Raw genomic sequence first — 49667 nt, forward strand, 5'->3', positions numbered from 1 at the left:
CCCGCCCCGGTCGCCCCGCCCCGGGGGGCCGGGCCGCCGGACGCGGGGGTGCCGCGGTCAGTACTCGTTCTTGACGACGAAGAACGAGCCGCGGATGACACCGGCGAGCTTCGACTTCTGCCGCGCGAACTTGAAACGGGAGGCGAGCTCCTCCGGGATATCCATCCCCTCGGAGAGCTTGAACCCGACCGCTCGCTTCTTGGCGTCGTCGACGGTGTACATCACGTTGATCGACAGCCCGCTCTCGTAGAAGACATAGGCCATGCGGATGTTCTCGACCTGAAAGGCCGTGGCCTCCAGCGGGCGGGACGCGATCACGATGTCCCGTTCCTCTTTGAGGATCCGGTGCACCCAGTCGACGGCCTCCTGGGCGTCGCCGGCCGGCTCCACCGTGAAGACGTGGTCGTACTTGTTCCTGAAATAGCGGGCCTCGTTCGCCCGCAGACCGGCCAGCGCCTCCGCGACGGGTGACGACTCCAGGCCGACGGTCGAGACGGTGCCGAAATCCACGGTGTAGGTCATGGCGGGTTCTTCCTCATCGGCGTCGGTGGACGGCGGACGCCCCGGCACCCGCGCCGGAACGAGTACCTGCCTCGTCCCGCGTCCCACGTCCCGCTCCGAGCGCTGGTCGCCGTGGACCGGGATGCCGTCGGCTCCCGCCAGTATGCGGGCCGGGTGGGGCCGGCTCCAGGTCATGACGGTGGTGTCGCGCTCGGTGAGACCGCTCTCCGACCTGCCGGGGCGGTGCGGCCGAGGTGCCGGAGGCCGGGGCGGACGTCCGTCGCACCGTGCCCGGCACCGTCCTCCTCCCGCCGGTGTCACGGGTCACCAGGTGACAGGCAGTGCGTGGAGACCGTAGACCTCGTTGTTGACGCGGTAGGGCACGTCCTCGACGGGGCACGCGAGCGCGAGGCCGGGCAGTCGCCGCAGGAGCGCGGGCACGGCGATCCGCAGTTCGGCGCGGGCCAGGGGTGCGCCGAGGCAGTGGTGCGCGCCGTGCCCGAAGGCCAGGTGCGACACGGGTTTGCGCGCGATGTCGAAGCGGTCCATCCCGGCGCCGAGCGCCGGGTCGCGGTTGGCCACCGGCAGTTGACAGACGACCTGGTCACCGGCCTTGATCGGCACGCCGCCGACCTCGGTGTCGCACCGCGCGGTCCGGGCCAGCGCGGTGCTGGACACGGACAGGTACCGCAGCAGCTCCTCGACGGCGGTGTCGATCACCGGATCGGCCTCACGAGCGTCGCGCAACCGGTCGGCCTGCTCCGGGTGCGACAGCAGGGCGAGCACGCCCAGGCCGATCGTGTTGGAGACCGTGACGTGGCCGGCGAGCAGCAACAGCTCGCAGACGCCGACCAGTTCGGAGTCCGACACCGCGCCACCGTGCTCCCGGACGAGCATGCCGATCATCCCGTCGTCCGGGCTGCGCCGCTTCTCCGCCACCAGGGAGGCCATGTAGGCGCGCGATTCCCGGCCGGCCGCGAGCCGTTCCTCGATGGGGAGCCCGAGATCCAGCGTGGTCCGGGACCAGTGGTGGAACTGCCCCTGGTCGGGGTCGGGAACGCCGAGCATCGCGCAGATCACCCCGAGCGGCAGCGGCAGCGCGAAGTCGGCCATCAGGTCCGCCGCGGGACCCCGCGACTCCATGGCGTCGATCAGCTCGCCGACCAGGGTGCGGATCATCGGCTCCAGTGAGCGGATCCGCTTCCCGGTGAACTCCGGCGTCAGGACGTGGCGCAGCCGCGTGTGCTCCGGCGGGTCCATGTTGAGGAGCTCGTTCGGCAGCACCGGAGCGCGTTGCGGGTCGTACATCGCGAACGTCTCCTGGTCGGCCAGCACGCGCCGGACGTCCGCGTGCCGGGTGACGAGCCAGTACTCACCGACCCGGTGCAGCCAGAAGTCCTGGACGCGCCGAACCCGGTCCCCGCGCTGGGCGTCACCCAGTGCCCGGCCCGGGCCGAGCCCGTCGCGACGGTAGAAGATCGAGATCGGCGGCACTTCCCGCTGCTCACCCATGGAACCTCCCGTGATCACCCGACACCCACGTGCCGGCACCGCTTGCCGACACCCACGTGCCGATTCCGACTTCCCGATACCCGGGCGCTCGTGCCGCTGCGCGCTTCGGTCGCGGGCCTGTGCGGCGCGCGGGGGCGCGGAGACCTCGAACCCACCCCCTCCCCCGAGCCGGAGCCGCCCCCTGTCCCTGTTCGCTCCCCGGCCGTTCCGCCGGGTGCGTCTTTTTCCGGGAACCCCTTGACAGGTATAGACCATTCCGCTTGAGTCTGGGTCAGCCCCGCACCGGCCCGCACCCCGGTCGGCCCGTCCCCCACGACGTGCCCCCACCCGCGGGGCCCGGCTCCCCTGCCCCGACGTCCCTACCTCCACGACCGTGCGGCCCCACACCGCACAAGGGGTGATCAAGTGTCCACGAAACGCCTGCTCGCACTGCTCTCCGCCGTCGCCACGGCGCTGGCGGTGGTCCTGCTGCTGCCCGCGGCCAACGCCAGCGCCGCCGTCTGCGCCACGCCCTGGAACTCCTCGGCCGTCTACACCGGCGGCGCCGCCGTCTCCTACAACGGCCACAACTGGCTCGCCAAGTGGTGGACCCAGAACGAGCCGCCCAGCACCGGAGGCTCCGGCGTCTGGTCCGACCAGGGCGGCTGCGGCACCGGCCCGACGACGACCCCGACCGCCACGCCGACGGCCACGTCCACGTCCACCGGCACGCCGAACCCGAGCGGATTCCCCGTCAGCCAGGCCCAGTTCGACCAGATGTTCCCGAACCGGAACCCCTTCTACACGTACCAGGGCCTGATCGACGCCCTCACCGCCTACCCCGCCTTCGCGGCCACCGGCACCGACACCGTCCGCAAGCAGGAGGCCGCGGCCTTCCTCGCCAACGTCAACCACGAGACCGGCGCGCTGGTCTACGTGGTCGAGCAGAACACCGCCAACTACCCCCACTACTGCGACACTTCACAGCCGTACGGCTGCCCGGCCGGGCAGGCCGCGTACTACGGGCGCGGCCCGATCCAGCTGAGCTGGAACTTCAACTACAAGGCGGCCGGCGACGCCCTCGGCATCGACCTGCTGCGCAACCCCAACCTGGTGCAGACCGACCCGGCCGTCGCCTGGAAGACCGCGCTCTGGTACTGGAACACCCAGAACGGGCCGGGCACCATGACCCCCCACAACGCGATCGTCAACGGCTACGGCTTCGGCGAGACCATCCGCAGCATCAACGGCTCACTGGAGTGCAACGGCGGCAACCCCGCACAGGTGCAGAGCCGGATCAACGCCTACCAGCGCTTCACCCAACTGCTCGGCACCGTACCGGGCAACAATCTGAGCTGCTGAGCACCCCCGGCCCACCCGACAACTGATCACCTGCCCGGTCCGCGAAGCCGGCGGATCGGGCAGGCCGGCGCCGGCAGGCGGCCCGGACCCGCCCTCGGACCGGACCGCCCACCGCGTGCCACTCCTCGCTAGGCCGCTCGGCCCGCCGGGTGGAAGTTGATGCGTTCACGGACGACGGGGAAGCCGGCCTTGGCGAAGTTCGCGGCCATGGGGACGTTGGCCTGGTCCGTCGCTCCGGTGACGAACTCCGCGCCCTGCTCGACGAGGACGTAGGTGCACTCCGCGAGGAGGTCGTAGGCGTAGCCGCGACCCCGCTGCTCCGGGACGACTCCAATGAAGCCGATGGTCGGGCCGGAGGGGTTGTGGGCCGGGATGTGGATGCCTGCCAGGTCTCCCTCCGGCGTGTGTGCGACCTGCCACCACTCCCGCGGAGAGGGGCACCAGTGGAAGAAGTCGAGTTCCTCCTGGGCGGCTTGGTCGAGGCCGCCCTCCGCTGTGGCCCTGAGCGCGTGGGCGTCCAGGGTGGCGGAGTGGATACGGCGCAACGCGTCGAGGAACGCGGTGTCGTCGGGTTCGGCGCTGAAGCGCAGGCGTCCGGGCCGCTCGGGCAGACCTCGCTCAGGGGTCCAGCGGTACAGGAAGCGCTCCACCAGGAGTTCGTACCCTGCGGCTCGTGCGGCGGCGAAACGCGCCTCGGCGCCGGCGCGCAGGTCGGCCTTCTCCCGCCAGCCGCCGGGCAGGTTGATCTCGAGTTCGACCTGCCAGGGAGCGGAGCGCAGGAGCTCGGCCCCGGCCTCCTCCTCGCCCTCGGCCACGTCGAACCAGTTGATGTTGACGGGCTCCGAGTCGTCGGGGCCGCCCCACCACGCGCCGCGTGCGACAACCTCGCCGTCGCGCAGGGCGACGCGCTTCCAGTCGGAGCGGAACCGGGTACGCCGATGGCCTTCACGGGCGCCCAGGGGGTCGGGGAGTGCGTCGAAGAGATGAGCGTCGCTCGCGGAGAGCGCGCGGATGACCCGATCGGTCATGGATTCCTCCGGGATACAGGCTGCTTGGAGCGCTCCCGGTCAGAACTCACGAACCACGCCGGGACAGCGGAAGAGGGAGCGCTGGAAAGGTGTGAACCGCACGGCACTCGCCTCCTTCCGTTCGTCTCGGGGCGTGGAGCCACACAGTACGTGATCTTCCGTGAGGCCGCCCACGGATTTCCGTGCCCCTGGAAGGAGGGGCGGCAACCAGCCATCGTGCCCGCCCGGTTCGGTCCCCCGCTCCTGTTCCTGCTCGTCCTCGCACTGGGCCCGGTCGCCGACAACATGCTCACCACGCACGGCTCCGGCCTCGCCCTGCAAGCCGCGGGCGTCCGCTTCCGCCCGTGGGGCGGTTCACCTGGACGTCCTCACCGCCACCGCGACGGCGCGCCGATGATCACGAACTGCGGGTGCCGAGAATGTAGTTGACCTTCAAGCCGTCGCCCCACACGCGGAGACATGTGCAATGTTACATTGCAACAACACTCCGTTCGTCTCGGCGAAACCCATGCGGGATGCCTACGCAGAAGGAGAGTCCTCTTGTCCCACATCGCCTTGGCAGGAGTCCCATGCGGTGAGTCCGACGAGTCCCTTGTCGCAGGCCAGAGCTGCAGCAGGGACGGGGGTAGCGCTGGCCCGGTCGCCGATCCGCTCCTGTCGCACGGTCAGCCGGCGGTGGCCGAGCAGCCAGGAGACGGTGCGTACGGCCTTCCCCCCGTGGCAGTCACCCCGCTCGCCGCCGTCGAGTCCGGGCCGGACCGCCGGATCACCACGACCAAAATCGTTGCCAATTTACTGTGACTGGTTGTCTATGATGGTAACTTCATGACCGACAAGCCGGGAATTCTAGAAGACCGGGGGTTCAGGGGGCTCTTCGCCGCCACGGCAGTGAGTGCCGCCAGTGTCAGTGTGGCGAGGATCGCCATCCCGCTGGTCGCAGTCCTTGCGCTGGATGCCGGAGAGTTCGAAGTGGGGCTCGTCTCCACCTTCCTCACTCTCCCGTTCCTGCTGGTCGGCCTGCCGGCCGGAGTGTGGGTGGACCGGCTTCGGCGTCGCAGAATCCTTGTCCTATGCCAGCTTGCGCGTTCTCTCATTCTTCTTTCCATTCCTCTGTGCTGGTGGGTCGACCTCCTTTCGATCTGGCAGCTCTACGCCACCGTTCTCCTGTTCGGCGTGTGCAACGTATTCTTTGACGTCGCATACCAGAGTTATCTCCCCAGCCTTGTGGGTCGGGACAGGGTACTGGAAGGGAATGCGAAGCTCACCGGCGTCCAGCAGGTCTTTGCCGTGGGTGGCCCTTCACTGGGCGGTCAGGCCGTGGCCCTGCTCACGGCTCCGGTCTCCTTCGTGGTGACCAGCGTCGGCCTTCTGATCTCCTCGGCTTGCATCGCGCGGATTCGCGCCGAAGAGGCGGAGCCGGTCCGTGGACCGGAATCCCGCATGCTCCAGGAGATCGGGACTGGGCTCCGTCTGGTGCGCGGAAGCTCTCGGCTCCTCGCGATCGCCGGGTCCTCCGCCTGGCTGAACTTGACGTGGTATGCCGCTTACACGGTCATGATGCTCTTCCTGGCGAGGACGCTCGATCTGTCGCCCGCCTTGATCGGAATCTTCCTGAGCGTGTCCGGAGCGGGTGGGCTCCTCGGGTCCTTCCTGGCGAGGCGGATTTCCGAGAGGGCCGGCCCCGGTCCCGCCCTGTGGTCGATCCTGCTCCTCGGCTCCCCTCTTGCGCTCGTCCTCCCCTTTGTCGGATCCGGCTGGACGCTCTGGATCGCGGCCTGCGCAGACGGTGTCACGGCGTTTATGATCGTCGTCTACAATGTCACTCAAGTCAGCTGCACACAGACCCTGACCCCCGATGAATATCTCGGGCGAGTAAATGCCACGATGCGATTCCTGACCTGGAGCTTCATGCCCGTCGGCTCCATACTGGGCGGCGCCGTGGCTGGGTGGCTCGGGGTACGCCAGGGGCTTTTCGTGTGTGCCGCCGCGGGCTGTTTCGCCTTTATTCCGATTCTCCTTTCGCCGCTGCGCACCATGCGGAAGTTCCCGTCGTCGCCCAACGGTGACGATGAGGCTCCTGAAGGAGTTGCGGCGGCGGCCGCCAAGCGCCGAGCACCTCGTTCTTGAGTGTTGTCCGACTGGCTTGTCTTCATTCTTGATGTGTCCCCTTCATTGTGCGCTGCGAGCTCTCCAGCATGCCCTGCGGAGAGAACTCCAACCCGCACGAGAGGGGTGCCGACCTGCGCCTAGAGAGGGTTCTCGGAGCGATGGCTGTGGGTGGCGACGACTTATCCGCATCGGTTGTTGATGGTCAACTGGTCTACTGGCTTGAGGCGTTGGCGGGTCTGGAGCCGTTGGAGCTGCCGCCGGACCGGCCGCGGTGACACCTTGTCACAGCGCTTCGCTCGTGACGACGGCCCCGGCCCCGGCCAGGGGTCGCTCCTCACGCGCGGGACGGCCCCGGCCCCGATAGCCTGGAGGCGAGCCCGTGCACCCGTCCTCGTCCGAGGGGTTGATCGGTCATTCTCCACGCACTCGTCGGCCGGCTGGGGATCGTCGCACGGGCGTTCCCTGCCGTGTGCCGTCGGGTCGGGGTCGTCCGGGCCGTCCGGCTGGGTGCTGGTGAGCTGCTCTTCGACCTGCGCCACGGCACCGAGACCGGCATCGACGTGGCGGCCCGGCACGAGGGGGCGAGCCCCTGGCTGTTCGCCGAGCTGGTGCGGGTGCTGCCCGCGGACGGTCGGCAAGTGCTGCTCGACCTCGGCGCGGGCAAGGGCCGGGCGCTGCTGCTCGCCGCGCGGCACGGCTTCCGGGAGGCGGTCGGGGTGGAGCTGTCCCCGGAGCTCTGCGCCGTGGCCCGGGCGAACCTGCGTGGGCGCCGGGCCGGGGCCGGCAGGTGCAGGACCGAGGTGCACTGCGCGGACGCGGCCGGGTTCGAGGTGCCGGACCGGGTCGACACCGTCTTCCTCTTCGACCCGTTCCCCGAGGAGACCCTGCGGGCCGTCGTCGGACGGCTGACCGCCTCCATCGAGCGGGCCCCCAGGGAGGTCCACGTCCTGTACCAGCATCCGAGGCTCGCCCGGGTGCTGACGGAGGCGGGGTTCGCCCCGGTCTACCGGATCGGCTCCGAGGGGATGGTGCTGCGCCGCGACGGCCGGGCCGACGGGGCGGCCGCTCCGGCTTCCGGTGCCGCGTACAGGCGGGACAGGAAGTCGTAGAGCAGCAGTTCCTGGGCCCGGGCGGCGGAGCGCAGCACCCGGTTGGCGTGCAGGTGAACGTAGTTGCCCGCCAGGGCGGCGATCGGGGTGCCGATCTGCCCGGTCCGCACCCCCTCGCGCAGCTCCGCCGCGAGGGACCGGACAGCCGCGGACGTGTCGTCCGCCGTGTCCGGGTCCGCGCCCGGGTCCGGGTCTCTGTCCGGGTCCGCCAACAGTCTTTCCAGGGCGGCGCGTTCGCGGCGGAAGCGGTCGCCGATCCCGCGTCGCACGGCCTGGTCCACCCGGAACTCGGCGCGGAAGCGGTCGCGGGCGGCGCTCACCAGGGCGCGTTTCTCGGCCCTGCGCAGGCCGAGGTCGGTCAGCAGCCGGTCGATGCCGACCAGCGCGGCCCGCCAGCGGGAGTCCGCACCGCCTTCCGCGCCGAGCGACTCGACGGTGCGCAGCGCGGCCTCACTGTCCTGCCGGAACAGGAGTTCCGAGAGCCGGATGCCGACCGGCCCGCCGTAGCGCTCGATCTCCCGCTCGTAGGTGTCGAGTTGGACGCGCCGGACGACACCGTCCGCGAGCAGCGGCCGCGCCGCGTCGTACAGGGCCGGCAGGACGTCGGCGGCCAGTCGCCGCCGATCGCCGTGCAGCCGCACCCTGAGGTGCCAGTCCGGGTCGGCGTAGCGGACGTAGAACCAGCTGTCCGCCGTACCCTCGGCGAGGGCGCGGCGGACGAGCGGCCGGACGACCCGGCGCAGGGCTTCGTCGGCGCCGGCCGAGCCGGTGTAGAGCTTGGCGTAGAGCCACTCGGAGCCGGGCGGGAAGCTCCGCACGCACGGTCGCGCTTCGGCGGCACGCGGTGGCCCGGCGTCGGCCCGGCGCGCGGGCGGCCGCGCCCGCGGATACCCGGGCGGGTGCGGGCCGGTACGGACGAAGGGGACCACCACCTCGTGGGTGAACCGCCCTTCGGGGCCGCGGGCGAGCAGGTCCTCGTCGCCGAGGAACAGTTCCGCCATGGTGGCCGTGGAGCGGCCGGCCAGCAGCCGGGCCGCCATGTCGAGGAAGACGGTGTTCTCCAGGTCGACGGGCAGCAGCCGGTCGCCCTCCGCCACGGCGACCCACCGCGGCAGGCCCATCTCCCGGCGCAACTCCTGTACGGCGACGAACCGTTCGCCCGGTGACGGCGCCGCGAAGCGCGCCAGCTGGCGCTCGGTCAGGTTCCAGCGCGCCCGGGCGAGCACCAGACGCCCGGAGACGATCCGCGGCAGGTACGGCGCGGCGGCGAGCGGCCCGAGGACGGCGTCCAGCCCGCGCGCCTGCTGCGGGGCCTGCAGCGCGCACAGGAAGCGGTACAGGCCGAGGTTCGCGGGGGCGGCGAAGTGGTGCGCGGACGTCAGGCGCGGGACGACCTCGGCCCCCAGCCGGGCGGAGCGCAGCGCCAGGCGGTCGCCGTCGGGGGCGAGGGTCAGGTCGGTCAGCGGGATCTGCTGGTCGGGCGGCGCCCCGGAGCGGCCGAGGCAGGGGATCTCGTGGCCGCGCAGCAGCGGCCGCCGCAGGACGTTGCCGATCCGCTCGCCGGGCAGGTGGGCGATCTCCGCGAACACCGCGTCCGGCCTGAGTGCCTCCTCGGCGCGCAGATGGGCCCGGACGCACCGGGTGAGGTCGTCGCCGTCGTGGCAGAACCGGCCCAGCAGGTACGCGCCGGAGGGTCCGCCCAGGGCGGATATGTGCACCCGGTAGCGCCCTCGCGCCACCGCCTGCGGGCTCTCGGCGAGGATGCTCGCCACGACACCGAAGGAGTCGGGCAGCGGCGGCCGGTCGATGGTGCTCTCGTCGGCGGCTGTGAGCGCGTCGAGCCGTTCCGGGCCGAGGGCGAGTTCCCGCGCGCCGGTGCGCATCGCCTCGCCCAGCCAGGTCAGCAGCAGCCGGTGGCGCCCGTCCCAGCGCTGCTCACCGTCCACCGGCCGACCGGAAGCGTCCTGGCCGTCGAGGTCGAAGCCGTCCAGGTTCGGGCCGGCCAGGTTCGGGCCGGCCAGGTCGAGGCCGGCGAGCAGCGGTTCGGCGGCGGCCATCGGGGCGGCCCGGACGGGGAACCCGAGGCCGGACTCCGGGTCCAGCGCCTCGCACAGCGGTACCTCGCGGGCGCCGTAGCGGGTCCGGTAGGCCGCGGTGAACCGCGCGAGCTGCGGGTCCGGGCGGGTGCCGCCCAAGCGGTGGACGAGTCGGGCGCCCCGGAGCACCTCGGCGGCCACCGCACGCCCCAGCACGGCCCGCGCGGCCGGCTTCACCAGGTCGATCCGGAACAGCCCGGCCGGCCCGGCCGGGTCCGCCGCCACGGGTGGGCGGGTGAGCAGCGCCGCCGCGCGGGCGTAGTGGCCGGACGCCTCACCGGGCGGCCGCCGGTCCGCCGTGGCGAGCTGCCGCCGGGCGGCGTCCAACGCGGCCGTGACGGGGCCGAGCCCGGCCTGTTCGGCGAACGGCCGGACCTGGGCGAGCAGGTCCGCCAGCGGCTCGGGCCCGCTCACGGGCGGTACGAGCTCGGGGACGAGGATCTGGTGCTCGATCAGCTCCTCGACGGCCCGGCGGGCTTCCCCGGGCTCGACGTCCGGTTCGGCGGCGAGTACGGCGGCGACGAGTTCGTCCGGTCGGGCACCGGATCCCGCCCGGTCGACGGCGGCGAGGAGCCACGGCGCCGGCTCGACCTCGACCAGCCGATGGGTCGGGCCCGCGTCCGTCCGGAGCACCTCGACGTATCGGAGCCGCCCGGCACTCCGGTACAGGCTGGAGTTGGGCCGGTGGACCAGGTGCCGTCGCACTTCCGGCCGCCGCCGCAGGTCGGCGGTCAGCGCGCCGAGGTAGCCGAAGTCCAGGCCGGTGCGGCGCCGGTAGGAGGAGGACGGTCCGAGTTCGAGGGCGGTCGGGCCGTCTTCCGCGGGGTCGACCGAGCCGACCGAGCAGCCGGCGAAGAGTCCGAACGGGGTCGGCCTGGCGGACATCCGGGCGAGGTAGCGCAGCAGGCTGTGCTCGGCGTTCCGGCCGCGCCGGCCGGCGGGTGAGTGCTCCCAGGCTTCCAGGCCCGTCGTGAGCGAGGAGGAGGCGACGGACAGCGCTTCCCGGACGTCGGCACGGCCGTACAGCTCCCGCAGCCGTCCGCGCACCCGCAACCGGTCGCGCCGGACGGCGCCGTCGACCAGGTCCGGGTGCCCGCAGCACCGCGCGGCGGCCAGTCCCTCGCCCAGGCCCAGCAGGGCCTCCAGGGGCAGCAGCGGGGTGCGGAGCACGAAGAACTCCGCGGCCTCCCAGGCCGGTTCGCCCTGCACGGGCCCACCCCGCACAGGCTCGCCCCGCACGGGCCGGACGGGGCCGGGCGCTTCGGACCCCACGGCCGGTCAGCTCCGGTCGCGCAGCCGGGCCCACCGGCGCCGGAGCAGGAACGGCCACAGCGGCGGAGCCGACAGCCCCTGGGCGAGCGGGCGCGACCAGAAGAAGTTGACGTTCAGCGCCCAGGCCGAGACCACCGTCACCTGGTGGTACCAGCCCACCGGGATGTAGAGCGACTCACCGGCGTCCAGGGTGCACTGCCATCCGGTGGCGCGGCGGGCCCGCGGGAACCGCTCGTAGTCGGGGAGGTTGGGGTCGAAGCGGCAGTGCGTGATCTGCGGGATGCGGTAGACGCGCCGGGCCTGCGAGGGCGGATAGAGGACGAAGTGCTTGCGTCCGACGACCTGGACGTTGCAGTTCGGCGTCACGTCGCAGTGCAGCCCGGAGGAGGTCCCGAGCACGCCGCACCAGAGGTTGGTGTCGATCGGACCGCGCCGGTACCAGCCGGGTGGCGGCGCGTCGTCGAGCAGGTCCTCGGACAGCTGCCGGAGCTTCGCGTCGAGGTAGTACGAGCAGCGGAACCCGTCGGCGCACACCGCCCGGGTGATCTCACCGGCGCCGCTGCCGGAGCGGGCGATCCGTTCCAGCCCTCCGGCGGTGTCCAGTACCCAGTCGAGGTACCGGCCGAAGGAGGTCCGCCCGCCGGCCGCGAGGTTCTGGAAGACGTTCCGCGGTGGCCCGTTCGTCTCCCGGACCGTCACCTCCCGCTCCCCCGCGACGGACCGCAGGTAGTCCGCGTCCCAGCGGTGCAGGGCGGGCCAGTCCCGTACGTTGTCCAGGACGACCCGGGGCTCGCCCTTGCGCAGCGGTGCGCGGAAGTCGTCGCGGCTGACGCGCGGGACGGCTCGGAGGGCCGCGCCCCGCCCTCCCGGGAGGCTCCGCGGCATCTACGCGGGCCTGCGCCGCGTGCTGCGCCCCCGCCGGGATTCGGGCGCCCCGGGTGCCGACGCCGTCTCGTCGCAGGTCCACAGGCTCCAGCCCTGGGTGGTGAGCAGCGGGTCGTCGAGGTTGCCCACGGTGGACCGTTTCAGGTCGAGGGTCTTCTTGCCGTCCTTCGGATCCGTCGTGCGCTCCATGGTTCTCCTCCTTCGGGGCGAGGAACTCTCCGCCGGGAAGGCCTCGCGTCAGCGGGCCTCGGATCGGCGGGGCCCCGGATCGGCGGGGCCCCGGATCGGCGGGGCCCGGGTCAACTGCGGTGCGTCATTTCAGGAAGACCTCCCGCGCCAGCCTCATTCCGAGCAGCTCGCGGAACTGCGCGCAGCCGTGCGACTTCCGGTCGGGCCCGTCGAGCCGGGCCGAGAGCTCGGCCATCCGCTCGCTGTAGCCGTCCAGGGCGGCCATGTTCTCGACCTCGGTCACGATCATGACGTTCCAGTCGTCACGGCCGGTCGGCGGGGAGACCAGGATGCGGTAGTCGCGGATCAGCTTCTGCCGCTTGGCCTCCTCCATCAGGGGCTTCCACCGCGCCCCCAGGTTGGCGAGGTAGGCGTTGGTCAGGCCGGGCTTGGTCTGGGCGAACTGCACCGACCACACCGGCCCCTCGGAAAAGGCGAAGTCACCGGCGGCCATGGCTGTTTCGTTCTCGGTCATCGAATTCTCGTTCCGGACGTTCGAGCGCGGTTCACCGGGCGTCCCCGTCCGCAGAACGGCCCGCGCGGCGTCCCGCACGACGTCCCGCACGGCGCACGGTTTCGAGGGGCGGAAGAGGGGCGCAATCGCGTACGGGACGGACAGGTGTCCCGTGACCGGACCGCCTTCCGGGCGGGCCACCCCCTTCATGATGCTGCGGCGGACCCGGTCCCTCAACCGCTGGGGAAGCGCCACGGAACGGCGCCGGCTCCGGCGGAGTCACCGCGGGAGCCGGCGCCGGGGCCACCGAGGCCGTAGCCCGTCGCCCTGAGCCCGTCGCCTAGCGTGAACCGGCCGGCTCGATGAGCGCGCTGGTGACGATCGTCAGCGTGGCCGGCGCGTTGGTCGCGGGGTAGCCGTCCACCTCGCCGCTCTGGGTACCGCGCACCGACCACACGAACGCGACCGCGCCCTTGTCGTCCACGACGCGCTGCTGCAGGGTGAACGTGGCGTCCGGGAACGCTGCGCGGATCCTGGCGATCAGCTGGCGGGTCTCGTCCGCGCCCGTGGCGCGGTACCGCCGGGGCACGCTCTGCCGTTCTTCTGTTGCCATCACAGGTCTCCTGTCGGGATTGCGGGCACCGCACCGCCGGTCGGCGATGCGACGTGCAGGGCGCGGAGCGCCGTCGCCGTGGTGAACAATCGCCGCCAGTCCTCGGCGACGATGTCGAGGCCCGCGATCGATTCCGTCCACGACGTCTGTTCCCAGGGCTCCGTCAGCTGCGGCCGGGGCACCCGGAGGATCGGCACGACGGGCCAACTGCCGTCCGGTCGCTGGTGTTCCACCAGCCACCGGGTGCCGCGGTCGAGCGCCACTCGGAGGGCCGGGCGGTCGCGTCCGGGCGGCGTCGTGAGCAGTTCGCCCAGCGCCTGGACGGCCAGCGCGGTGGCGAAGGCGGCGCACGCGCGGTTCGGCACGTGCGCCCAACCCCCGTCCGGGCGTTGGGCGCGCAGCAGCCACCCGGCGGCTCCCGCGCGGGCCGCTGCCGCCCCGGGCAGGTCGGTACGGCGGCCCAGCTCTCCGATCGCCTGCACCGCACGGCACGTGGTGTACAGTCCGCCCGCCCACCAGTAGGCCTCCCAGTTGCCCTCCGGGCGCTGCTGGTCCAGGAGCCGGCGCGCGGCCCGCAGCGCCGCGCGCCGCTCCCGCTCACCGTCCAGGCCGGCCAGCAGCAGGGCGGCCACGGCGGTCACGCACGGGTGCGAGGAGGTCCAACCGCGCAGGTCGCCGGCGTCGGAGTGGAACCGGACGAGCCAGGGCTCCGGGTCCACGATGGTGGTGAACCCGCCGTCGGGTCGCTGCGTCGACAGCAGCCAGTCCAACGCCGGCCGCCACAGCTGCGGTTCGGGCGCGCCGATCCGGGTCAGGAACAGCAGGGCGTTCGCCGTGGAGTCGACGTCCACCGGCCACTGGCCGTTGTATCCCCACCCGGCTCCCGGAGCGCGGTTGGCGACCAGCCAATCGGCCGCCGCGGCAAGGGAGTTCATCGGAGTCGGGTGCACCGGGGCCGGGGCGTCCGCCGGGGCCCCGGAGTCGGCCGCGGCCGGGGTGTCCGCCGCCGTGCCGACGGTCGCCAGGTTCCAGCCGACGTAGCCGGTGACCCAGGAGGTGCTCTGCTGGCCGAGCAGCAGGAAGTCGCCCCAACGGCCGGCCTGATCCTGTTCCCGCCGCAGGTAACGGGCCGCTGCCGCAAGGGAGTCGGCGATCGCGTCGGTGGTGGGCACGGCCACGGCGGCGCCGGGGTCGGTGCCCCTCCGGGTCGCCGCACGGCCGCCCGGGGCCGCGGCGGCGCGCGCCCGGGCCAGCCCGTCCCGGCGCATCCGGTCGAGGTCCGCGCGCAGCCGGCGGACGGACTCGGAGAAGCCGATGAGCCGCTCCACCCAGCCCGCGGGCGGCAGGTCGGTCACCGCCGCCAGCGCGCGGCACAGCTGCTCGGCGGCCTCGTCGAGGGTGTGTTCGGCGAGGCCGCCGTAGTGGAAGCGGCGGGCCGCGTCGGCGACCAGCTCGGTTCGTGCGGCGCGGGTCGCCGAGGGCGTCAGGCCCAGCTCGGCGAGCAGCCAGGGGACGAGCTGCGAGGGGTGGCCGTGCAGGAAGTCGTCCTTCCAGTCGACGCATTCGCGGTAGCGGGCGAGCCCGGCGTAGAGGCGGCTCTGCGACTCGGTCACGGGCCCGACCGGCTCCGGCGTCCCGGCCAGCGCGGCGAACGCCTCAGTGGTGGTGTGCGCGAGCTCCGCCCCGGCGCCGGCCGGGTCCCAGGGGCGGTGGTAACCGACGGAGAGCGACTGCCGGAACGGCTCCCGGCCCGGCAGGTCGTCCGCCAACTGCCGGGTGGCGAAACGCCGCAGGTATGCGCACTCCCGGTCGGCCCGGGCCGGTGCGCACTGGCCCCGGCTCTGCCGGAACCGCAGGAAGCGGGCCGCGCCGCCCGCCCGCGCGGCCAGTGCCACCCGTCGGGCCGCGCCCATCGGGACGGTCGCGAAGTACTCGTACAGCAGGAACGGCAGGTGGTCGAAGAGTGCCCCGGGGAGCGGCTGCGCCGGGTCCCACGGGCGGTCCTCGCGGCCCGGCAGGCCCGCCCACTGCTCGGCGAACACCCGGTCGGTGTCACGGGTCTCCATCAGCAGCAGCGTCACGGTCGCCTCCGTCCTAGGCCACGGACTCGGCGCGGTAGGCGCGGAGCAGCACGTCGGGGGCCTGGGCGCCGCCCGGGCCGGATCCCTTCACCAGCCGGTGGCCGAGGTACCGGCCGACCGCCGGCGGCACCCAGCCCGGCACCCGGCCCGACGGCACCCCGCCCGACGGCGCCCCGCCCGACGGCTCCGCGCGGCCCGGCCGCCACGGCTCGGGCGGCTCGTCGAGGCCGAGCGCGAGCAGGCCGTCCAGCCACGGGCCGTGCTGGTCGAACCAGTCCAGTTCGGCTGCGGAAACGCCGAGATGCTCGGCCAGGCCGTACTGCGGGAGGGCCCGGCGCGAGGCCGCGATCGCCAGGCCGACCTGGCACAGGGCCTCGCCCGTGGTGCGCGCCGGGCCGGCGGCCTCCAGGACCCGGAACTGCTCCGCCAGCACCGCGGGCCCGGGCGTGCGCGGCTCCCGGTGGGCGTCGAGCCAGGGCCGCCAGGACGCTGCCACCGGTGTCGCGGGTGTCCGCCGGTCGCCCCGCCAGGCAGCCGCCCCGACCACCCCGAACGCCCCGACTGCCGCGGCGGACCGGGCCGGGGCACCGGGCGGAGCAGTGGCGGGCGGCTCGGTCGGCAGGTCGAGGCCGAGCGTCGGGCCCGCGATCCGCTGCCGGGTGGTCCGGATGGCGGCGTGCCAGCTCCCCTCGGCGATCCGGTCGGCCGCGCCCTCGGCGCGGTCCAGGTGGCCGAGCGCCAGCGCGCGGACCTCCTCGACCACGCCCTCCCGGTCGAGCAGCTCGGCCACCTCGGACACCGGGGGCCGCTCGGCCGACTCCACCCGCCGCTGCCAGCCGGCCCGCAGGAACGCCACCGTGAGGGGGTAGGAGTAGTGCCCGCGCCGGTAGTCGATCCGCCAGTCCGCCAGGTCGTCGGCGAGCTGGAAGGCCACGTAGTGGGCGTCGTGCGAGGCCTCCAGCCCGGCCAGCGGCCGCTCGTCCCCGCCGAGCACGGCGAGGGCCGCGAGGCAGGCCTTGGCGATCGCGGACTTGCCCGCGTAGACGAGCTCCAACTCCTCCCCGGGGTAGGGCTGGAGCAGGCCGCGGTGCCGGGCCTCCTCGCGCAGCACCGCCTGGCAGAAGTGCCCGAAGTAGCGCTCGAAGTGGCCCCAGAACGGGCTGGCGGGCGGCAGCAGCGCGTACAGCCCGTGCAGCGCCTCGCGCTGGAGGAGGCCGCCCAGCAGCAGGCCGCCCCCGGTGCGGGCGGAGGGGCGGTCCAGTACCTCGTCCAGGGCCAGCACGTAGTCGAAGAGGTACGAGCCGCTGACGGACAGCGCCCGCAGTTGCGCCAGCGAGACGCGGGGGAAGGCGGTGTAGAACAGCAGCGGGTAGGTGTAGAAGACCCGGGGGTCGACCCCGGCGGCGATCCGCCGTTCGGACGGCAGGCCGGCGGTCGCCGGCAGGCCGTCCACCTGCAGCAGGCGGGCGACCCGGCGCCGCAGCGGCCGCCGGGCCTCCTCCACCAGGGCGTTGTCGCCCCGCCAGCCGACGTGCCGTTCGACCCGGACCCCGCCGTTCGGCCGTTCGGCTACCACCGGCCCGAGACGACCGTCGTGACGACCGTGGTGACGCCGCTCGCCTGGGCCTCCGCCTCGACCCGCGACTCCAGCTCGACGAGCCCCAGCTCGCCGACCGGCAGGTCCTCGAACGGGACCTCCTCGAACGCCAGCTCCTCGAACGGCAGGTCGCCGACGGGCTTGCCGCGCTCCGCTGCCACGTCTCCGGCCATCATGCTCTCCTTCGTCTCGGTGCACAGGTGTCCTGTGCACGACTTCGGTCGGTGGGTCCGGTCCGGCCGGCCCGGCGGTCCGCGGTCCGGTCACCCGGTGGCGGTACCGGCCGGTTCCCGCCGCAGCCCCAGCGCCGTCACGTGGCGCTCGGTCAGATGGTGTTTCGCGGCGAAGGCGCGCCGCTGCGAGGTGTTGCGGATGACCAGCTCCGGACGGGTCAGCAGCTGACGGACCGGGTCGCGGATCTCCAGCCGGTCCCCGGGCCGGACCAGCGGATCGGCGGTGCGCGGGACCGACACCTCCAGGAAGGCGTAGCCGCGGCCCCGGGACGCCGTCAGGTTCACGAACAGCAGGTCGGACGCTACGCCCTCCACGTCGAGGCCGCCACCGGTGCGCAGCGCGGCGCTCAGCTCCCGGACGTCGCAGTCGAAGGCCCGGAAGACGGTCCCGTCCTCGGTCAGCCGGCGCTGCAGGGCGTACCGGGTTTCGACGTACGCCATGAGGTCGCGCAGGACCGGGGCGCACGCTCCGAGCCCGTCCAGGACTTCGGCCGCCAGGTACCGGCACAGGTCCGGGACGAACCCGTAGAGGTAGTAGTCCGGCCGGAGCTGCTCCGGGCCGACGTGCCGGTGCTGCCAGCGCGTCCAGCCGGTCAGTACCTGCCGCAGGTCGGCGCCGGCGGTGCGCAGGGCGAGGAACAGCGTCGGGCAGGTGTAGGTGGCGGCGGAGATCGCCTTGGCCAGGTCGCGGTCGAGGTGCGGCGTCGGGATGTGGTAGAAGCTCGGGAAGATGTCGGGGTGGCGGGTGACCGTCGCGATCTCCTCCTCGTCCAGCAGGAAGAGCGAGATGTCGGAGCTGTGCCCGTCGAAGCGCAGCTCCTCGCGGTGCTCCTCGTACAGCGGACTGCCCACCAGCGGTGCCAGCAGGTGCATCTGCGCCTGGGTGTCCGGCGAGAGCTGCAGGACGTCGAGCGCGAGGTCGAGCGAGGCGACCGCGTCCTCGGTGGTCTCCTCCGGGAAGCCGACGATCAGGGAGGCGGTGCAGGAGATCCCCCGGTCGGTGCCGGAGCGGATGACCGGCAGAACCGCGTCGGTGCGCAGCCGCTTGCGCACCAGCGGCTGCATCCGCTGGGATCCGGTCTCGATCCCGAAGAACATCCCGCGGCAGCCGGCGGCGGCCATGGTGGCCAGCAGTTCGTCGTCCACCCGGTCGGTCCGCGCGCTGCACGCCCACTCGAAGCCCTGCCCGCCGTCGAGCAGGGCGGCGCAGAACGCCAGGACCCACCGCCGGTCGACGGTCAGCATGTCGTGCACCAGGTCGAACCGGGTGAATCCGTGGGCGTCCCGCAGGTGCCGCATCTCGGTGATCAGCCGGGCCGGCGACTTGATCCGGTACTCGCGGTTGAAGAACACGTTGGTCGAGCAGAACGTGCACCCGTACGGGCAGCCCCGGCCCGCCTCCACCGGCGCGAGGTCCTGCAGGGTCCGCTCGAAGGGGTACAGGTCGTAGGCGGGGAAGGGCAGTTCGTCCAGGTCCTGCAGCAGCGGTGCGGCGGGTTCGCGCACCGGGCCGCCGTCCGGCCCCCGCCAGGTGGTGCCGGCCACGCCGGCCAGGTCGTCGCCCGCCGCCCACCGGTCGAGCACCCGGACGAGGGACCGGTCCGCCTCATTGCGCACGATCGCGTCGATCCAGCCGAACTCGCGCAGGGTCGCGACGTCCACCACGGAGGCCTGCGGGCCGCCGAGCAGGATCCGTACGTCCGGGTCCAGCTCGCGGCACCGCCGGGCCAGCGCCAGCGTCTGAGGGTAGGAGTTGCACATCGTGGTGAGGCCGACGACGTCGGGCCGGGACTCGCAGATGAGCTCCGCCACCTCCCGGTGGAACTCGGGCCCGTCGCCCACCCGGCCCTCCAGCAGCGCGAGCGTCGGATCCACCACCACCGGTTCGTGCCCGCTGCGCCGGGCCACCGCGGCCAGCCCGAGGAGGTTCAGCGGCACGTACGGCGAGGGGACCTTGCCGAAGTGCCAGTCCGCGTTGAAGCACGTCACGAGAGCCAGTCGCATCCTCGGCCCACCACACCCTGTCCCGGCCCCGGGGACCGTCGCTGCCGTCGCGTCGAAGAGTCGTCTACTCCGCGCGCGCACGACGCGCCAGCGGCCGCGCCGCCACCCCCGACCGGGCACCCCGACCGGGCGTACCTCCGTGACCGAAAGGGGGGCGACCGGGCGGGTGTCAGGGCTGGTGCTCAGGGCAGGTGTTCCGGGCAGGGTCGCGCCTCGGAGGAAGGGGCCGGCCCGGTTCCGTGATCGTGCGGTGCGCCCCGTGGAGCGTTTCGACGCGCTGAAGGCCGCTCCCCGTCACGCGAAATTCACAGTCCGGGGTCTACCCGCATAGACAGTGATGGGCCATCCTGGAGCGATGCCGGCGCTCGAAGCCCGCCCCTCGTTCCCCGGGAACGCGGGCTGTGGCGCCGCACGGATCGGTCGGCCCTCGCGCCGGAGCACCGCCGCGCCACAGCACTGCGTACGACCCCTTCGTCCGGGCCGGTTCCCCAGGCCCGGCGCCGGACCTCCCGTCCTCCAGCCGAGGCACGGCAGGAGGGCGAGGGGTCGAGTCCGAGGCACACCGCCCTCATTGGGAGATGCAGATGAAGCCACGCACCGCAGCCACCGTCGTCGCCCTGGCCCTGGCCGGCCTCGCGCTCTCGGCGCCCACGGCCGGCGCCAGCGGCACCAAGCTGTCGCAGTCGACGGCTGCCAGCCAGCTCAGCAACGCCGGCGTCACGTGGAGTTCCAGTGGGGGCTGCACCACCAGGTCCAACTCCACCTGTACCTCGTTCGACCAGATCAACTCGGGCACGGTGAGCGCCGTCATCACCCTCAAGCAGGCCAGCGGCTGCGCCATCAACATCACGGGCGGGACCGAGGTCGGCCACGCCTCCGGCACCTACAGCCACTACAACGGCTACAAGGTCGACATCGCCCGCAGCTCCTGCATCGACAACTACATCCAGAACAGCTTCACCTACATCGGCCTCCGGGGCGACGGCTACCCGCAGTGGAAGGCCTCGTCGGGCAACCTGTACTGCAACGAGGGCAGCCACTGGGACGTCCTCATCTACTGACGCGGCCCTCGGGGACCGCCTCCCCAAGGTCCAGGGACGCCGGCGCCGGTGGTGTCGGATCAGGCGGTGCGGATGTCCGCCGACCCGTCGGCGGACATCCGCGTTCCGATCAAGGCCCAGCTGATCGCCGATCGGATCACAACACCCGTACACTCGGACGCTGTTCGCCGCCGTGCCGAGCCCGCGCACGCCACCGCCCGGGGAGGGGCCGTCATGACCGTCGTTCGACCGGACGCCGTGGTCGTCGGAGCCGGGGTGATCGGCGCGGCCGTCGCCCTCGAACTGGCGCGCGCCGGGCGGCGGGTGGTCGTCGTGGACAAGGCGGGCGCCGTCGGCCACGGTTCCACCAGCGCCTCCAGTGCGATCATCCGCTTCAACTACTCCACCTTCGCGAGCGTCGCCACCGCCTGGGAGGCGCAGCACCTCTGGACGTCCTGGTCCGACCACCTGCGGCTGACCGGCCGCCGCCCGCTCGCCGCCTTCCACCGCACCGGTGCCGTACTGCTCGACTCCCCCGAGGCCGCACCGTCCGACACCGTCGTCCTGTTCGAGCGCGCCGGCGTCCCGTACGAGCGCTGGGACGTCCCGACGCTGCGCAGGCGCCTTCCCGGGATCGATCCCGGGCGGTACTGGCCGCCGAAGCCGGTGGACGACGACGCCTTCTTCGCCGACCCGTCCGGCGAACTCGGCGCCCTGTTCACCCCGGACGCCGGGTACGTCGACGACCCGCAGCTCGCCGCCCAGAACCTCGCCGACGCCGCGACCGAGCTGGGCGCCCGGTTCCTCCTGCGCCACACCGTGGTGGCCGTCGACCGGCACGCGGACCGGGTGACGGGCATCCGTCTGGCCGACGGCACGCGGATCGGCGCACCGGTCGTGGTCAACGCCGCCGGCCCGTGGTCGGGCGGCCTCAACCGGCTGGCGGGGGTCGGGGAGGACTTCACGATCGGTGTGCGTCCGCTGCGCGAGGAGGTCCACCAGGTCGCCGCACCGGACGTCCGGACCGCCGACCCGTTCCCCCTGGTCGCCGACCTCGACCTCGGCACCTACGTCCGCACGGCCCCCGGCGGACACCTCCTGGTCGGCGGGACCGAGCCGGACTGCGACCCGCACGAGTGGATCGACGATCCGGACAAGGCCGATCCCCGCCCCACCGCCCGGCGCTTCCGCACCCAGGTGACCCGGGCGGCTCGCCGGTTCCCCGCGCTGCGGGTCCCCAACCGGCCCCTCGGCGCGGCGGGCGTGTACGACGTCGCCGACGACTGGACCCCGATCTACGACCGCACCGCCCTCGACGGCTACTACGTCGCGATCGGCACCAGCGGCAACCAGTTCAAGAACGCGCCGCTGGTGGGCCGCTTCCTCGCCACCCTGATCGACCGCGTCGAGGCCGGTCACGACCACGACGGCGACCCGGTCCACTACCGCGGCGAGCACACCGGCAACGTGGTCGACCTGGGCGCCTTCTCCCGCCGGCGCCCGGTCCGGGCGAACGCCGCCCGGACGGTCATGGGCTGATCCCGCGCGGCTCGCGCACGAGGTCTCGGGCGCTGTCGGTGACAGCGCCCTCGGCGCCGGAACCATCCGGCACAGCCTTCGCCTGCGCTGCCACCGTCACCGCCGGTCCGGTCAGGGCCGGTCCGGTCACCGCCCCCGCCGGGCATGGCGCGGTCGGCCGCGGCCTGCAGGGTGTCGAGGTCCTCGGCGATCTCCGCACCGGCGACGGCGTCCGGCAGCTCGTCCTCCATGTACCGCAGGGGGCGGTAGCGCAGGCCCAGGACGGCCCAGGCGATCAGCAGCAGTCCGCAGGTGACGAGGAGCAGGCCGGTGCCGCGGCCGGGCCCGGTACCGAGGGCTCGTCCCACGGTGTCCGCCAGCATCCCTCCCGGGTTCAGCAGGCCGGAGAAGTACTCGGCGAGGGGCGGGGCGGTGAGGAAGGCCAGCGGGGTCATGGCGACGGCGAGCATCTGGTTGGTGGCGAGCACCCGGCCCTGGAGCTCCGGGCCGACCTTGATCTGGATGATGGCCAGCCAGTGCGCGTTGAGGATGCTCATGGACGCCCACCAGACGAGTGCTCCCACGGCCGCCACCGTCACCGACGGACGAAGGCCGACCAGGACGACGCCCAGGCCGACGCCGCTCACGAACCCCACCATGCCGGTCGCCCGCCGCGCGGTGCCGCCCCACAGCGCCACGATCAGGCTGCCCGCCACGGCGCCCGCGCCGCCGACCGCGGTGACCACGCCCACCGCCGTGGTGCCGCTGAAGGAGAGCACGCTCGGGACCGTCAGCGTCACCGCGAGGGTGCCCAGGTAGTTCTCCACCATGAAGAACACGATCATGATCATCGTTTCGGGGCGGGCCTCCGGCGACGCGCCCACCGTACTTTGCCGTCTCCGGTGGGGTCCATAGCTGTGATCGACTTGTCGGCGCCGGTACCCCGCTCGACCGGGACGCCGACCGCATTCCGCCGCCGTCGACCCCGCACGCTTCGCAATGAGCTTGCGGGATCGACGGGTTGGCGCGGGATCAGCCGGCGAAACGCCAGATGTGGTCGTCGTAGCCTTCGTGGACGCCGCCGTGCCACGAGCTGTCGTAGCAGGGGTAGACGGTCAGGGGCAGGTCGTTGGCCCGGTCGCTTCCGTCGCCGGCCCAGCCGGCGACGTCCAGGCAGAGGCCGTTCCGGTAGTTGACGATCTCGTAGCCCCCGTTGCCGACCACGTCGACGAGGTACCACTCCTGGTTGTCGTTCGCGGGGTCGGAGTTGCAGGTGTAGACGGACACCTGGGCGCCGGCCGGGGCGGCGCCGTAGTCGGGCAGGTCGAGGCAGTACCCGCTCTTGGCGTTGGCGAACCGGTACAGGGGCCGCCCGTCGACGGTGCGGGTCTGCTCCAGGTTCCACATCTGGTTGTCGTACACGCCGTAGCTGCAGTTGTATTGATCCGAAACGGTAGGGGTTCTGGGTCGTTGAACACCGCGTGAGCGAACTGGTGGGGGACGCACGGCACTTGTCACCGTCGGCACAGGAAGCGTTGCGGCTGCGGGCGGTGGCTGCGTTGGTGGAAGGCCGGGACCGGGAGGACGTTGCGGCGGTGTTCCAGGTCTCGCTGAAGGCGGTTGACGGCTGGTGGGCGAAGTGGCTGGACGGCGGGCGAGAGGCGCTGATCGGGCGTCCGCGTGGGCGGCGGGTCGGAGAGCATCAGGTGCTGTCCGAGGCCGAGCAAGCGGCAATCCGGCAGGCCGTCCTCGACCACCAGCCCTGTGACCTGGGACTTTCGGGGCAGTTGTGGACACGTTCCCAGGTAGGTGCGCTGATCGCGAAGCTGTACCGGGTCCGGTTGACCGAGCCGGGGGTGGGCAAGTACCTGCACCGCTGGGGGCTGTCGTTCCAGCGTCCGGACAAGCGCGCCGTCGAGCAGGATCCCGAGGCGGTGCGCGGCTGGCTGGAGGAGACCTGGCCCGCGATCCGCACACAGGCGAAGGCCGAGGGCGCCGAGGTGCTGTTCGCCGATCAGGTCGGCATCCGCTCCGACCAGGTCACCGGCCGGACCTGGGGCGCCAAGGGGCGGACCCCGATCGTGCGCCGGACCGGGAAGCGCTTCTCGGTCAACGCCATGTCCGCGATCAGCACCAAGGGCCGCATGCACTTCATGGTCTTCACCGGCACCTTCGACGCGCAGGTCATGTGCCGCTTCCTCGACCGGCTTGCCGGCCACTTCGACCGCAAGGTCCACCTCGTCGTGGACCGGCACTCGGCCCACCGCAGCAAGACGGTCCGCACGTGGCTGGCCGACCACGCCGACCAGGTCGAACTGCACTTCCTGCCGTCATACTCGCCTGAGCTGAATCCCGACGAGTTGGTCAACGCCGACCTCAAGCGCAGCCTGCCCATGAGCAACCGGGCCCGGAACCAGGCTGAACTGGCAGCCCAAGCCCGGCGCTTCTTCCACCGACGCCAGCGCCAACCCCACATCGTCCGCGGCTACTTCCACGGTCCGCAGGTCCGCTACACCCTCGACGAGAACCAATTGAGTTTCTGATCAATACTGGCTGACCCGGGTGTCGAGCGGGTTCCAGCCGTAGCCCGGCAGGTCGGCGCACTTCCCCGTGGTGACGTTCTCGAGTGCAACGGTTTGCAGGTACGTGGCCGCGTGCGCGTTGGACGCGAAGGAGAGCGGGAGCAGCGCCGCGACACCGGCGGCGGCAAGAAAGCGGGCGGCTTTGGGCATCGGCATGAGGATTCCCCCATCGTGGGTGGTTTGGGCGGGAATTCCGTGCGTGTGTCGCCTGGCTCCGACAGAGCTGCGATCGGGCACGAGGATAGGGGGGTCGAATGCGGCGCGAACCGTCGAGGATTCGATTACGGCCGAAAATGATTGCGCGACCGAAAGGCGCCGGTGATCCAGGTCGAGCCGGGCGAGCGGCCCGGGCCCGGCCTGACGGAAAACAGCGGACGTCGTGACCGGCGTGCGGGGCTTCGCCGAGGCGCCGCGCCGACAGGCATCCCTGCTCCCTCGCCGGCACCCCCGCTCCCTCGCCGGCACCCCCGCTCCCTCTCCGGCACCCCCGCTCCCTCTCCGGCACCACCGGTGACGGACGCCGCAGTCGGGGAGGGCCACACCTGCGGGCCCACCGCGCACGGGTGCCCGCATCCGGTCGTGCCGGTCCGCCTCCGGAGGGCGCCGGCACCGTAGGGTCCGCTCCGAGGAGACGGGGCCGACCGGTCACCCGGACCGGGGCGCCACGACGGCGCCGGGCCACGGCAGAGACGGGACGAAGGGAAGCTCACGTGCGACAGCGCAGTCTGCGGGACCTCCAGGTGTCGGCCATCGGCCTCGGCTGCATGGGGATGTCCGCCTTCTACGGCACGGCCGACCAGGACGAGGCCACCGCGACCATCCGGCACGCCCTCGACCTCGGCATCACCTTCCTCGACACGGCACAGGTCTACGGACCGCTCACCAACGAGTCCCTGGTCGGCGAGGCCGTCCGGGGACACCGCGACGAGTACGTGATCGCCACGAAGTTCAACTACCGGATGGACGGCGCCGTACCGGGCGACATGTCGACCGTGGGCCGCCAGGACGGCTCCGCCGAGCACGTCCGCGAATCCGTCCACGGTTCACTCGCGCGGCTCGGCACCGACCGCATCGACCTGTACTACCAGCACCGGGTCGACCCGAACGTGCCCATCGAGGAGACCGTCGGCGCCCTCGGCGAACTGGTCGCCGAGGGCAAGGTCCGCCACATCGGGCTGAGCGAGGCGAGCGCGGAGACCATCCGCCGCGCCCACGCCGTCCACCCGGTCACCGCCGTCCAGAGCGAGTACTCGCTCTGGACGCGGGACGTGGAGGCCGAGGTGCTCCCCGCCTGCCGGGAACTCGGCATCGGCTTCGTGCCGTACTCCCCGCTCGGCCGCGGCTTCCTCGCGGGCCGTTTCAGCTCCCCGGACGAGCTGGACCAGGACGACTTCCGCCGCACCAACCCGCGCTTCACCAGGGCGAATCTGGCGGCCAACCTCAAGCTCGCGGAGAAGGTGAACGAGATCGCCGCGGAGAAGGACGTCACCCCGGCCCAGCTGGCGATCGCCTGGGTCCTGGCCCGCGGCGAGGACCTCGTGCCGATCCCCGGCACCAGGCGCCGCACCTATCTGGACCAGAACGCGGGCGCCGTCGACGTCGAGCTCACCGCGGACGACCTGGCCCGCATCGACGCCGAACTGCCCGAAGCGGCGGGCGAACGCTACGACGAGGACGGCATGCGGGCGGTGAACCGCTGACCGACCGGTCCGACGACACAGTCTTGAGGAAGCGGCGCCCGACTGGTCCCGTCGTGACGCGCAGCCGTGACGGAACGGTTACCGTACGGCTGCGAATCATGCCGGCGGACTCGTCGTCACATGGTCGGGACCCGCCCCCGAAGAGGCACGGGTGAGGGTGGCGAACGGCGATATCTTCGAGCGGGTCGAGCAGGCCACCGGGCCCGGGATTCCGTCGGACTACCCCGAGAAGTACTTGAAGAACCTTCGCACGTCCGAGGTGTTCAACGCCTGCACTGCGTGGACTCCCGACGAGCCGGTGCGCTGGCAGGGACGCCATGGAATCGAGATGGAGCCCGAAGCCCTGAGCGTCTACGACAGCTACCTCAAGAACGGCAATACCATCTTCATGGCGCTGGTGGACCATCCGAGCGTCACTGATCCGGGATCATTCGTGGCCTGCGGCCTGGTACTCCAGCGTGCCGTGATCGTCTACAACGGCGGGCGTCAGGACCTGTTCCTTCGCTCATATTTCCACAACGCGCGGGAAGACTCGTCAGAGTTTGTCAACTTCGCACCTGGCGGCAGTGTTCACTACTCGTTCAAAACCGATACCGCATGGTTTCCTCTGGAGCTGACCCGGTTCATCTCCGAGCCGTCCTCGTACGTCGAGCTGGATATCGTCACCTCCGAGGGATTCGACGAGGGCCTTCTCCCGGCCCCGTTCTCGGCACGAGAAAGCGGCTATGTACTTCTGGGGGACATCAAGTACCAGGCGAGGCGGGCCTCGGCTGTCCTCAGCATCGGAGATCAACATCACGCCATCTCGACTTCAGGCTGAAACTTGGCCGTTGACATTCCACGCCTGCCCCGCGAGGAATCGTGGGGCAGGCCTTCCGACGGCCGGCTGGGGGACGCCCCCAAACCCGTCCAGGGCAAGGGCCCGATCGCCGTCACCAAGTTCGACCACGCCACACCCCGCGCCGCCCGCCGCCCGCCGCCGGGGCTGGAACACCAACGCCCTGGAGATCACCCCGGCCTTCCTCCAGCCCGATGACGACCCCGCCGAATGGGCCATGTACGTTCAGTCCCTGCGCACGGCCCATCTCCACACAAACGTGGCCACCCGGCTCCCCCACCCTCTCCATGCCGCCGACCTCGCTGCCCGCTACATCCAGCGGTGGGCACGCGTACGGTCGCGCCGCGCTGAGCGGCGATCTTGACGAGGTTGTCCAGGTTGAGGGTGCCCGCCATCCCTGCCTCGTCCACCAGGACGGCGGCGGAGGTGGCGAGCGGGACGACGCACTGGCCCGCCTGGTTGGCGACGTAGACGTACGCCTGCATCGCGACGGCGTTCGCTACCTGCTCGCCCACAACAGCGGCGGTCACTTCGGCACCGCAGAGGCCGTCACCAACCCACTGCTGGAATTCACAGGTCCCAGCAGGCGCTGAGACCCGAAAAGACAACTGGCGGCGAACGCAGCACTGGGATATTGGTCGAGACCAGTTGGCTGACTCAACGTCAGATAGGTCAGCAAAAGGTCAGCATCGATCCGATCAGACCCTGCCACACGTGGCCGAACATGAGAATCGGCGAGCCCTCATGTCAAACCTCCAGAGCGGCCCGCACGACGCCGGGGCGCCACCGCGCCAGGCCCTGAGGCGCGCCCGGAGTACACCGGCCAGGAAGCGTCGAACGCAACCCCACAAGCCACGTTTCCGCAGGTCAGCGCACCCGCCCGCGCGACTTCAAGGGGATCGACGGCAGCTCCGGGGCGGGGAGGCGGGCACCGTCGTAGCCGTGCACTTCACCGAACCGGGAACCTTCTCCCAGTCCGTTCGCGCCTGTACGATCTCATCACCGGATCGGCCGATGAAGTTCCACCACATATCGGTTATTGATCCGAAACGGTAGGGGTTCTGGGTCGTTGAACACCGCGTGAGCGAACTGGTGGGGGACGCACGGCACTTGTCACCGTCGGCACAGGAAGCGTTGCGGCTGCGGGCGGTGGCTGCGTTGGTGGAAGGCCGGGACCGGGAGGACGTTGCGGCGGTGTTCCAGGTCTCGCTGAAGGCGGTTGACGGCTGGTGGGCGAAGTGGCTGGACGGCGGGCGAGAGGCGCTGATCGGGCGTCCGCGTGGGCGGCGGGTCGGAGAGCATCAGGTGCTGTCCGAGGCCGAGCAAGCGGCAATCCGGCAGGCCGTCCTCGACCACCAGCCCTGTGACCTGGGACTTTCGGGGCAGTTGTGGACACGTTCCCAGGTAGGTGCGCTGATCGCGAAGCTGTACCGGGTCCGGTTGACCGAGCCGGGGGTGGGCAAGTACCTGCACCGCTGGGGGCTGTCGTTCCAGCGTCCGGACAAGCGCGCCGTCGAGCAGGATCCCGAGGCGGTGCGCGGCTGGCTGGAGGAGACCTGGCCCGCGATCCGCACACAGGCGAAGGCCGAGGGCGCCGAGGTGCTGTTCGCCGATCAGGTCGGCATCCGCTCCGACCAGGTCACCGGCCGGACCTGGGGCGCCAAGGGGCGGACCCCGATCGTGCGCCGGACCGGGAAGCGCTTCTCGGTCAACGCCATGTCCGCGATCAGCACCAAGGGCCGCATGCACTTCATGGTCTTCACCGGCACCTTCGACGCGCAGGTCATGTGCCGCTTCCTCGACCGGCTTGCCGGCCACTTCGACCGCAAGGTCCACCTCGTCGTGGACCGGCACTCGGCCCACCGCAGCAAGACGGTCCGCACGTGGCTGGCCGACCACGCCGACCAGGTCGAACTGCACTTCCTGCCGTCATACTCGCCTGAGCTGAATCCCGACGAGTTGGTCAACGCCGACCTCAAGCGCAGCCTGCCCATGAGCAACCGGGCCCGGAACCAGGCTGAACTGGCAGCCCAAGCCCGGCGCTTCTTCCACCGACGCCAGCGCCAACCCCACATCGTCCGCGGCTACTTCCACGGTCCGCAGGTCCGCTACACCCTCGACGAGAACCAATTGAGTTTCTGATCAATAACCACACCCGGCCGGGCTTCCAGCCCGAGATCACAAATGCCCGGCGGATCAGCGGTGTTCGGGGTTCTCGAAGTCGAAGCGGCAGCCGGCGTCCCACTCGGAGCGCTGGTTGCCGTGGGCCGGGATGCCGCCGGCGTCCTTCAGCATGCGGGCCAGGTGGAGCTGGTTCCAGGTCATGAAGGTGGTGTTGCGGTTGGTGAAGTCGTTCTGCGGGCCGCCCGACCCGGGGTCGAGGTAGGAGGGGCCGGGGCCTGCCTCGCCGACCCAGCCGGCGTCGGCCTGCGGGGGGATGGTGTAGCCCAGGTGCTGGAGGCTGTAGAGGACGTTCATCGCGCAGTGCTTGGCGCCGTCCTCGTTGCCGGTGATCAGGCAGCCGCCGACCCGGCCGTAGTAGGCGTACTGGCCCTCGGAGTTGAGGATCGACGAGCAGGCGTAGAGCCGCTCGACGACCTTCTTCATCACGGAGGAGTTGTCTCCCAGCCAGATCGGCGGAACACTCTGGCACCCTATCTGACCAGGAGAGATCTCTGGAAGGAGCCTGAAACAGCGACTACGATTCAGGAGGTCATCCGATGTAGACGGCTGCTGGCCGAATAGTGATGCTTGGCGGCCGCCTTCCACCCGCTCCATGCTGGCGTGAACCGCTTACCCTTTGACCTGGCCGGACAAAGTGCCACAAAGCTATGAACTCTGCGATGAGCTCTACCGAGGTCCCATGCGAGGCGATCGATCGGGGTGGCGGCCGAGGACCGCACGATTCACCGTGCTCGTCACGCCGACATCATGCCGCCCCACCAAAGAGGACCTAACAGTCAGAATCTCGCTAGTCCTGCGCTCCGCCCCTGGCTCCCGACGATGTCCCGTTCACCGCTCCGTTGACCTTTGTCCAGCGCACGCCCGGCCCGTCATTCGCCTCTTCGGCCGGCTGTTCGTGACCGGACACGTGCCCGGGGCAACCTCCCTCATCGCCCAGTAGACCTTCCCGGATCAGCCTGGCTTTTTCGGGCAGGCCCGCTGCATCGGTGAACTCCGCCACCCGGCGCGCATAGACCTCCCTCGCAGGGGAGCCCTTCTTCAACTCGATATCGTCCAGCAGCTGGTTCAACGGACCGACCACGACCGGCCCGGAGGTCGGACCCGCAGGCCCTGGGTGACCGGACGGCCCCATCTCGACACCGCCCACCCCGTCGTCGTCCTCACCACGCCGGAAGGGCGCCTCCTCGTCCAAGGACGGGATCGTCTGCGACATCGGCTGTGCGATCAGGTGTGCGTACAGCTCGTCCACAGCCTCGTCATTGGCTGCCGCTGAGAGCTGCGCGAGTGGACCGATCATGTCGACCGCCTCCGTGACCTTGTCGTCGTGACGGGCCAACCACCACACCACTGCACTGCCAGGCGATTTCAGGACATCGCCGCCGAGGTAGGCCCGCCTGCTCTGCTCATACCGCCGTTCGTGCTCCCAGACCTCCTCGGTCTTCCGCACCTCGGAGAGTTTCCCCAACCGTTCCCGATCATCCTCCGACAACCTCAGCTCGACCTGACCGCCCATGGCCTCCACTAGGCCCGACACGTCCCGGATCTGTGTACCGAGCACGCCGTTCAGACGGTGCTGTAGCAGGCCCAGCCGCTGGGGAACCTCGCGCTCGGCCAACTCGCGGGCGCGAGCCAGCACTGTCTCGATCGCCAAACTGGCAGGGTCTGCGTGCACCAGTCCGGTCGCGTTCGGGATAGGACGCCACCACACCACTGCCGAGAAGCAGAAATCGTAGTCCGGCACGCGGCTCGGCAACGCGACTTCGTCCACGCGGGTCTCCTCCCATCGCGGCTCATCCGAGCCCGCCGGTTCTGGCTCCGGCTCCAGTTCCGGCTCCGGCTCCGGCTCCGGAGATCGCGCCGATGCGAGCAGAGCTGCCAGCACCACGGCGATCACAGCCGGCATGACCCAGAGCCAGACCGGCCACCTGGCCGAGACTCCGAGAACCACGGTCATCAGGCCCGCTGCGAGGGCCAGACCGACGAGCGGCGCCTTCCCCGTACCCTTCATTCGCTTCTCCCCTCGTTCGTCCCGGCCGAGGCCAGGTCCAACGGCTCGATGCCCTGCGCACGGTCGATCTCTCGGCAGAAGCGCGCCGCCACAGCGGCTCGACTCGTCAGCCCCGGTTCATCGTCCGACTGGGCCTCCCACTCACAAGCCAGCAGGTAGCAGCGGCTGAGAACGTCGAGCCTGCCGTCGGCAGCCTCGATGAGGACTCTCATCAGCCACCCGCCCCCATCCCTCTCCCCCTGGGCCGCCGCGAGCCATGCCGTGATCCTGGGCCCCCATTCCTCCGGTGCCGCCACCGTGAACACCCCGTACCAGCCCGCAGCCACCTCCTCGCGCCTCGCCTCGGGCGCGGGTGGGTCCATCAGCTCCAGGAAGATCCCGGCATCCTGGCGTCTGAACTTCCCCTGCTCCATCCCCTCGCGCACTCGATGGAGCAGCCTCTCGTACAGCCGCTGGTCTCTGCGAACCAGTTCCAGCAAAGACTCCCTGGCATATCGCGGTGCACCCCCAGGCTCCCTCCGCGCAAGCTGGTGCAGGCGGACAAGCGCCTGGTCGGGGTGATCCGCCGCCACTACGTCTGCGCAGATTCTCGCCAGACCTCGTACCATGTTCGGCTGCAGCCGCGGCTCCCTCGACCAGACGTAGATCTTCACCCTGAACGCCGCGCCCAATCGCTCATCCCTGAGTCCCTGGTCCAGCACTGCCATTGCCTCGGGAAGCAACCTGGTCTCCATCGCCCACGACTCGACCAGATCGGTCAGGACATAGGCGTCTCCAGCCCTCAACGCCTGTTCGGTAAACCGGCTGACCAGCTTCCGGCGCCCGACCTGGTCCAGCCACTCCGATTCTCTGACCACGGCTTCCACCCAGGCTCCGAAGGCTGATCGCAAGTCCGGGTAGTAGAGCCAGAAATGAGACCGAACCGCCGGTCCGTACGCCAAGGCGTCGAAACCGATCCGCCCCTGGCTCACCTTCACCCGCAGCTCGGTCAGGCGCTCGGTCAGATCGGTCTGGTCGAGTCGAGGCCGCTCGTCCGGCGGGTGGCCGAGCCTCATCAGCAGCTCAGTGGAGAGCCGGAACACCGCATCCACCGGAGCCCCGTCCAGCATCGCCGCCGTGAGCAGCAGCGCCCGCTGGCGACCATCTGTCAGTCCGGCGATGTGCTGGGCAACCTCGTGGCCGCGGTCCCGAAGAGCGGCGACGGCCTTCACGGCCCAGGCATCGAAGGCTTCCCCCTGTGAGCGCGCCTCGACCACCAGCTCTGACAGCCGCTGCAGGTCCCCCATGGGCGAACCCTCCAAGAGCTCGCCGATGGCCGAGTCGCGCAGTTGCGGAAGCGACACCTCGATGCCGTCCCAGCACAGGTGCCGTGCCATGACCTCATCGCTCTTGGGGCGGCCGGTCCGTACCAGGAGCTGGCGTAGGTCCGACTGCAGGAGATGCTCTCGTTCCCGGGACAGGACCACCGCCAGTCGGCCGCCGACCCGCCCGGTTTTGTCCCAGTACGACCTGACCATGACCTGTGCGTCGACGAGTTCCTGTTCAGAGACGGTCGACAGATCGACAAGAACACGCTCGCCTTCCGCCAGTTCCGCCGGCTCGTCGCCTTCACCATCCAGCGTGACCTCACGGAATGGGTCGCCGTGGGCGCCCATGCGGTGCAACAGCACAACGCCGGCGGTGCGTCGACCACTGCCCGGGGTGCCAGAGAGCAGAACGGCCGTACCTGGTTCCTCCAGCCTCCGGACGGCGTCCCCGTACCCGGGCGGAGGAACGAAACGCCGACTCAGCCAAAGACGACGATCAACCGCCATGCGCAGCGGATCGGCGCCGCCGCGAATGAGTCGCTCCGAGGCGAAGTAGTAGTAGTTGTTCTGGGCTCCACTTCCGGTGTGAGTCTGCCCCGCCGCACGGCCGATCCACGTGGTGTCCCCCGTGTCACTCACCGACGCCGTTCCTCGCGGTCGCGCCGCCCGCCGAACCGGTTGTTGACAGTGCCACGTTCGACGTAGTTGCTGCCGTCGCCGTGGAACTCGACGCCTCCGTGTCGGATGGTGTTGTTCTGCGTGCCGCCTCCAGTGTGCACCGGCCCGCTGGCGTTGTTGATGAACGTTCCCACGTTGCGGCCCACCTCTCCAATGCCACCGCTCTGATCGTGCCGATAGCTACCGGCGTCGACCACACCGCCGCCGCGGCCGACCCCGTATGGGGTGCCACCGAGGCCGCCATCTGGTTGAGCGATCATCCTTTCCGCTTCGGCGAGTTGGGGAATCTCCTCGGCGAGGTCGTCACCGAGGCGGCTGAGGCAGGAGTCCGCGTCGCGGTGATCGAAGCGGCGGTACTGGCAGTCGGCGAGCCTGGCGATCTCGGGCGGCAGACCGTGCCGGTCGAGCCGCGTAGCACGCCCCACGAGCACCGGGACAACCAGAGCTCCGCTCTCGAAGGCCTCGACAATCTCCCTGCGGGTCCAGTCCTCCGAATCATCTAGCGCGCGTCGCCCGTCCGTGGTCCGGGCACTCGCCCAGCGCTGGCCGATGACTGCGAGAAGGACGCTGCTGCGACGGACAGCGGTCACCAGCTCCTGAGGGAAGGGACGGCCAATCCTGATGGATTTGCTGGCGCGGAACACTCGATCCGTGCCGAAGCGCTGGGAGAGCTCGCGCTCGATCAAGGTGGCGGTGGCGTCCTCGTCGTTGGTGCGGTAGTTGACGAAGATATCGGGCATGGCGGGATACACCTTCGGTGAGTGAGGGCGGAGAGCGGACCGCGGGCACGGTTCAGGGGTGCAACGCGGTAGCAAGCAGTGGCTGAAGATCCCGAACGCTCCGGTTCGCCCGGAAGCGGTGCAGTTCCCGGGCAAGCCGCCGGACGTCGGTCTGGATGGTGGCGGACCTCAGTGCCGGAACGAAGGGAAGGAGCTCCGAAGCGATTTCGCAGGCTCGCTCCGGCTCTCCACTGGCAGCGTGTGCGAGGGCACGTCGAACGCCGTATCGTGCACGACTGCGGACTGCGGTTCCAGGAATTCTCGGGCATTCACGGTCAAGCACCTCGGCGGCCTGGTCGGCTCGGCCGAGGTCGTACAGGCACCATCCGGTGACCATGGCTGCCGGGTCGGCCAGGCTGACGGTGCCGAGGACGGGTGCACCCTCATCGGCCTCCGCACCGGCGATGGCCAGTAGGTTCCGGGCGCGTTCCAAGCTGCGCCGACAGGCGTAGTCGTCCCCGGCGAGGGCGTGCCCCTGGGCCTCACGCTGAGCTGCGAGGCCGCGAATTCTGGGCGGCAGGCTGCCGCTCTGTGCCGACCCGACGAGCTGTACGGTCTGGGTCGCATCGCCTGCGTAGAAAGCGATCAGCGCGCGCCGAACCAGGACGTACGAGGCGAGATGGCGGTCGCCTCCAACCTCCGCGAGTTCGACGGCCTGGGCGGTCCACCAGAGCGCCAAGGAGTCGTCGCCGGCCTCCTGGGCCATCCAGCCCGCGTACTCGGCATATCGGGCGGCGAGCACGAGCAGTCGGCTGCGGTTCGCTGCGTCGGCTTGGGTCGCGAGGTCACCCAGAGTCTGGGTCTGGACAGTGAGTAGGGGGAGCAGCGTACCGGGGGCACTGGTCTGGCCGAGACGCCGCATCTGGTCGAATTGATCCCGGAAGATCTCGGCCGGAGCGAATTCCACTGCCGTTCCTACGCGGCCGGTCGCCGTGAATGCGGCCGGCCGCAGAGGGGCAGCAAGGTCGCCGCCGAGCAGAGATGACGCTCCGACAGCAAGGAGTCGACGCCGCCCGAGGCTTCCGGAAGATCGGCCACCTCCATGTTCGGCCAGTGACAGCGGGTTCTCTACGGCTTCGGTCCTAGCGGCCCCCGCGGGGCGAGGTTCCCGGGGCGAGGCCGTCAGGAACTGCTCGAGTTCGCCACCGGCGTCGAGCTGAGCGTCGCATCGACGGGCGAGTTCCGGCGGCGGCGCCTTGTGGCCGCGTTCGATCTTGCTGAGGTGGCCTTTGCTGTAACTGAGCAGTTCAGCAAGTCGGGTGAGTGTCAACCCTGCGGCGAGCCGCCGTTTGCGAAGTTCTGGACCAAACTCGCCGCACCGCTCCATGGGCACTCTCATGCCAACCCCCAGTTCCCCGGATCCAACCGCATAGACGCCCGTCGTGACGTGAGCTGGAAGCAGACCTCCTCGCTTCCGGCTGAATCTTGACATGCGAACGTGCCGCTTAAGCGGGGATCAGCCGGGTTTCCCGTTTCCTCTTTCTGTTCGAATCACGTTGCAAACAAAACGAGTTAGCGATATTTCCATCAGCACGACTGTGCTACCCACGGGGAACGGGCGGCCCTCCGACTGAGGCCGACACTCAGAGATGCCCTGGCCTCCGAGTCAACAACACCAACCGCAACAGCGGCCTCAGTGTCTCCTCCCCCATCACCTATCGGCATCCGCCCCAACAGCCAAAGAATCCTTGCGGCATGGCCGACCTAGCGGACACGAGCTCCGTCACCGAAGACGCTCACCCGACAGCCGGCGCAGGCCAGTGCCGACCGAACCCGGTGCCGTTGGCCGGGCCTACCCACCACATTCGCCAGAGCGTCCGCAAGAGAACGGAACCTGTTGGCCTCCATGGAGGCCAACAGGCCCCAGAGGCAACACCGGAAGAGGACTGGGCAGTGAGCTGGCCCCACCAGATGGGTAGTGAGCAACCTGCGACTGGAACGCGGACCACGCGGAACCGCCACGATCATCAAGACGCCCTCATCAACTGCGCGGCATCTGAGACAGGACCCACCCGCGCGGGAGCGTCTATCGCCCGGGATGACCTATGCGTTTTCCCCGGAACAGACGGGCCAATGTCGTTCCGCCGGATACCACCGGCAGGATTGGGTCCATGGTCTCCGAGGCATCCTGGGAGTCTGCCTGGTGCGGACACCCCGAATCCGGTGACGGCCGGCTAGGAGGGTTCGTGTATGGGCCATAGGGGCAGTCCGGCTCGAACTGGCTCAGCAAGCAGGCTAGAAGTGGCTTGTTGACGGAATGGAGGGGACAAAGTGATGGACATCAATACCTGGACCACGGTCGGCACGAGCGCGGTAGCTGTAGTCGGCACGCTCTCCGGGACGCTGCTCGCCGGCTGGATGAACAGCCGCACGTCCCGCGCTGCGCAGGCTCTGGCCGATGCCAAGGACCGACGTAGTGAGGTCGTAAGCAGCGTAACTGCTCTCGTAGCAGCCCTAGAAGACCACCGCCGAGCCCAGATGATACGAGCCAAGGGGATGGCTCGAGCTCTCGCCGCAACCGGTGACGTCGCGGTGGCCGACGAACAGTACACCCCGGCCGTTCACCAGACCCGCAGCGCAGTCTCCGGCCCGAACGCTACTCTGCGGATCATTTGCCCGGAGCTAGCGGAGGCTGCCGAGCAGGCGGTCCGGGCAACCTTCGCGATCAGGGATGCCGCGAACCTCGCCGAGGCCGAGCCTCTGCGTCTCCAGTCGAAGCTCTTCTGCGACGCACTGGTCTCAGAAGCCAGTCAACTCCTCGCCCACAGCGACTGGCCGGGGTCTGTACAGCCAGTGACGTAACTCGTCCAAAGATGCTTCATCCGTCGCGGGCCTCAGTCATGGCCGCCCCCGGATGTGGGAGTTGTTCCTCGGCGTTCTGGCCAAGAGGCACTGACGCCGCGGCTCAGCAGCCTTGTCCGCAAAGTCATAGGTCAAAGCAGCAACCGACACTCCAGAGCACGGCGCCCGCCACCAGCAGGCCCTCGATCTCGAACTCGAACCGGACCACTACGCCGCACCCTGCTCGACCAGCTGCGCACGAACCCGATTCCACACACCGTCAATCAGCTCAAGAAGTACGCCCTCCTGGAGACCGTCTATCGCCCCGCCCAGGTGATACCACTGTTGAGGCGGATGCGCGACGAACGGGACATCGACGTCTCGCCAGGCCGGATCATCGAAACCAGCACGGTCGCAACCCTCCACCAGAACGCCCTCACCTGAGCCCCATCGGATCGGTCAGAGGTGTCGGGTTCAGCGGTGCTCGGGGTTGTCGAAGTCGAAGCGGCAGCCGGCGTCCCACTCGGAGCGCTGGTTGCCGTGGGCCGGGATGCCGCCGGCGTCCTTCAGCATGCGGGCGAGGTGGAGCTGGTTCCAGGTCATGAAGGTGGTGTTGCGGTTGGTGAAGTCGTTCTCCGGCCCGCCCGACCCGGGGTCCAGGTAGGACGGCCCGGGGCCCGCCTCCCCCACCCACCCCGCGTCGGCCTGGGGCGGGATGGTGTAGCCCAGGTGCTGGAGGCTGTAGAGGACGTTCATCGCGCAGTGCTTGGCGCCGTCCTCGTTGCCGGTGATCAGACAGCCGCCGACCCGGCCGTAGTAGGCGTACTGGCCCTCGGAGTTGAGGATCGACGAGCAGGCGTAGAGCCGCTCGATCACCTTCTTCATCACGGAGGAGTTGTCGCCCAGCCACACGGGCCCGGCCAGCGTGAGGATGTCGGCGGCCATCACCTGGGAGTAGATCACCGGCCACTCGTCGGTCTCCCAGCCGTGCTCGGTCATGTCCGGCCAGACGCCCGTGGCGATGTCGATGTCCACCGCCCGCAGGACGTCGACCGCGACGCCCTGGCGTTCCAGGATGCCGGTGCTGACGTCGATCAGGCCCTGGGTGTGGCTGCGCTCCGGGGAGCGCTTGAGCGTGCAGTTGATCACCAGGGCGCGCAGGTCGGCGTACGACGTCGGCGTGTCCGGCACGGGGTCCTCCCTCGGTCCGTCGGGGAGGCCGGTCGGGTCGCGGACTCCCGGCACAGCTCACCAGGTCGGCGGGGCGGACGCGCGCGCGGTTGGGCCGGTCGCCTGACGACACGCCGCCCGGCCGCTGGGCGGTCGGGTGCGCCGGTTGCTGACGGGGGCGGCTGCGGCGAGGGGCCGCTGCCGCCGGCGTCCCCCAGCGGGCCCCGGAGGGCGGCTCAGGACCGGGCGGCGCGGCGGATGATGAGCATGTCCTGGGTGTGGCCGATGGCGAAGCCGCCGGTGGGGAGGGCGAAGTGGTCCTGGACGTAGGCGGCCAGGGCCGTGCGGGAGGGGCGGGGGTCGAGGGTGGCCAGGTCGGCGACGTTGACCATGAACTCGGCGACGTCCACGGCCGCGGTGAGGTCGGGCGCGCGGTAGTGGAGGTCGAGGGTTTCGAGGGCGTAGCCGTGCTCGGGGTGGAGCTCGCGCAGGCGGTCGGCGAGCGGGCGGAGGTCGTAGCGGGCGCCGGTGAAGTGCGCGGCCATCCGCATGCAGGGGCTCTCCGGGTTCTGCAGCACGACCAGGAGGGTGCCGCCGGGGGCCGTCCAGTCCAGGGCGCGGTTGAGGGTGCGGAGCCAGTCCGCCTCGGGCACGTAGTAGAGCACGTGGGAGAGGTGGACGAGGTCGGCCCGCTCGGGCGGGTCGGCCCGGTCGAGCGGGTCGGGGAGGACCAGGGCGTCGGGGCAGACCTCGGCCAGCTTCTCGCGCATCGCGGCGCTGGGTTCCACCGCGATCACGCGGTCGAAGGAGCGGCTCAGGTAGGCGGTGGTGCGGCCGTCGCCCGCGCCGAGGTCGAGCAGGACCCGGCGGTGCGGCAGGGTGGCCACGATCTCGCTCAGCCGGTCGTGGGTGATCGGCTTCTCGTCCGTTCCGGCGAGGAACAGTTCGAACGCCCGGCGGTAGTCGGCGCTCGTCACGTCCAGCACCCGGACCGGGTCCTCGTCCTTCGTCCTCGTCTCCACCGGTCGGCCTCCCCTGTTGACGTTGTGTCGGGTCGCGTCATTGGACCCCGGGGGCGCGGTCCGGTGGTGCAGGGACGTTCCTGCCCGCGTGTCGGCCAGGTCCTTCGACACCTGGGACCCGCCGTTTAATCGGTGGCCCGGGCTCGGCGGCGGCTCCTACAGTGTCGGCCGGATCAAGAACGCCCAGGGAGCAGGACATGCGTGTGCACTACCCCCGGACGCCGCATCTGCCCTGGTCACCGGGCGCCGCGGCGGACGACGTACGGACCGGGGATCTGTCCGCGCTGGCCGGCGCCGAGGTCGTCGTCACCGAGAAGCTCGACGGCGAGAACACCACGCTCTACCGTGACGGCCTGCACGCCCGCTCGCTGGACTCCGCCCATCACCCCTCCCGCGCCTGGGTGAAGGGCCTCCAGGGGCGGATCGCCCCGCGCGTCCCGGAGGGCTGGCGGATCTGCGGCGAGAACGTGTTCGCCCGGCATTCGATCCCGTACACCGATCTGGAGAGCTGGTTCTACGGCTTCTCGGTCTGGACGGGCGGCGAACGCGACGGCAGGAACAACCGCCGCGACGACGGCCACGACGACAGCCGGGACGACGGCCGCGACCACTGCCTGGACTGGGACGACACCGTCCGCTTCCTGCGCCGCCTCGGCGTCCCCACCCCGCGGGTGCTGTGGCGCGGCCGCTACGACGAACGGGCCCTGCGCGCCCTGCGGTTGGACCTCGACCGGCAGGAGGGGTACGTGGTGCGGACGGTCCGGGGCTTCTCCCGGGCCGAGTTCGGCGAGCGGGTCGCCAAGTGGGTCCGCCCGCGGCATGTGCGCACCGACACCCACTGGATGCACGCCGCCGTGGTGGAGAACGGGCTCGGCCCGGGTGCGGCGCTCTGGGCCGTACGCTCCGGTGCGCTGCCCGAACCGACCGCCCTCGCGGCCGCCCTGGACCTTCCCGAACTCACCTTCCCACCCGAGGAGTTGGCCGAGGTGTCGGCCCGGCTGGACGAACTGGGCCGGGGCGGGGACGCCCGGCTGGCCGGCGTGCTCGCCACCGCGCTGCGCACCGCCCGCCGGCAGTCGCTGGCGCCGCGGCTGGCCGGGCCGCTCGGCCTGCCGCTGGCCCGGCGGGTCGCCGACCTGGTCGGGCTGCACCCGGCCCTCCAGCAGCCGTACCCGGACGGGGAGCGCCGCGCCGGGCTGGTCCGGCTCTCGGCCGCCACCGACCTCGGGGTGCTGCACGCCGTCGCCGCGACCGCCGCCCCCGGACGGGCGGAGCGCGAGCAGGTCGCCTGGTCGGCGCTGCACGCCGAGGACGCCGGGCTGCTCGACGGGGCTCCGCTCGCCCGGTTGCGGGCCGGGCTGCGCGAGGCGCTGGCCGGACTGGACCGCGACGCCGCCGACCGCTGCTGGGCCCAGGCCCGCGAGGCGTACGCCCTCGGCCGGATCGCCACCGCCGAGGAGGCCGTGGCGGCCACCTGGCGCTGGCGCGACGGCCGCTTTCCCCGGCTGGTCCACCTGTGCGGCCCCTCCGGCAGTGGCAAGAGCTGCTTCGCCGCCGGGCTCACCGGCGTGACCGCCCGGATCTCGCTGGACGACCTGCGCGCCGCCCGGGGCTCGCGCGCCGACCAGCGCGACAACGCCGAGGTGCTGCGCGAGGGGCTGGCCCGGCTGGACGCCGCCCTGTGCACCCCGGGCGACGGCGAGGCGGCCACCGCGGTCTGGGACGCCACCTCGCTCAACCGCCAGCAGCGCTCCCACGTCCACGCCGTCGCCCAGCGCCGCGACGCCCTGATCACCCAGGTGGTGCTGATGGTCGGCGAGGACGAGCTGGTGCGCCGCAACGCCGTCCGCCCGCACCCGGTGCCCGCCGAGGTGCTCACCGCACAGCTGCACCGCTTCGGCCCGCCCTACCCCGGCCAGGCGCACCGCACCTGGTACGTCGGCCCCGGTGGCATCGTGGAGGACACGGCGGGCACGCTCGACGAGGAGGAGGCGTGATGCGCCCCATCGAACAGATCTGCCAGCGGATCCGCTGGGACGCCCGCTTCGACCCGTCCCGGTTCACCCTGGGCGTGCGCCAGCGCGACGACCGCACCGAGCGCGTCCCGCTGGAGGCCTTCGCCGCCTCGGGCGAGATCCCCTGGCACCGGGTGCACTGGGTCGAGGCCGACGGTGTACGGGTCTGGGACCGCGCCTCGGGCGTGGACCTGCTCGACTCCACCGAGGCCGGGCGCCGCACCGACCCGCCCCTGCTGCCCTCGCCCTTCTTCACCGCGACCGTCCCGCACGCCTGGCATCCGGGCGGCGGCTGGCGGCCCGCCGGGGCCGGCCCGGACACCCGGGTGGCCACCGGCACCCCGGCGGCCACGCACGTCCCGGCGGCCACCGGCCTGCGCGTGGTCACCTGGAACACCCTGTGGGACCGCTACGACGCCGACCGGATCGCCACCGCCCGCCGCCGGCCCCTGCTGCTCGCCGCCCTGGAGGCCGCCGACGCCGACGTCATCGCCCTCCAGGAGGTGGAGCCCGCCCTGGTCGCCCTGCTGCTGGCGGCCCCCTGGATCCGCGCCGGGTACACCCTGGGCGCAGACCCGCTCGGGCCGGACGTCGACGACCACGGCCTGCTGCTGCTCAGCCGGCTGCCGGTGGCCGCGGCCGGGCGGCACGCGCTGGGCCCGCACAAGGCCGTCACCGCCCTCTCGGTACGGACCGGCGGCACGCCGCTGACCGTCGCCGCCGTCCACCTCAGCAGCGACCACTCGCCGGACGGCGCCGCCCGCCGCCGCTCCGAACTCGCCCGGCTCGCTGAGGGGTTGGCGGGCGTGGAGGGCGAACTGCTGCTGCTCGGGGACTTCAACGACGGCCGCTCCGGCCCGGCCGGCCCGGCCGCCGCGCTCGGCCTGCGGGACGCCTGGACCCAGGTGCACGGACCGGCCGACGACACCGCCACCTTCGACCCGACGGCCAACCCGCTCGCCGCGGTCTCCTCGCTGACCGGCCGCCCGGGCCGCCTGGACCGCGTCCTGCACCGCGCCGACGGCACCCGTGCCACCGCGGCCGTCCTGCTCGGCGACCGCCCGGCCGGGGACGGGCTCCTGCCCTCCGACCACTACGGCGTGGCCGTGGACCTCGCGCTCGACCACGAGGACCCGGACAACGGCCCGCCGGACGTCCTCGACGCCGCACCCACCGCCCGCACCGCCGTCGCCTGGCTGCCGCCCGAGGAGCTGTGGCCGCCGATCCAGCGCCTGCGCGAGGCCTACGACCCACAGCTGCACCGCTGGCCCCCGCACGTCAACCTGCTGTTCGGCTTCGTCCCGGAGTCCGAATTCGACCGCGCCCTGCCGCTGCTCGGTGCGGCCGCCGCCGAGACGGCACCGTTCACCGCGCGGCTGGAGGGCGTGCACACCTTCGGGCACCGCGAGGACGCCACCGTCTGGCTGGACCCGGCCGCCGGCTCCCCCGCGCCCTGGGCGGCGCTGCGGCACGCGCTGGAGCGCCGCTTCCCGCGTTGCCGCGGCCGGGCGGAGGGCTTCACCCCGCACCTGACCCTCGGGCGCAGCGACGAGCCCCAGCCGGTGGCCGCCGACTGCGCGGCCCGGCTCCCCGGGGCCTCCGCCCGGGTCGGCGAGCTGGTGGTGCTCTCCCGCCGGGGCGCCGAGCCGATGCGGCCGCGCGCGGTGGTCTCGCTGGGGACGGGCGAGGTGCGGCCGGTGCCCGAGCAGCCGATCGCCTCGCCGTCCCCGGAGTCGCCGCAACGCACCTCCACCGCCCGGGCGTTGGCCCGGCGCATCGCGGCGGCTCTGCCCGAGGGCGTGGTGCACACCGTCGGCTCCCGGCGGCTCGGCTGCCAGCTGGACGGGGCCGATCTCGACCTGGTGGCGGCGCTTCCCGGCCCTGCCGATCTGCCCGCCGTCCGCGCCCGGGTGGCGGCCGCGCTGCCGGGGGCCCGCGGGCTGCGCGAGGTGCGCGGCGCCCGGGTGCCGGGGCTCCGGCTGACCGCCGACAGCCTGGCGGTGGACCTCGTGGTGGTCTTCACCGGCGCGCTCGACCCGGCCCGAGCCGTCGAGCGCCGCAGGGAGTTGGGCGAGGCCGAGGCCGTCGCGCTGAGCGCGGTCACGGACGCCGAGGCGATCCTGACGGCGCTCGGCGACCGGCACGCCCGCTTCGTCCGGCTGGCCCGCCAGGTCAGGGCCTGGGCCCGGGCGCGCGGCCTGGACTCCGCTCCGTTCGGCCAACTCCCCTCGCTCGCCTGGTCGGTGCTGGCCGCCCGGACGGTCCTGGAGGCGACCGGCAGCCCCGAGGAGGAGCTCTTCCGGCGCTTCACCGGGACCTGGGCGAGCTGGGACTGGCGCCGGCCCGTCGCCCTCACCGACGACCCGCTGCCGGCCTCTCCGGGCCCGCTCACCGTCCTCACCCCCTCCGCCCCGGTCCGCAGCTGCACCACCCAGGTCGGCGCCGACACCCGCGATCTGCTCAGCGAGGAGCTCTACCGCGCCTGGGAACTGACCACCGAGGCCGCCGAGACCGGGGAAGCCACCGAGACCGCCGAGGCCGGGGAAGCCGGCGATCAGACCGGGACGGCCGCCGGAAGCCCGTGGCCCGCCCTGCTCGCCGCTCCCCCGCTGCACCGCCGGCACGCCGCCTGGGCCGTGGTCGGCACCGACGAGGAGTCACTCGGCCTCGTCCGGGGCCGTATCCGCGCCCTGCTGGCCGCCCTGGAGGACGCGGGGGCCACTCGGCTGCACGCCTGGCCCCACCCGTACCGGACGGCCGACGGCCGCGCCCACCTCCCGATCGGCCTCGGCCCCATGCCGCTCTCCGCCGAGCGGCTCGCCCCGCTCGCCAGGGCCTGGTCCCGTACCCTGCCCGGAGTCCGGGTCGAGTACCTCGACGGCGGCGCCGTCCCCACCCCGGCCCGCCAACCGCCCGACTGAACCGCCCGACCCGCCCGACCCGCCCGACCCGCCCGACCCGCCGAAGCGTCCCGATCGACCCGACCACGCCCTCCCACCGGACGACCCCCATCCGCCGAACGACACCGATCTGCCGAACCACCCCTGCCCATCGGGCTCTTCTGGACAATCGCCCCCGAAATTTGCCACGGTGAGCACCAGCGGCCCAGCCATCGATCATGCGGCCGAAGCCCCATGGGAGCTCCCCGTGCCCTCCGCCGACTTCCCCGCGTTCTACCTCGGACAGAGCGTCTTCTCCGACCCCGGCGCCCACCTCCCCCGCTACGCCGATCTCCCCAAGGACCCCCGCCGACTCGCCCGGATCGCCCGGAACCTGATCATCCATCGCCTCGAAGGCTGGCTGTTCCACCACCCCATCCCGGCGAACCGGCTCCACCACGACGCCGAGACCCGCTACCTCGACGACATCCTGCACCTGATCACCGACCGCGACCCGGCCCCGCTCAGCCATCCCCGGGCGCCCGCCGACCGCTTCGTCGGCGTCTGCCGGGACCTGGCGCTGCTGCACTGCTCCTTCCTGCGCCACGTCGGCATCCCCGCCCGGTTGCGCTGCGGTTTCGCCGGCTACCTCGGCCCGGACGGCTTCCACTGCGACCACGTGGCCACCGAGTACTGGGACGACCGGCGGGGCTGGCTGCTCGCCGATCCGCAGCTGGCCGACCCGAAGGTCGCCGCCGCCTGGCGGGTGGACTTCGACCCGATGGACGTTCCGCGCGACCGCTTCCTGGTCGCCGGCCGGGCCTGGCGCACGATCCGCTCCGACCGGGCGGCCGCCGGTTCCTTCGGCGTCCACCCGCCCGAGGAGGGCCCGCTCAACGGCGCGTGGTTCGTCGCCCACTCCACCCGGCTCGACCTCGCGGCCCTGAACAAGGTCGAGACCCTCCTCTGGGACACCTGGGGCACCGGCTCCACCAACACCCCCCACGCCCCGTACGACGAGGTCGCCCACCTGACCGTCGGCCCGGTCGACCTCCGCGCCGTCCGCCGGCTCTTCTCCGAGCACGACGCGCTGCGCACCCCGAAGACCGTCCTGTCCCTGGCCCCCTTCAACGGCCCCCGCGAGGTCACCCTGCGCTGACGGCCCCCGGCCCCTCTCCCCCTCGCCCCTCCTGGCGGAGCAGCCCGCTCCTACGCCCCGGCCTGCTGGTAGAGCGTCACCAGGAGGCCGTACACCGGCTCGCCCTCCGTGTCCTCCTCCGTCTCGTCGACCAGTCCGGCCAGCGCCTCGACGAGCCGCGCAGCCTTGGCCGGGCTGAGTCGGAGGTGGCGCAGTGCCAGAAGGTGGTCGGCGGGCGAGCGGTCCAGCTCCTGGGCGACGGCGCCGAACAGCGCGGCCGTGCCCTCGACCTGCGGTTCGGCGACGAAGAAGCGATCGGCGGTCCGCCGGTAGTACTTCTCGGTGCCGCCGCGCACCCGTCGCGTTCCCGCGTCCTGGACCAGCCCCGCCTCGCCCAGCACCCTGAGGTGGTGCGAGACGCTGCCCTTGTTCGCCCCGAGCTGCGCGGCGAGCCGGCTGATCGTCGACGGACGGCTGCTCAGGGCGAAGAGCAGGCGCTGGCGCAGGGGGTGGGCGAGCGCGGCGTGCTGCAGCGGCGCGCTGATCTGCTGGATGGTCTCGTCCGGTCGGTGACTCACCTGATCAAGCGTTAAGTATGGTTGACGCTTTGGCAAGTCGCTGGTCTACTGCCTCTCCATGACCTCCACCACATCGCCGTCCGCCCTGGACACCGTCACCGTCACCGAGTCGATAGCCGACCTGGTCTGTGAGAACTACGTCTTCCCCGACGTCGCCCGGCAACTGGCGGACCTGCTGAGGCGCCGGAGCGCCGAGGGCGCCTACCGGACCGAATCCGCCGAGGAGTTGTCCGAAGCGGTCACCACCGACCTGCGGTCCGTCAACGGCGACCTGCACCTGGGCCTCAAGTACCACGCCGCACCGGTGCCGCCGGAGCCGGGTGCGGCGGTACTCGCCATGGTGCGGAGGGAGTTCGACACCTACCTGAACGGCGTTCCCCGCGTGGAACTCCTCGACCACGGCGTCGCGGTCCTGGAGATCGGACCCAAGCTGTTCCCGCTGGACTGGGCGGCACCGCCGCTGACCGCGGCGCTCTCCCTGGTGGCCCCCGCCCGCGCCCTCATCCTGGACCTGCGCCGCAACACCGGCGGCGACCCGAACACGGTCGCCTTCGTCTGCGGCTACCTGCTCGACGGCCGCACCCACCTGAACACCATGTTCTCGCGGAAGGACGAGGTGGGCGCGCAGTCCTGGACGCCCCCCTTCGTCCCCGGCACCCGCTTCGGCGGCACCAAGCCGATCTACGTGCTGACGAGCGCCGACACCTTCTCCGGCGGCGAGGAACTCGCCTACGACCTGCAGCAGCTCGGCCGCGCCGAGGTCGTCGGGGAGGTCACCCGTGGCGGCGCCCACCCGCGCCAGGGCTGGACGGTGCACCCGCACCTGGAGCTCAGCGTGCCCTTCGCCCGCGCGGTCAACCCGGTCTCGGGCACCAACTGGGAGGGCGTCGGCGTCCAGCCCGACGTCCCCTGCGACGCCGGTGCCGCACTCGACCGCGCCCTGGCCCTGGCCGCGGCGCGCCTGGCGTAGGCGTGCGCCTGCCAGAGCCTGTCTGACGTTCGGTTCCGGGTGCTCTGCTCGAGGAGTTCGCAGGGACGCGAAGATCTGAAATTTTTATTGCGCAATTTTTCCTTCAGATCTATCGTCGACGCATGCCCGAGAAGCCCCGGCCCGACCGGATCACCGACCTGTCCCGCCTGAAGGCGTTCACCAACCCGCTGCGGATGCAGCTCTACCGTCTGCTCTACGCCTCCGGCAGCGCGACCGCCTCCCAGCTCGCGGAGCAGGTCGACCAGGCTCCGTCCCTGGTCAGCTATCACCTGCGCAAGCTCGCCGAACAGGGCTTCGTCACCGAGGCGAGCGCCCGGCGCAGCGACGGCCGGGAGCGGTGGTGGGAGGTCGCCTCCGAGGAGGGCTGGGGCTTCCGCGAGTCCGACCTCGCCGGCACGCCCGAGGGCGCGGCCGTCGTCAACGCGGTGACCAAGGGCCTGGTCGACTCCCGGGTCGCCCAGTACCGCGCCTACCTCGACCAGAGCGCCGCCTGGGGCAAGGAGTGGACCGATGCGGCCTTCACCTCCGAGTGGCTGCTCGACCTCACCGCCGCCGAACTCTCCGAGATGGAACAGGAGTTGCAGGCCCTCGCCCGGCGCTGGCGGGAACGCGGCAAGGCCGCCGGGGCGGCCGGCGACACCGCGGGCCGCGAGCACGTGTCCGTCCACCTGTACGGGTTCCCCTTCCGCCCCTGACGCCGGCGCCGCCGTGTCCCAGCCCTCCGGAGTCCCCGATGGTCCTCGCCGAACCGCCCCTCTCCCACCGGATCGCCGCGCCGCCCGCCCACCGCGACGGCAATGTGCTGCGCTGGCTCGCCGCGTACACCGCCTCCCTGATCGGCGACAGCGTCTACTTCGCGGCCCTCGCCTGGTCCGCCCAGCGCTCCGCCGGCCCCACCGAGATCGGCCTGGTCATGGCCGCGGGCGCCGCCCCGCGCGCCCTGCTCATGCTCGGCGGCGGCGTCCTGGCCGATCGGCTCGACCCCCGCCGGGTGGTCCTCGGCAGCGACGCCGTGCGCTGTCTGCTCATCCTCGCGGTGGCCGCCGGCATCGCCCTGACCGCGCCCGCGCTCTGGCTGCTCGTCGCGGTGGCGCTCGTCTTCGGCGCCGTGGACGCCCTGTTCGTCCCCGCCGTCGGCGCCCTCCCGCCCCGGATCACCGGCCCCGACCAGCTGGCCCGGGTCACCGGCCTGCGCTCGCTGTCGATGCGCCTCGGCCAGATCGCCGGACCGCCGCTCGGCGGCCTGGCCATGGGCCTGGGCGGCCCGGCCGCCGCCTTCGCCGTCGCCGGACTGCTCTTCGCGCTCTCCCTGCCGCTCCTGCTCTCCGTCCGGATCAGTCCGCTCGAAGCCCCTCCGGGTGACACCACGTCCGGGGGCGGCACCCCGCCCCGGCCCGGCACCGCGCGCGCCGAACTCCTCGACGGGCTGCGCTACATCCGCCGCCATCCCCTGATCGGCCCGCTGGTCGCGGCCGGGGCGGTCTGCGAACTCGGCCTCGCAGGCACCCTCAACGTCGGCATGGTGCTGCTCAACGCCGAGCGCGGCTGGGGCCCGTCCGGCTACGGCTGGATCGTCGGATGCTTCGGCGCCGGGGCCGCCGCCAGTGCCGCGCTGCTCGCGGTCGCCGGGCGGCTCCCCCGGGCCGGCCTGACCATGGCGGGCACCCTGCTGGCGGGCAGCGTCGGTGCGGCGGCCATGGCGCTCGTGCCGCAGCTGTGGGCCGCCGCCGTCCTCGCCGCCCTGGTCGGTCTGAGCGCGGGCGTCTTCGGGAGCCTGGACAGTACCCTCATCCAGACCTCCGCCGACCCCGCCTACCTGGGCCGGGTCACTTCCGTCACCATGCTCACCATGGTCGGTCTCGCCCCGCTCGCCTATCCGCTGGTCGGCGCCGCCGTCGGGGCCTGGGGCACCGCCCCGGTCTTCGTCGGCTGCGGGGCCCTCTCCTGCCTCGGCGCCGCCCTCGCCCTCGCCTCTCCCGCCGTCCGCCGCGCGGAGCTCCCCCGCGCGGGGCTCCCCCGCTGAAGGGCGCCGGCCCCGCGGGCCCGTCACCAGGTGACCGGGAACTCCTCGACGCCGTAGACCGTCGACCCCTCACGGAAGCGGAGCTCGGCCTCGGGGACGGCGAGCCGCAGGGTCGGGAAGCGCCGCAGCAGAGCCGGCAGGGCCACCCTCAGTTCCAGCCGGGCCAGTTGCTGGCCGAGGCACTGGTGGGCGCCGAAGCCGAAGGACAGCTGGGCGACCGGACGGCGGCGCAGGTCGAGGTCGTCCGGCTGCTCCGGGACGAGTTCGGGGTCGCGGTTCGCGGTCAGCGGGGAGAGCAGGACGTGCTCGCCCTCGGCGATCCGGTGGCCGTTGACCTCGACGTCGGCCACGGCGGCGCGCAGGAGCGGTGCGGGGATGGCGAGATGGCGCAGCAGTTCCTCCACCGCCGTACCGATGGCCTCGGGGTCGTCACGGAGGACGGCGAGCTGGTCCGGGTGGCGGAGCAACGCCGGCACGCTCAGGGCGAGTTGGGTCGCTGTGGTCTCGTGTCCGCCGACGAGGAGGGTGGTGCCGAAGCCGATGAGCTCCTCGTCGGTGAGCTCCGCGCCGTGCTGACGCACCACCGCGCCCAGCACGCCGTCCCCCGGGGGTGGCCCGGTTGCGGGCCACGATGTCCGCCATGGCCTCGTTCAACTCGGCCGAGGCGGGGATCAGTCGACCGGCGTCGGCGGTCCCGTCCATGATCACCCGGGAGCAGCGCTGGAACATCGCCCTGGTCCCGTACGGGACGTCGAGCAGATCGCCGGCGAGGCTCGGCCACGGCCGCGGCGCCGTCCGGGCGTTCGGTGCTGAACAGGGTCGACACGAGCATGACCGTCATCATCCGGCGCAGTCCCGCTCGGAGGTGATGATGCCGTTCCCGATGAATGGCCGCGCGACGTCGAACAGCAGTCCTTTGCCGAACTTCCTGCTCTGCTTCAGGAGAACGTCGTGGACGGCCTCCGGTGAGTTCAGGACGAACACCGGACGATTCCCGAGGAATATCCTGACGATGTCGCCCCGGGACCTGACCGACTGCAGGAACTCCACCCGCTGGACGGCCAGCCGCGGCAGGTGGCCGAACGGCGCGAATTCCCCCACCTCCCCGCGTGTTTCAGGCCACCCGTTCCGGATTGGACCGGGACGCCGTCCGCGCCCCGCCGTTAGCCTCGGGCGCGCCGCCCAGTCGATCAACGGAGAATCGTCATGCACCCCGAACTCGCCGCCGATCTGAGCCGGTTGCCGGAACTCCTGGAGGAGACCCGGCAGCGTGCGCTCGCCTTCCTGGAGACCCTCGACGAACGGCCCGCGATCGGACGGGCCGGCGCGGAGCAGGGCGGCGCGGAGCAGAGCGGCGCGGAGCAGGGCGGCGC

42 protein-coding genes and 3 pseudogenes are annotated in these 49667 nt (G+C 71.8%); 18 read left to right on the forward strand and 27 right to left on the reverse strand.

Going from position 1 to position 49667, the window contains the following annotated elements; translation table 11 throughout:
- Positions 1-57 precede the first annotated feature (57 nt).
- Both ACWGJO_RS06130 and ACWGJO_RS06135 read right to left on the reverse strand, forming a co-directional pair.
- Positions 58-522, reverse strand: a complete 465-nt coding sequence (locus ACWGJO_RS06130) for a hypothetical protein (RefSeq protein WP_452182387.1) — start codon at positions 520-522, stop codon at positions 58-60.
- A gap of 303 nt (positions 523-825) precedes the next feature.
- Positions 826-2013: a cytochrome P450 gene (locus tag ACWGJO_RS06135; RefSeq protein WP_452182388.1), complete on the reverse strand. Its 1188-nt coding sequence runs from the start codon at positions 2011-2013 to the stop codon at positions 826-828.
- A gap of 405 nt (positions 2014-2418) precedes the next feature.
- On the opposite strand from ACWGJO_RS06135, the gene ACWGJO_RS06140 reads away from it, so the two are divergent.
- Positions 2419-3354 carry a glycoside hydrolase family 19 protein gene (locus ACWGJO_RS06140; protein WP_452182389.1) on the forward strand — a complete coding sequence of 312 codons (936 nt, stop codon included), beginning with the start codon at positions 2419-2421 and terminating at the stop codon, positions 3352-3354.
- 128 nt (positions 3355-3482) lie between these two features.
- On the opposite strand, the gene ACWGJO_RS06145 is transcribed toward ACWGJO_RS06140, so the two are convergent.
- Positions 3483-4382 (reverse strand): GNAT family N-acetyltransferase, encoded by a 900-nt coding sequence (locus ACWGJO_RS06145; RefSeq protein ID WP_452182390.1) that lies wholly within the window; start codon positions 4380-4382, stop codon positions 3483-3485.
- A gap of 825 nt (positions 4383-5207) precedes the next feature.
- On the opposite strand from ACWGJO_RS06145, the gene ACWGJO_RS06150 reads away from it, so the two are divergent.
- Entirely contained in the window at positions 5208-6509 is a 1302-nt protein-coding gene (locus ACWGJO_RS06150; protein WP_452182392.1) for an MFS transporter, read from the forward strand.
- 449 nt (positions 6510-6958) lie between these two features.
- Complete coding sequence (locus tag ACWGJO_RS06155; RefSeq protein WP_452182393.1) at positions 6959-7600, forward strand: class I SAM-dependent methyltransferase; 642 nt, start codon at positions 6959-6961, stop codon at positions 7598-7600.
- Here the strand turns inward: ACWGJO_RS06155 and ACWGJO_RS06160 are convergent.
- The 9 genes from ACWGJO_RS06160 to ACWGJO_RS06200 form a co-directional block, all read right to left on the reverse strand.
- Positions 7495-10905 (reverse strand): lantibiotic dehydratase, encoded by a 3411-nt coding sequence (locus tag ACWGJO_RS06160; protein WP_452182394.1) that lies wholly within the window; start codon positions 10903-10905, stop codon positions 7495-7497. The genes ACWGJO_RS06155 and ACWGJO_RS06160 overlap by 106 nt on opposite strands.
- A gap of 69 nt (positions 10906-10974) precedes the next feature.
- A complete protein-coding gene (locus tag ACWGJO_RS06165) occupies positions 10975-11853 on the reverse strand; it encodes a cupin-like domain-containing protein (protein ID WP_452182395.1) in 879 nt (292 codons plus the stop codon).
- On the reverse strand, positions 11854-12042 hold the full coding sequence (locus tag ACWGJO_RS06170) for a hypothetical protein (protein ID WP_452182396.1): 189 nt from the start codon (positions 12040-12042) through the stop codon (positions 11854-11856). It abuts the gene before it with no gap.
- Between the two features lie 124 nt (positions 12043-12166).
- Positions 12167-12556: a hypothetical protein gene (locus ACWGJO_RS06175; protein ID WP_401043505.1), complete on the reverse strand. Its 390-nt coding sequence runs from the start codon at positions 12554-12556 to the stop codon at positions 12167-12169.
- A 319-nt stretch (positions 12557-12875) separates the two neighbouring features.
- Positions 12876-13148: an ester cyclase gene (locus ACWGJO_RS06180; protein WP_452182397.1), complete on the reverse strand. Its 273-nt coding sequence runs from the start codon at positions 13146-13148 to the stop codon at positions 12876-12878.
- Positions 13148-15229, reverse strand: coding sequence for a hypothetical protein (locus tag ACWGJO_RS06185; protein WP_452182398.1), 2082 nt, complete (start codon positions 15227-15229; stop codon positions 13148-13150). Before ACWGJO_RS06185 ends, ACWGJO_RS06180 begins: the two co-directional genes overlap by 1 nt.
- A gap of 13 nt (positions 15230-15242) precedes the next feature.
- Positions 15243-16805 carry a hypothetical protein gene (locus tag ACWGJO_RS06190; protein WP_452182399.1) on the reverse strand — a complete coding sequence of 521 codons (1563 nt, stop codon included), beginning with the start codon at positions 16803-16805 and terminating at the stop codon, positions 15243-15245.
- On the reverse strand, positions 16799-16999 hold the full coding sequence (locus ACWGJO_RS06195; RefSeq protein WP_380356405.1) for a hypothetical protein: 201 nt from the start codon (positions 16997-16999) through the stop codon (positions 16799-16801). Before ACWGJO_RS06195 ends, ACWGJO_RS06190 begins: the two co-directional genes overlap by 7 nt.
- A 90-nt stretch (positions 17000-17089) precedes the next feature.
- On the reverse strand, positions 17090-19063 hold the full coding sequence (locus tag ACWGJO_RS06200; protein ID WP_452182400.1) for a B12-binding domain-containing radical SAM protein: 1974 nt from the start codon (positions 19061-19063) through the stop codon (positions 17090-17092).
- Positions 19064-19641: 578 nt separating this feature from the next.
- Here ACWGJO_RS06200 and ACWGJO_RS06205 point away from each other — a divergent pair.
- Entirely contained in the window at positions 19642-20124 is a 483-nt protein-coding gene (locus ACWGJO_RS06205) for a hypothetical protein (protein WP_452182402.1), read from the forward strand.
- Between the two features lie 213 nt (positions 20125-20337).
- On the forward strand, positions 20338-21642 hold the full coding sequence (locus ACWGJO_RS06210) for an NAD(P)/FAD-dependent oxidoreductase (RefSeq protein ID WP_452182403.1): 1305 nt from the start codon (positions 20338-20340) through the stop codon (positions 21640-21642).
- Here the strand turns inward: ACWGJO_RS06210 and ACWGJO_RS06215 are convergent.
- Together ACWGJO_RS06215 and ACWGJO_RS06220 are read right to left on the reverse strand one after the other, a co-directional pair.
- Positions 21546-22466, reverse strand: coding sequence for a hypothetical protein (locus tag ACWGJO_RS06215; protein WP_452182405.1), 921 nt, complete (start codon positions 22464-22466; stop codon positions 21546-21548). The genes ACWGJO_RS06210 and ACWGJO_RS06215 overlap by 97 nt on opposite strands.
- A 187-nt stretch (positions 22467-22653) precedes the next feature.
- Positions 22654-23043 (reverse strand): RICIN domain-containing protein, encoded by a 390-nt coding sequence (locus ACWGJO_RS06220; RefSeq protein WP_452182406.1) that lies wholly within the window; start codon positions 23041-23043, stop codon positions 22654-22656.
- A gap of 59 nt (positions 23044-23102) precedes the next feature.
- Here ACWGJO_RS06220 and ACWGJO_RS06225 point away from each other — a divergent pair, with 59 nt between their 5' ends.
- Complete coding sequence (locus ACWGJO_RS06225) at positions 23103-24164, forward strand: IS630 family transposase (RefSeq protein WP_452182407.1); 1062 nt, start codon at positions 23103-23105, stop codon at positions 24162-24164.
- Here the strand turns inward: ACWGJO_RS06225 and ACWGJO_RS06230 are convergent, their stop codons facing one another.
- On the reverse strand, positions 24165-24353 hold the full coding sequence (locus ACWGJO_RS06230) for a hypothetical protein (RefSeq protein WP_452182408.1): 189 nt from the start codon (positions 24351-24353) through the stop codon (positions 24165-24167). It abuts the gene before it with no gap.
- A 560-nt stretch (positions 24354-24913) separates the two neighbouring features.
- Here ACWGJO_RS06230 and ACWGJO_RS06235 point away from each other — a divergent pair.
- From ACWGJO_RS06235 to ACWGJO_RS06250, 4 genes are all read left to right on the forward strand, one after another.
- Positions 24914-25903 carry an aldo/keto reductase gene (locus ACWGJO_RS06235; protein WP_452182409.1) on the forward strand — a complete coding sequence of 330 codons (990 nt, stop codon included), beginning with the start codon at positions 24914-24916 and terminating at the stop codon, positions 25901-25903.
- 151 nt (positions 25904-26054) lie between these two features.
- Positions 26055-26723 (forward strand): hypothetical protein, encoded by a 669-nt coding sequence (locus tag ACWGJO_RS06240; protein ID WP_452182410.1) that lies wholly within the window; start codon positions 26055-26057, stop codon positions 26721-26723.
- Positions 26629-27105, forward strand: coding sequence for an RNaseH domain-containing protein (locus ACWGJO_RS06245; RefSeq protein ID WP_452182411.1), 477 nt, complete (start codon positions 26629-26631; stop codon positions 27103-27105). Before ACWGJO_RS06240 ends, ACWGJO_RS06245 begins: the two co-directional genes overlap by 95 nt.
- The gene (locus ACWGJO_RS06250; protein ID WP_452182444.1) at positions 27029-27334 is read left to right on the forward strand and encodes a hypothetical protein; all 306 of its coding nucleotides are present in this window, start codon (positions 27029-27031) and stop codon (positions 27332-27334) included. The genes ACWGJO_RS06245 and ACWGJO_RS06250 overlap by 77 nt, the downstream gene beginning before the upstream one ends.
- Positions 27335-27608: 274 nt before the next feature.
- Here ACWGJO_RS06250 and ACWGJO_RS06255 read toward each other — a convergent pair.
- Positions 27609-27772: pseudogene (locus ACWGJO_RS06255) on the reverse strand (pirin family protein); the annotation flags it as partial.
- 49 nt (positions 27773-27821) lie between these two features.
- Here ACWGJO_RS06255 and ACWGJO_RS06260 point away from each other — a divergent pair.
- On the forward strand, positions 27822-28883 hold the full coding sequence (locus ACWGJO_RS06260; RefSeq protein ID WP_452182407.1) for an IS630 family transposase: 1062 nt from the start codon (positions 27822-27824) through the stop codon (positions 28881-28883).
- A gap of 54 nt (positions 28884-28937) precedes the next feature.
- Here the strand turns inward: ACWGJO_RS06260 and ACWGJO_RS06265 are convergent.
- The 6 genes and pseudogenes from ACWGJO_RS06265 to ACWGJO_RS06290 all read right to left on the reverse strand — a co-directional run.
- Positions 28938-29378, reverse strand: a pseudogene (locus tag ACWGJO_RS06265) (flavodoxin family protein); the annotation flags it as partial.
- A gap of 334 nt (positions 29379-29712) precedes the next feature.
- Positions 29713-30933 carry a hypothetical protein gene (locus tag ACWGJO_RS06270; RefSeq protein ID WP_452182412.1) on the reverse strand — a complete coding sequence of 407 codons (1221 nt, stop codon included), beginning with the start codon at positions 30931-30933 and terminating at the stop codon, positions 29713-29715.
- Positions 30930-32879: a hypothetical protein gene (locus tag ACWGJO_RS06275; protein ID WP_452182413.1), complete on the reverse strand. Its 1950-nt coding sequence runs from the start codon at positions 32877-32879 to the stop codon at positions 30930-30932. The genes ACWGJO_RS06270 and ACWGJO_RS06275 overlap by 4 nt, the downstream gene beginning before the upstream one ends.
- The gene (locus ACWGJO_RS06280; protein ID WP_452182414.1) at positions 32876-33658 is read right to left on the reverse strand and encodes a toll/interleukin-1 receptor domain-containing protein; all 783 of its coding nucleotides are present in this window, start codon (positions 33656-33658) and stop codon (positions 32876-32878) included. The genes ACWGJO_RS06275 and ACWGJO_RS06280 overlap by 4 nt, the downstream gene beginning before the upstream one ends.
- Before the next feature lie 52 nt (positions 33659-33710).
- A complete protein-coding gene (locus ACWGJO_RS06285; RefSeq protein WP_452182445.1) occupies positions 33711-34604 on the reverse strand; it encodes a DNA-binding protein in 894 nt (297 codons plus the stop codon).
- 240 nt (positions 34605-34844) lie between these two features.
- A pseudogene (locus ACWGJO_RS06290) lies at positions 34845-35129 on the reverse strand (helix-turn-helix domain-containing protein); the annotation flags it as partial.
- Between the two features lie 842 nt (positions 35130-35971).
- Here ACWGJO_RS06290 and ACWGJO_RS06295 point away from each other — a divergent pair.
- A complete protein-coding gene (locus ACWGJO_RS06295) occupies positions 35972-36499 on the forward strand; it encodes a hypothetical protein (RefSeq protein ID WP_452182416.1) in 528 nt (175 codons plus the stop codon).
- Between the two features lie 453 nt (positions 36500-36952).
- Here the strand turns inward: ACWGJO_RS06295 and ACWGJO_RS06300 are convergent, their stop codons facing one another.
- Positions 36953-37669: a flavodoxin family protein gene (locus ACWGJO_RS06300; protein ID WP_452182417.1), complete on the reverse strand. Its 717-nt coding sequence runs from the start codon at positions 37667-37669 to the stop codon at positions 36953-36955.
- 215 nt (positions 37670-37884) lie between these two features.
- Positions 37885-38670: a class I SAM-dependent methyltransferase gene (locus ACWGJO_RS06305; protein ID WP_452182418.1), complete on the reverse strand. Its 786-nt coding sequence runs from the start codon at positions 38668-38670 to the stop codon at positions 37885-37887.
- Between the two features lie 197 nt (positions 38671-38867).
- Between ACWGJO_RS06305 and ACWGJO_RS06310 the strand changes: the two genes are divergently transcribed.
- The 3 genes from ACWGJO_RS06310 to ACWGJO_RS06320 all read left to right on the forward strand — a co-directional run bounded on the left by ACWGJO_RS06310 (position 38868) and on the right by ACWGJO_RS06320 (position 44723).
- On the forward strand, positions 38868-40667 hold the full coding sequence (locus ACWGJO_RS06310; protein ID WP_452182419.1) for an RNA ligase family protein: 1800 nt from the start codon (positions 38868-38870) through the stop codon (positions 40665-40667).
- Entirely contained in the window at positions 40667-43606 is a 2940-nt protein-coding gene (locus tag ACWGJO_RS06315) for an RNA repair domain-containing protein (RefSeq protein WP_452182420.1), read from the forward strand. Before ACWGJO_RS06310 ends, ACWGJO_RS06315 begins: the two co-directional genes overlap by 1 nt.
- A 226-nt stretch (positions 43607-43832) precedes the next feature.
- A complete protein-coding gene (locus ACWGJO_RS06320) occupies positions 43833-44723 on the forward strand; it encodes a transglutaminase-like domain-containing protein (RefSeq protein WP_452182421.1) in 891 nt (296 codons plus the stop codon).
- 50 nt (positions 44724-44773) lie between these two features.
- Here ACWGJO_RS06320 and ACWGJO_RS06325 read toward each other — a convergent pair whose 3' ends face one another.
- Complete coding sequence (locus ACWGJO_RS06325) at positions 44774-45280, reverse strand: ArsR/SmtB family transcription factor (RefSeq protein ID WP_452182422.1); 507 nt, start codon at positions 45278-45280, stop codon at positions 44774-44776.
- Positions 45281-45338: 58 nt separating this feature from the next.
- Here ACWGJO_RS06325 and ACWGJO_RS06330 point away from each other — a divergent pair, with 58 nt between their 5' ends.
- The 3 genes from ACWGJO_RS06330 to ACWGJO_RS06340 all read left to right on the forward strand — a co-directional run bounded on the left by ACWGJO_RS06330 (position 45339) and on the right by ACWGJO_RS06340 (position 48294).
- Positions 45339-46250, forward strand: a complete 912-nt coding sequence (locus tag ACWGJO_RS06330) for a S41 family peptidase (protein ID WP_452182423.1) — start codon at positions 45339-45341, stop codon at positions 46248-46250.
- Between the two features lie 122 nt (positions 46251-46372).
- Positions 46373-46966: an ArsR/SmtB family transcription factor gene (locus ACWGJO_RS06335; RefSeq protein WP_452182424.1), complete on the forward strand. Its 594-nt coding sequence runs from the start codon at positions 46373-46375 to the stop codon at positions 46964-46966.
- Positions 46967-47004: 38 nt separating this feature from the next.
- The gene (locus ACWGJO_RS06340) at positions 47005-48294 is read left to right on the forward strand and encodes an MFS transporter (RefSeq protein WP_452182425.1); all 1290 of its coding nucleotides are present in this window, start codon (positions 47005-47007) and stop codon (positions 48292-48294) included.
- A gap of 23 nt (positions 48295-48317) precedes the next feature.
- Here ACWGJO_RS06340 and ACWGJO_RS06345 read toward each other — a convergent pair whose 3' ends face one another.
- Positions 48318-48878 (reverse strand): cytochrome P450, encoded by a 561-nt coding sequence (locus ACWGJO_RS06345; RefSeq protein ID WP_452182426.1) that lies wholly within the window; start codon positions 48876-48878, stop codon positions 48318-48320.
- Between the two features lie 256 nt (positions 48879-49134).
- Positions 49135-49395, reverse strand: coding sequence for a cytochrome P450 (locus ACWGJO_RS06350; protein ID WP_452182427.1), 261 nt, complete (start codon positions 49393-49395; stop codon positions 49135-49137).
- Positions 49396-49667: the final 272 nt, after the last annotated feature.

The organism is Kitasatospora sp. NPDC054795 (assembly GCF_053611565.1).

What these genes read in the sequence shown, in the direction of transcription:
- ACWGJO_RS06310 (WP_452182419.1), top strand. Translation starts at nt 38,868, where the DNA reads ATGCGTGTGCACTACCCCCGGACGCCGCATCTGCCCTGGTCACCGGGC.
- ACWGJO_RS06135 (WP_452182388.1), bottom strand. Translation starts at nt 2,013, where the DNA reads ATGGGTGAGCAGCGGGAAGTGCCGCCGATCTCGATCTTCTACCGTCGC.
- ACWGJO_RS06340 (WP_452182425.1), top strand. Translation starts at nt 47,005, where the DNA reads ATGGTCCTCGCCGAACCGCCCCTCTCCCACCGGATCGCCGCGCCGCCC.
- ACWGJO_RS06270 (WP_452182412.1), bottom strand. Translation starts at nt 30,933, where the DNA reads ATGAAGGGTACGGGGAAGGCGCCGCTCGTCGGTCTGGCCCTCGCAGCG.
- ACWGJO_RS06280 (WP_452182414.1), bottom strand. Translation starts at nt 33,658, where the DNA reads ATGCCCGATATCTTCGTCAACTACCGCACCAACGACGAGGACGCCACC.
- ACWGJO_RS06170 (WP_452182396.1), bottom strand. Translation starts at nt 12,042, where the DNA reads ATGGAGCGCACGACGGATCCGAAGGACGGCAAGAAGACCCTCGACCTG.
- ACWGJO_RS06250 (WP_452182444.1), top strand. Translation starts at nt 27,029, where the DNA reads ATGCCGCCGACCTCGCTGCCCGCTACATCCAGCGGTGGGCACGCGTAC.
- ACWGJO_RS06130 (WP_452182387.1), bottom strand. Translation starts at nt 522, where the DNA reads ATGACCTACACCGTGGATTTCGGCACCGTCTCGACCGTCGGCCTGGAG.
- ACWGJO_RS06205 (WP_452182402.1), top strand. Translation starts at nt 19,642, where the DNA reads ATGCAGATGAAGCCACGCACCGCAGCCACCGTCGTCGCCCTGGCCCTG.
- ACWGJO_RS06200 (WP_452182400.1), bottom strand. Translation starts at nt 19,063, where the DNA reads ATGCGACTGGCTCTCGTGACGTGCTTCAACGCGGACTGGCACTTCGGC.
- ACWGJO_RS06215 (WP_452182405.1), bottom strand. Translation starts at nt 22,466, where the DNA reads ATGATCGTGTTCTTCATGGTGGAGAACTACCTGGGCACCCTCGCGGTG.
- ACWGJO_RS06145 (WP_452182390.1), bottom strand. Translation starts at nt 4,382, where the DNA reads ATGACCGATCGGGTCATCCGCGCGCTCTCCGCGAGCGACGCTCATCTC.
- ACWGJO_RS06180 (WP_452182397.1), bottom strand. Translation starts at nt 13,148, where the DNA reads ATGGCAACAGAAGAACGGCAGAGCGTGCCCCGGCGGTACCGCGCCACG.
- ACWGJO_RS06165 (WP_452182395.1), bottom strand. Translation starts at nt 11,853, where the DNA reads ATGCCGCGGAGCCTCCCGGGAGGGCGGGGCGCGGCCCTCCGAGCCGTC.
- ACWGJO_RS06150 (WP_452182392.1), top strand. Translation starts at nt 5,208, where the DNA reads ATGACCGACAAGCCGGGAATTCTAGAAGACCGGGGGTTCAGGGGGCTC.
- ACWGJO_RS06195 (WP_380356405.1), bottom strand. Translation starts at nt 16,999, where the DNA reads ATGGCCGGAGACGTGGCAGCGGAGCGCGGCAAGCCCGTCGGCGACCTG.
- ACWGJO_RS06295 (WP_452182416.1), top strand. Translation starts at nt 35,972, where the DNA reads ATGGACATCAATACCTGGACCACGGTCGGCACGAGCGCGGTAGCTGTA.
- ACWGJO_RS06175 (WP_401043505.1), bottom strand. Translation starts at nt 12,556, where the DNA reads ATGACCGAGAACGAAACAGCCATGGCCGCCGGTGACTTCGCCTTTTCC.
- ACWGJO_RS06335 (WP_452182424.1), top strand. Translation starts at nt 46,373, where the DNA reads ATGCCCGAGAAGCCCCGGCCCGACCGGATCACCGACCTGTCCCGCCTG.
- ACWGJO_RS06245 (WP_452182411.1), top strand. Translation starts at nt 26,629, where the DNA reads ATGTACTTCTGGGGGACATCAAGTACCAGGCGAGGCGGGCCTCGGCTG.
- ACWGJO_RS06210 (WP_452182403.1), top strand. Translation starts at nt 20,338, where the DNA reads ATGACCGTCGTTCGACCGGACGCCGTGGTCGTCGGAGCCGGGGTGATC.
- ACWGJO_RS06330 (WP_452182423.1), top strand. Translation starts at nt 45,339, where the DNA reads ATGACCTCCACCACATCGCCGTCCGCCCTGGACACCGTCACCGTCACC.
- ACWGJO_RS06315 (WP_452182420.1), top strand. Translation starts at nt 40,667, where the DNA reads ATGCGCCCCATCGAACAGATCTGCCAGCGGATCCGCTGGGACGCCCGC.
- ACWGJO_RS06230 (WP_452182408.1), bottom strand. Translation starts at nt 24,353, where the DNA reads ATGCCCAAAGCCGCCCGCTTTCTTGCCGCCGCCGGTGTCGCGGCGCTG.